This is a genomic window from Roseisalinus antarcticus, assembly GCF_900172355.1.
GTDB lineage: Bacteria > Pseudomonadota > Alphaproteobacteria > Rhodobacterales > Rhodobacteraceae > Oceanicola > Oceanicola antarcticus_A.
Genome location: NZ_FWFZ01000001.1, coordinates 503256 through 544482, shown reverse-complemented (window position 1 = coordinate 544482; position 41227 = coordinate 503256). Strand labels below are relative to the sequence as shown.

37 protein-coding genes and 1 pseudogene (1 of these 38 running past the window's edge) are annotated in these 41227 nt (G+C 67.5%); 22 read left to right on the top strand and 16 right to left on the bottom strand.

Translation table 11 applies throughout. The features are described from left to right. Positions 1 to 165: 165 nt before the first annotated feature. The 6 genes from ROA7023_RS02590 to ROA7023_RS02565 form a co-directional block, all read right to left on the bottom strand. Positions 166 to 1221: a TRAP transporter substrate-binding protein gene (locus ROA7023_RS02590; protein WP_085877417.1), complete on the bottom strand. Its 1056-nt coding sequence runs from the start codon at positions 1219 to 1221 to the stop codon at positions 166 to 168. A 33-nt stretch (positions 1222 to 1254) separates the two neighbouring features. After that, positions 1255 to 2823 carry a TRAP transporter large permease gene (locus tag ROA7023_RS02585; RefSeq protein ID WP_085877451.1) on the bottom strand — a complete coding sequence of 523 codons (1569 nt, stop codon included), beginning with the start codon at positions 2821 to 2823 and terminating at the stop codon, positions 1255 to 1257. Beyond that, a complete protein-coding gene (locus ROA7023_RS02580) occupies positions 2823 to 3419 on the bottom strand; it encodes a TRAP transporter small permease (RefSeq protein ID WP_085877416.1) in 597 nt (198 codons plus the stop codon). The genes ROA7023_RS02585 and ROA7023_RS02580 overlap by 1 nt, the downstream gene beginning before the upstream one ends. A 110-nt stretch (positions 3420 to 3529) precedes the next feature. Further along, positions 3530 to 4015, bottom strand: coding sequence for a flavin reductase family protein (locus ROA7023_RS02575; RefSeq protein ID WP_085877450.1), 486 nt, complete (start codon positions 4013 to 4015; stop codon positions 3530 to 3532). Positions 4016 to 4039: 24 nt separating this feature from the next. Further along, positions 4040 to 4927, bottom strand: coding sequence for an aldo/keto reductase (locus tag ROA7023_RS02570; RefSeq protein ID WP_085877415.1), 888 nt, complete (start codon positions 4925 to 4927; stop codon positions 4040 to 4042). Then, positions 4927 to 6084: an LLM class flavin-dependent oxidoreductase gene (locus ROA7023_RS02565; protein ID WP_085877414.1), complete on the bottom strand. Its 1158-nt coding sequence runs from the start codon at positions 6082 to 6084 to the stop codon at positions 4927 to 4929. Before ROA7023_RS02565 ends, ROA7023_RS02570 begins: the two co-directional genes overlap by 1 nt. A gap of 93 nt (positions 6085 to 6177) precedes the next feature. On the opposite strand from ROA7023_RS02565, the gene ROA7023_RS02560 reads away from it, so the two are divergent. The 5 genes from ROA7023_RS02560 to aptA all read left to right on the top strand — a co-directional run bounded on the left by ROA7023_RS02560 (position 6178) and on the right by aptA (position 10999). Continuing rightward, positions 6178 to 6882 (top strand): GntR family transcriptional regulator, encoded by a 705-nt coding sequence (locus tag ROA7023_RS02560; protein ID WP_085877413.1) that lies wholly within the window; start codon positions 6178 to 6180, stop codon positions 6880 to 6882. 1 nt (position 6883) lies between these two features. Then, on the top strand, positions 6884 to 7975 hold the full coding sequence (locus ROA7023_RS02555) for a Gfo/Idh/MocA family protein (protein WP_085877412.1): 1092 nt from the start codon (positions 6884 to 6886) through the stop codon (positions 7973 to 7975). A 45-nt stretch (positions 7976 to 8020) separates the two neighbouring features. After that, positions 8021 to 8641, top strand: coding sequence for a glutathione S-transferase family protein (locus ROA7023_RS02550; protein WP_085877411.1), 621 nt, complete (start codon positions 8021 to 8023; stop codon positions 8639 to 8641). Then, on the top strand, positions 8638 to 9465 hold the full coding sequence (locus tag ROA7023_RS02545) for an inositol monophosphatase family protein (protein ID WP_085877410.1): 828 nt from the start codon (positions 8638 to 8640) through the stop codon (positions 9463 to 9465). The genes ROA7023_RS02550 and ROA7023_RS02545 overlap by 4 nt, the downstream gene beginning before the upstream one ends. Before the next feature lie 214 nt (positions 9466 to 9679). Continuing rightward, the gene (aptA, locus tag ROA7023_RS02540) at positions 9680 to 10999 is read left to right on the top strand and encodes an omega-aminotransferase AptA (protein ID WP_085877409.1); all 1320 of its coding nucleotides are present in this window, start codon (positions 9680 to 9682) and stop codon (positions 10997 to 10999) included. A 421-nt stretch (positions 11000 to 11420) separates the two neighbouring features. Here aptA and ROA7023_RS02535 read toward each other — a convergent pair whose 3' ends face one another. From ROA7023_RS02535 to ROA7023_RS02515, 5 genes are all read right to left on the bottom strand, one after another. After that, a complete protein-coding gene (locus ROA7023_RS02535; protein WP_085877408.1) occupies positions 11421 to 12629 on the bottom strand; it encodes an efflux RND transporter periplasmic adaptor subunit in 1209 nt (402 codons plus the stop codon). Positions 12630 to 12631: 2 nt separating this feature from the next. Beyond that, on the bottom strand, positions 12632 to 14989 hold the full coding sequence (locus ROA7023_RS02530) for an ABC transporter permease (protein ID WP_085877407.1): 2358 nt from the start codon (positions 14987 to 14989) through the stop codon (positions 12632 to 12634). Positions 14990 to 14994: 5 nt separating this feature from the next. Continuing rightward, positions 14995 to 15711, bottom strand: coding sequence for an ABC transporter ATP-binding protein (locus ROA7023_RS02525; protein ID WP_085877406.1), 717 nt, complete (start codon positions 15709 to 15711; stop codon positions 14995 to 14997). A gap of 278 nt (positions 15712 to 15989) precedes the next feature. Beyond that, the gene (locus tag ROA7023_RS02520) at positions 15990 to 16889 is read right to left on the bottom strand and encodes a sugar kinase (protein ID WP_085877405.1); all 900 of its coding nucleotides are present in this window, start codon (positions 16887 to 16889) and stop codon (positions 15990 to 15992) included. After that, positions 16886 to 17611 (bottom strand): GntR family transcriptional regulator, encoded by a 726-nt coding sequence (locus ROA7023_RS02515; protein WP_085877404.1) that lies wholly within the window; start codon positions 17609 to 17611, stop codon positions 16886 to 16888. The genes ROA7023_RS02520 and ROA7023_RS02515 overlap by 4 nt, the downstream gene beginning before the upstream one ends. Before the next feature lie 159 nt (positions 17612 to 17770). Between ROA7023_RS02515 and uxaC the strand changes: the two genes are divergently transcribed. The 13 genes and pseudogenes from uxaC to ROA7023_RS02450 all read left to right on the top strand — a co-directional run bounded on the left by uxaC (position 17771) and on the right by ROA7023_RS02450 (position 32342). After that, complete coding sequence (uxaC, locus tag ROA7023_RS02510; protein ID WP_085877449.1) at positions 17771 to 19177, top strand: glucuronate isomerase; 1407 nt, start codon at positions 17771 to 17773, stop codon at positions 19175 to 19177. Positions 19178 to 19202: 25 nt separating this feature from the next. Then, complete coding sequence (locus ROA7023_RS02505) at positions 19203 to 20177, top strand: TRAP transporter substrate-binding protein (RefSeq protein WP_085877403.1); 975 nt, start codon at positions 19203 to 19205, stop codon at positions 20175 to 20177. A gap of 76 nt (positions 20178 to 20253) precedes the next feature. After that, on the top strand, positions 20254 to 20763 hold the full coding sequence (locus ROA7023_RS02500) for a TRAP transporter small permease (protein ID WP_085877402.1): 510 nt from the start codon (positions 20254 to 20256) through the stop codon (positions 20761 to 20763). 3 nt (positions 20764 to 20766) lie between these two features. After that, positions 20767 to 22047, top strand: coding sequence for a TRAP transporter large permease (locus ROA7023_RS02495; protein ID WP_085877401.1), 1281 nt, complete (start codon positions 20767 to 20769; stop codon positions 22045 to 22047). A 9-nt stretch (positions 22048 to 22056) separates the two neighbouring features. Further along, a complete protein-coding gene (locus ROA7023_RS02490) occupies positions 22057 to 22362 on the top strand; it encodes a cupin domain-containing protein (protein WP_085877400.1) in 306 nt (101 codons plus the stop codon). 18 nt (positions 22363 to 22380) lie between these two features. After that, complete coding sequence (gene kduI / locus ROA7023_RS02485; protein WP_085877448.1) at positions 22381 to 23205, top strand: 5-dehydro-4-deoxy-D-glucuronate isomerase; 825 nt, start codon at positions 22381 to 22383, stop codon at positions 23203 to 23205. Beyond that, the gene (kduD, locus tag ROA7023_RS02480; protein ID WP_085877399.1) at positions 23202 to 23945 is read left to right on the top strand and encodes a 2-dehydro-3-deoxy-D-gluconate 5-dehydrogenase KduD; all 744 of its coding nucleotides are present in this window, start codon (positions 23202 to 23204) and stop codon (positions 23943 to 23945) included. The genes kduI and kduD overlap by 4 nt, the downstream gene beginning before the upstream one ends. Continuing rightward, positions 23935 to 25362, top strand: coding sequence for a mannitol dehydrogenase family protein (locus ROA7023_RS02475; protein ID WP_085877447.1), 1428 nt, complete (start codon positions 23935 to 23937; stop codon positions 25360 to 25362). The genes kduD and ROA7023_RS02475 overlap by 11 nt, the downstream gene beginning before the upstream one ends. Further along, positions 25359 to 26531 (top strand): mannonate dehydratase, encoded by a 1173-nt coding sequence (gene uxuA / locus ROA7023_RS02470; RefSeq protein WP_085877398.1) that lies wholly within the window; start codon positions 25359 to 25361, stop codon positions 26529 to 26531. Before ROA7023_RS02475 ends, uxuA begins: the two co-directional genes overlap by 4 nt. A 256-nt stretch (positions 26532 to 26787) precedes the next feature. After that, positions 26788 to 27755, top strand: a pseudogene (gene speB / locus ROA7023_RS02465) (agmatinase). A 162-nt stretch (positions 27756 to 27917) separates the two neighbouring features. Beyond that, complete coding sequence (locus tag ROA7023_RS02460; RefSeq protein ID WP_085877397.1) at positions 27918 to 29000, top strand: C4-dicarboxylate TRAP transporter substrate-binding protein; 1083 nt, start codon at positions 27918 to 27920, stop codon at positions 28998 to 29000. Between the two features lie 13 nt (positions 29001 to 29013). Then, complete coding sequence (locus ROA7023_RS02455) at positions 29014 to 30963, top strand: TRAP transporter large permease subunit (RefSeq protein ID WP_085877396.1); 1950 nt, start codon at positions 29014 to 29016, stop codon at positions 30961 to 30963. Between the two features lie 14 nt (positions 30964 to 30977). Beyond that, the gene (locus tag ROA7023_RS02450; protein WP_085877395.1) at positions 30978 to 32342 is read left to right on the top strand and encodes an amidohydrolase family protein; all 1365 of its coding nucleotides are present in this window, start codon (positions 30978 to 30980) and stop codon (positions 32340 to 32342) included. 67 nt (positions 32343 to 32409) lie between these two features. Here the strand turns inward: ROA7023_RS02450 and ROA7023_RS02445 are convergent, their stop codons facing one another. From ROA7023_RS02445 to ROA7023_RS02425, 5 genes are all read right to left on the bottom strand, one after another. Beyond that, entirely contained in the window at positions 32410 to 33183 is a 774-nt protein-coding gene (locus tag ROA7023_RS02445) for an ABC transporter ATP-binding protein (RefSeq protein WP_085877394.1), read from the bottom strand. Positions 33184 to 33196: 13 nt separating this feature from the next. After that, positions 33197 to 33955, bottom strand: coding sequence for an ABC transporter ATP-binding protein (locus tag ROA7023_RS02440; RefSeq protein ID WP_085877393.1), 759 nt, complete (start codon positions 33953 to 33955; stop codon positions 33197 to 33199). A gap of 12 nt (positions 33956 to 33967) precedes the next feature. After that, positions 33968 to 35173 carry a branched-chain amino acid ABC transporter permease gene (locus tag ROA7023_RS02435; RefSeq protein WP_085877392.1) on the bottom strand — a complete coding sequence of 402 codons (1206 nt, stop codon included), beginning with the start codon at positions 35171 to 35173 and terminating at the stop codon, positions 33968 to 33970. A 3-nt stretch (positions 35174 to 35176) separates the two neighbouring features. Then, positions 35177 to 36208 (bottom strand): branched-chain amino acid ABC transporter permease, encoded by a 1032-nt coding sequence (locus tag ROA7023_RS02430; protein ID WP_085877391.1) that lies wholly within the window; start codon positions 36206 to 36208, stop codon positions 35177 to 35179. A gap of 91 nt (positions 36209 to 36299) precedes the next feature. Next, a complete protein-coding gene (locus ROA7023_RS02425) occupies positions 36300 to 37664 on the bottom strand; it encodes a substrate-binding protein (protein WP_085877390.1) in 1365 nt (454 codons plus the stop codon). 222 nt (positions 37665 to 37886) lie between these two features. On the opposite strand from ROA7023_RS02425, the gene ROA7023_RS02420 reads away from it, so the two are divergent. The 4 genes from ROA7023_RS02420 to ROA7023_RS02405 all read left to right on the top strand — a co-directional run. Further along, complete coding sequence (locus ROA7023_RS02420) at positions 37887 to 39239, top strand: helix-turn-helix transcriptional regulator (RefSeq protein ID WP_085877389.1); 1353 nt, start codon at positions 37887 to 37889, stop codon at positions 39237 to 39239. Positions 39240 to 39323: 84 nt separating this feature from the next. After that, positions 39324 to 39755: a response regulator transcription factor gene (locus tag ROA7023_RS02415; RefSeq protein ID WP_085877388.1), complete on the top strand. Its 432-nt coding sequence runs from the start codon at positions 39324 to 39326 to the stop codon at positions 39753 to 39755. Next, a complete protein-coding gene (locus ROA7023_RS02410) occupies positions 39752 to 40024 on the top strand; it encodes a hypothetical protein (RefSeq protein ID WP_085877387.1) in 273 nt (90 codons plus the stop codon). The genes ROA7023_RS02415 and ROA7023_RS02410 overlap by 4 nt, the downstream gene beginning before the upstream one ends. Further along, on the top strand, positions 40024 to 41227 hold the start of the coding sequence (locus ROA7023_RS02405; RefSeq protein WP_085877446.1) for an ATP-binding protein. It continues 1478 nt past the right edge of the window; only the first 1204 of its 2682 coding nucleotides appear in the window; its start codon is at positions 40024 to 40026; its stop codon lies off the right edge, out of view. The genes ROA7023_RS02410 and ROA7023_RS02405 overlap by 1 nt, the downstream gene beginning before the upstream one ends.

The following is a 41227-nucleotide window of genomic DNA, read 5'->3' as shown; positions in this document are numbered from 1 at the left end:
GATTTTTGCGAGACGGACTTCACCTGACACCTCCATCCTGAGATTGCGTCAAGCCAGTCCTTTAAGAGGAAGGTTGGCCACTTTGTGGCCAACCGAAGGATTTTCTACAACACCTTTGGTAAGGGGCTTGCGCGAGGAGCGCCCCTCCGTGACCGGTGGGCCGGTTCAGTTCAGATCGGAATCGTAGCCCTCGGACAGGTCGGCCTCGGCCTCTTCGACGGCCATCAGCATCGCGTCGAGCACCTCGTCGCCGCGGTCGACGTTGGCGCGGAACCACTCCTGCACCGGGGCCGCGGCCTCGGCGAACATCGCCATCTGCTCGGGCGTCGGCACATAGATCTCGCCACCGCCGGCGACGAAGTCCTCATAGGCCTGGATTGACTTGCGCTTCGGCGAGGCGAAGGTCGCCTGCTGCAGCTGGTAGAAACCGTCCACCACCACGCGGCGCATGTCCTCGGGCATGGCGAGGAACGTCTCGTTGTTCATCCACCAGAGCGCCCCCATGTAGGCGTGGCCGTCAAGGGTGAGGTACTGCAGGCCGGCATCGGGGAACTTCATGCCCATGATGTCGGTGATGCCGTTCTTGGAGCCTTCGACCACGCCGGTCTGGAACGAGGTGAAGAGCTCCGGCCACGGGATCGGCGTCGGCGAGGCGCCAAGGGCGCGGACAAGCTCCTGCGGCAGGTCGGCGACCACGGTGCGGATCTTGAGCCCTTCGAGGTCGGAGGGCTGTTCGACCGTGCGGACGGTGTTGGCGAAGTTGCGCCAGCCGCCGGTGTTGCCCACGGTCATCAGGCGCACGGTGTCGCCGCTGTCCTCCAGCGCCATGTCGCGCATGGTGCGGACGAAATCGCCCGAGAGCACATGCTCGGCGATGCGGTCGTTGGTCATCAGGTAGGGCAGGTCGAGGACCTGCACATACGGAAAGATGCCGGCCGCGCCGCCCGAGGTGGAGATGTAGATGTCGATGGAGCCTTCGGAGACGCCCTCGATGCATTCCGCCCCGGTGGAGCAGAGCTGCGTGCCGATGAAGAGCTCGACCTCGATGGCGCCGTTCGAGGCGGCCTCGACGTAGTTCTTGAAGACCACGAGGCCATCGTAATCCTCGTCGTTCTCGTTGGAGTTCGCAGTGGCGCGGAGTGTGTATTCCTGCGCCGTCGCAAGCGAGGCAGTGCCCGCGACGAGGGCGGCCAGCGCCGCTGTCTTGAGACCTTTGAGCATGTTTTTCTCCCTAGTTTATGCTGGTCGTGTTGGTCAGTTGATGGAAGGCCCAGGGTTGATGCAAGCCTGGAACCCGATGTCCGGCGAACATCCCAGAAAGCCCGTGAGATACGGGACGGTCATGGATATTTCCGGCACATAGGTGATGAGGAAGATCACGAAGATCTCCACGGCGAGGAACGGCAGGATCGCCTTGGCGATGGCCTCCACCTTCTCGCCCGAGACGGTCGAGGCCACGAACAGCACCAGCCCCATGGGCGGTGTGGCCAGCCCCACGGTCAGGTTCACCGACATGATGATGGCGAAATGCACGGGATGCACGCCAAGCTCGGTGAAGATCGGCCCCAGGATCGGCCCCAGAATGATGATCGCCGGCCCCGCATCGAGGAACATGCCCACGATGAACAGCAGGATGTTGATGAGGAACAACAGGATCAAAGGATTCTCGGACAGGCCCAGGATGATGTCCGTCAGGATCTGCGGCGCGTATGACAGGGACACGACGGTCTTGAAGCTGACCGCCGCGCCGACCAGCAAAAGCACCGCCGAGGTCGACAGCGCCGAGCGCGACAGCACCCCCATCAGGTCCCGCGTCTTCATCGAGCGCAGCACGAAGAAGCTCACGATCAGAGCGTAAGCCACCGCGATGGCCGAGGCCTCGGTCGGGGTGAAGACGCCGATGAGGATGCCGCCGAGGATGATGATCGGGGTCTGCAGCGGGGCCACCGCCTTCTTGCAGACCAGCCGGAAGTCGTGGCTGACCTTGCCGCGGTAGAGCATCAGGAACCCGTGCGCGAAGGCGAGCATGACCGCGAAGACGATCCAGCGGTCGACCGCCTGCACGGTGTCGCCCTCGGCGTTCACGCTGGTCAGGCCCACGCGGCCCGCGATGCCGGCATAGGCCGCCATCAGCAGCCCGGCCAGGTTCAGCCGCAGCAGTGCGAAGCTGACCCAGTATTCGGTCTTGCTGATGTCCTGGCCGGTGTGCACGATCCGCTCTGCCTTGGGCAGGTCGTAGCGGTCGGCCATCAGCCGGACCATGACCATCAGCCCCAGGCCGACCAGGATCCCCGGCACGATGCCCGCGAGGAACAATGCCGCGACGCTTTCGCCCATGACATAGGCGTAGATGATCATGATGCCCGAGGGCGGGATGATCGGGCCGATGACCGAGCTTGCCGCGGTGATCGCCGCCGCGAACTTGCGGGTATAGCCGTTCTTCTCCATCGCCGGGATCAGGGTGGAGCCGAGCGCCGAGGTGTCGGCCACAGCCGACCCCGAGAGGCCCGCGAAGAGGATCGACGACAGGATGTTCACATGCGCGAGCCCGCCGCGCAGGTGGCCCATGAAGGCCTGGCTGAACTCGACGAGCCGGGTGGTGATGCCGCCCCGGTTCATGATCTCGCCCGCGAGCATGAAGAACGGCAGCGCCATCAGCGGAAAGCTGTCCATCCCGGTATAGAGGTTGCGGTAAAGCACCGACAATTGGCGCCCCTGGTCATCCAGCACCAGAAGGGCGAAGGGCGCGGCGAGCAGGCCGAAGACCACCGGCAGGCCGACCATCAGCAGCAGCAGGAAAAGCGGAAGAAACCAGATCAGCATCATTCAGCCCCCGCCATGCCGGTCCCGGGAATGGGACGCAGCCTTTGGGCACCGCCCAGCAACACGATGATCTGCCGCAGCAGCAATTCGACATTCACCAGGATCAGCAGGTTCACCCCGACCCAGAGCCCGGCATACTGAAAATTGTTCTGGAATTTCGCGCCGCACTTGCCGAACTCGATCCCGAAGGGCCAGCGCAGCGACGACGAACAGCCCCGCCCCGAGAGCGAATCGACGTGGTTGTTCAACCCCTTGTCCCACAGGATCACCAGCACCCAGAGCGAGATCGCGAACAGCACCAGACCAAGGATGCCGGCCATCATGTTGCTGAGCGCGCGCTCCAGCATGTCGATGGCGACGAACCCGCCCTGGCGGTAGGCGAGCGGCGCCATCAGCCCCACCAGCCAGATCATGCCGAAGCGTGCGCCTTCCTCCGTCCAGTTGGGCGCATCGTTCAGGACGTAGCGAAAAAAGACCTGACCCAGGATCAGGCACACCATGATCGCCAGCGCCACGACCGCGATGACGCGGCCCACGGCCAGAATGCCGGTGTTCATCCGCTCAAGCGGCCAGAGCACTCCCAGAAGCGCACCCATGGCGGCTCCTCCTCCCTCTGCGGGTCGCCGGGTTGGCGACCTCCTCCGTGCGGACCCTTGGTCTCGCGTTTGTTATTGCCGGGTCAGGGTCTTGCGCCCTGATCGCCGGATCAACCCCTGATCGACACGAAACGGCCGCCCTGGAACAACAGGGGCGTGCCGTCGCGAAAAGCCGCGCGGGTCACGCGGCCCACGATGATCGCATGGTCGCCCGCGTCGTGCACCGCCTCCCGCCGGCACTCGAAACGGGCGAGGCACCCCTCGATCAGCGGCACGCCCTGTGCGCCCGGCGCCCAGTCGAGCGCGTCGAACGCGTCCTTGGCGCGGGTGAAGCCGTCACAGATCTCGCGTTGGTGGCTGTCGAGGACATGGATCGCGTAGTGCTCGGCCCCGGCGAACAGGTCGAACCGGCTGGAGCTTTTGGCCGGCGACCACAGGACCAGCGGCGGATCGAGGCTGACGGAGGCGAAGCTGTTGGCCGTGATCCCGACAGGCCCCGGGTGCGCGGTCGCGGTAATGACCGTCACGCCGGTGGCGAAACGCCCCAGCGCGGCGCGGAAATCGCGCGGATGCTCGATCGGGTCGAAACCGGTCATGGGCGCGGCGCCTCCATCCATGCTTCAGGCCACCTCGTGTCCGAGGGCGGCCGTATAGAGCGCGTACCATGTCTGGCGGTCCATGGTCACCTTCAGCGCGTCCGACAGCCGGGCGATACGGTCCACGTTGTTGGTGCCCATCACCGGGATGATGCCGGCAGGATGCGCGAGCAGCCAGGCCGTCGCAGCCGCGGACCGGTCCAAACCGTCGCGGCTTGCCACCGCGTCGAGCACCTTGCCGATGTCGCTGTCGCCGCTCATCAGGCTGCCGCCGCCGAGCGGGGACCAGGCCATGATCGGCGTGGCGCTGCGCTGGTGAAACGCCACGTCGCCATTGGTGAAGCCCTCATGCGCGGCCAGGCTCAACTCTATCTGGTTGGTGACCAACGGGCTTTGCATGCTCGATTGCAGCAGGTCCCAGTCGTAGGGGCGGAAGTTCGAGACGCCGACCGCGCGGACCTTGCCCGCGCTCACCAGCTCGTCCAGCGTCTGGCCGGTCTCGAAATGGTCCATGAACGGGTCGGGGCGGTGGATCAGCAGAAGGTCGATCGCCTCGATCCCCATCAGCTTCAGCGAGGCCTCGACAGACCCGACGATGTGCCGGCGCGAGGTGTCGTAGTGCTTGACCCGGACGTTGCCCGAGTGGCGGCCGGCATCGACGACGATGCCGCACTTGGTCACGACCTCGATCTTGCCGCGGATCTCGGGCGTCATGGCGTTGCCCATGATCTCCTCGGCCATGTAGCCGCCATAGATGTCGGCCTGGTCCATGGTTGTGATGCCCTGGTCGATGGCGGCCGCCAGCTTGTTGCGCACATGCTCGGGGCTGGTGTCGCTGTCGTCACCCAGGCGCCAGGTCCCGTAGACGATGCGGGAAAAGTCGATGTCGTCGGTGATGCGGATGCGGTCCATCAGATGCGGTCTCCTGTGCCGAGCGGCGTGGGCGGGGTGCTGTCGGGAACCCGGCCATAGGCGTGGGGCAGAGAGCAGGTGGCAAGTTCCGGCAGGACCCGCTGGCCGAAATGTTCGGCCTCGTCGATATGCGGATAGCCGGAGAAGATGAAGGCCCGGATGCCCATCGCCCTGTAGTCCTCCAGCCGGGTCAGGACCTGGTCGGTCGAGCCCACGAGCGCCGCGCCGCAGCCCGACCGCGCCCGGCCCACGCCGGTCCAGAGGTTGGGCTCCACATAGCCGAACTGGTCGGCAAGATCGCGGGCGCGGGCCTGGTGGCCGACCCCGAGCGAGGCCGAATCATGCGCCCGGTCGCGGATCAGACGACCGTATTCGTCGTCGAGCTTCGAGGCGATGTAATCGGCGTATTCGCGGGCCTCGGCCTCGGTGTCGCGCACAATCATGTGCACCCGCAGGCCGTAGTCCAGCGTCCGGCCATACCGCTCGGCCACGGCGTTCACGTCCTTCATGCGCTGGGCCAGCTGCTCCTTGGGCTCGGGCCACATCAGGTAGACGTCGCAATGCTCGCCGCAGAGCTCCAGCGCGGCGGGGGAATAGCCGCCGAAATACAGAAGCGGGCCGCCGTTCTGCTGGTAGGGCTTGGCCGGATCGGTCCAGACATCCTTGAAATCATAGACTTCGCCGGAGAAGTTGATCTTGTCCCGGGTCCAGGCCTGACGCAGGATCTCGACCACTTCGCGGCTGCGCTGATAGCGGAACTTGCTCTCGGCCTTCTCGCCGGGGAAATCGGACGAGATCACGTTCAGCGTCAGCCGGCCCTTCAGCATGTGATCCAGCGTGGCGACGGTCCGGGCCAGCATGATCGGCTGCATCTCGCCGCAGCGGATCGCGGCGAGCATGTTGATCGAGTTCGTCAGCGGCGCCATGCCCGCCACGAAGCTCAGCGTGTCCTGCCCGACCTGGTAGGACGAGGGGCACAGGATGTTGCGAAAGCCCTGCGCCTCGGCGGTCAGGGTGATGTCGCGGCAATGCTCGAACGAAGAGCGCAGGTCGCCGTCGGGCACGCCCAGGAACTGGTAGTCGTCCGAGCAGAGCGCCGCGAACCATGACACTTCGGCGGCATCGAGATCGGCTGAGGTGACAGGGACGACGGTCATCGATTCTGGTCCTTTTTCGGTCTTCGCCCCCCTTGCGTAGCACCCGTGATTAGATGCATCAATAGTGTATCAATACGAACGAGGACCTGCTCCATGGATGGTCAGGCGCTGCCCAGATATGTCCAGATCGCCGAGATGCTGATCCGCGATATCGGCGCCGGCCGGCTGGCCGACGGTGTGCGCCTGCCGCCGGAACGGGCGATGGCCGAACAGCTGGACGTCTCCGTCGGCACCCTGCGCAAGGCGCTCGACCGGCTGGCCGAGGCGGGGCTTCTGGATCGGGTCCAGGGCTCTGGCAACTACGTCCGGGCGCGGCAAGCGGGGCGGGCGGTCTATGCCTTCTTCCGGCTCGAGCGTCCCGACGGCGGCGGCCTGCCCACGGCCGAGGTCCTGTCCGTCGACCGCGTGGCCAAGCCCGCGACCCTGCCGGAGTTCGGAGAGAGCGCCGAGGCGCACCGGATCCGCCGGCTGCGGCGGCTGGACGGGGTGCCCGTCGCGCTCGAGGAGATCTGGCTCGACGGGGCCCGGGCCGAGGTGCTGAGCCCGGCGGCGCTGTCCGAGTCCCTCTACCTGCATTACCGCGAGGCGCTGGACCTGGTGATCGGCCGGGTGGAGGACCGGGTCGGCATCGGCAAGGCCCCGCGCTGGGGCCCCGCCGGTATCGGCCCCGCGGCGGGCGAAACCTGCGGACAGGTGGACCGGCTGAGCTGGTCACAGGACGGAGAGCGGGTCGAGGCCTCCGCAACCTGGTTCGATAATGAAAAATGCAGATACGTTTCCCGCATGGGAAGAGGATAGAATGTCGAAAATAGTAAATTATGGGATCGTTGGCTGCGGCATGATGGGGCGCGAGCACATCCACAACATCGCGCTGCTGCCCGATGCCCGCGTTACCGCCGTCTACGACCCGGTGCGCGAGCTTGCGACCGCTGCCGCATCGCTGACCGGCGAGCCGACAGAGGTTATGGACAGCTTCGAGGCGCTGGTCGACCAGCCCGCGCTGGACGCGATCGTCATCGTCAGCCCGAACCACCTGCACATCGGGCAGCTGGAGCGGATTCTGACCCACCGGCCGCTGCCGATCCTGTGCGAGAAGCCGCTCTTCACCCGTCCCGAGGACCGCGAGGTGCTGGCCGGCCTGCCGCCCGACCTGGCGCCGGTCTGGGTCGCGATGGAATACCGCTACATGCCCCCGATCGCGGCGCTGATCGAACAGGCCGACCATGCGACCGGCGGCATCTCGATGCTCACGATCCGCGAGCACCGGTTCCCGTTCCTGCCCAAGATCGGTGACTGGAACCGGTTCAACGCCAACACCGGCGGCACGCTGGTCGAGAAATGCTGCCATTTCTTCGACCTGATGCGGCTGATCCTGAAGGACGAGGTCGTCCGCGTTATGGCCAGCGCCAGCCAGACCCTCAACCATCGCGACGAAAGCTACGCCGGCCGGGTGCCCGATGTCTGGGACAACGGCTATGTCATCCTCGACTTCAAGCACGGGGCGCGCGCGATGCTGGAGCTGTGCATGTTCGCCGAAGGGTCGCGCTACCAGGAGGAGATCAGCGCCGTGGGCCCGCGCGGCAAGATCGAGGCCCACGTCCCCGGGCCGGGCCGCTTCTGGCCCGCGCAGCTGGGCCCGGCCCCTGTGCCAAGACTGATCCAGAGCCCGCGGGCGCCCAAAGGTCCGATCGAGAGCCTGATCCCCGTGGACCCGACCCTGCTGGCGGCGGGCGATCACAACGGCTCCACGTTCTTCCAGCACCAGCGGTTCAACGCGGTCGTGCGCGGGCAGGGCGAGGTCGAGGTCACGCTGGAGGACGGCGCCCGCGCGGTCGAGATCGGGCTGGCCGCGCAGAAATCCGCCATGACCGGCGAGGCGGTGAGGTTGTAACGGGCGTCAGTTGACCCCGCCGGCGCCGCGGATCAGGGTACATCCATGATAGATCTTCACACCTGGACGACGCCGAACGGGCGCAAGGTCTCCATTCTGCTGGAGGAACTGGGCGTGCCCTACGACGTGCATCCGATCAACCTGGGCGAGGGGGCCCAGCGCGATCCGGCGTTTCTCGAGATCTCGCCCAACGGCAGGATCCCGGCCATCGTCGACCGGGAGACCGGACAGAGCGTGATGGAGAGCGGGGCGATCCTGCTCCATCTCGCGGAAAAGCACGGGCGTTTCCTCGGCGACGACCGGGTCGAGATGCTCGAATGGCTGATGTGGCAGATGGGCGGTCTCGGCCCGATGCTTGGCCAGGCCCATCATTTCCTCAAGTACAACCCCGGCAAGTCCGCCTATGCCGAAGAGCGTTACGGCACCGAGGCGCGGCGGCTCTACGGCGTATTGGACAGGCGGCTGGAGGGGCGCGAGTTCGTCGCGGGGTCCTATTCCATCGTCGACATGGCGATCTGGCCCTGGATCTCGCGGTTCGAGTGGCAGCGGGTGGACCTGGCGGCCTTTCCGGCGCTCTGCGACTGGTACCGCAGGGTCGCTGCCCGCCCGGCGGTGCAACGCGGCTATCATGTGCCGTATTTCGTCAACGAAGTGCCGATGCCGTGACGCTGAGCCAGTCCGAGGAAACCGCCCTCATCGGGCTCGTGCGGGACGTGGCGCGGGCCGAGATTCTGCCGCGCTTTCGCAGGCTGGAGCCGACAGAGATCCGCGCCAAGTCCCGCGCCGATGACCTGGTCACGGCGGCCGACATCGCGGCGGAACGGGCGCTGACCGAAGGGGTCGCGCGGATCCTGCCCGCGGCCCAAGTGGTCGGCGAGGAGGCGGTGGCGGCGGATGCGGGCGTGCTCGACCGCGTCGGGGCCGCCGGCCGGGTGGTGATCATCGACCCGGTGGACGGGACCTGGAATTTCGCCAAGGGGCTCGCGGTCTTCGGGGTCATTCTCGCCGTGGTTGAGGACGGAGAAACCGTCTTCGGCCTGCTCTACGACCCGGTGTTCGACGACTGGGTCGTGGCGCGAAAGGGCGCAGGGGCCTTCCTCGGTCGTGCGGGCGCGGCGCCCGTGCCGCTGTCGCTCGGACACGCGGTGCCGCTGGCCGAGGCACAGGGCTTCGTGCCGCTGTTCCTCTACCCCGAAGCGGAGCGGGCCGGGATCGCCGCGGCCATGCTCGACGTGGGCCGGGGCGGAAGCCTGCGGTGCTCCTGCCACGAATACCGGCAGATCGTCACCGGCGGGGCGGATTTCGGCCTCAACGCCCTGCTCAATGTGTGGGATCACGCGGCCGGGGCGCTGGCGGTGACCGAGGCGGGGGGATGCGCCGCGCTGGAAGACGGGCGGACCTACCGCCCCGAGATGCGCGAGGGCCGGCTTGCCGTGGCAAGCTCCGGCTCCCTCTGGCGGGCCCTGACGGATCGATTCGGCAGGGCCTGACACATGGCCGGCGCCTCTCCGCCGGCGATGCGCCCGGCGCCCGAAACCAAGCACCCCGCCCGCACAAGGGCGCCCGCCCGAGCGGTGTTGCCGCAGGCAAAGCCGCGAGACATCCGGTGCGCCGCAGGCGCTCCTTTGGATCAGGGCCCTTCACCTGTGGGCCCGGGCAGGATATTGCAGGTCTATCGCGCCTTTTCGAGGGGAGTCTCAGGCCATGAACGTGCAATCTCCGAACGACCTCAACGCCTTCTGGATGCCGTTTACGGCGAACCGCCAGTTCAAGACCGAACCGCGCATGTTCGTGGCCGCCGACGGGATGTATTACACCACGTCCGACGGCCGCCAGGTGCTCGACGGCACGGCCGGTCTGTGGTGCTGCAACGCGGGCCACAAGCGTCCCAAGATCGTCGAGGCCGTCCAGGCGCAGGTCGCCGAGATGGATTACGCACCCGCCTTCCAGATGGGCCACCCCAAGGCGTTCGAGCTGGCCAACAAGCTGGTGAACATGGCCCCCGAGGGGATGGAGCATGTGTTCTACACCAACTCCGGCTCCGAATCCGTCGAGACGGCGCTCAAGATCGCGCTGGCCTATCACCGGGCGAAGGGCGACGGGGCGCGCAGCCGGCTCGTGGGCCGCGAGCGGGGCTATCACGGGGTCAATTTCGGCGGCATCTCGGTCGGCGGCATCGTCAACAACCGCCGCTTCTTCGGCAGCCTGCTGACCGGCGTCGACCACCTGCCGCACACCCATCTGCCCGAACAGAACAAGTTCGTTCGCGGCCAGCCCGAGCATGGCGCCCATCTGGCCGACGACCTGGAACGGATCGTCGCCCTGCACGGGGCCGAGACCATCGCCGCCGTGATCGTGGAGCCGATGGCAGGCTCGACCGGGGTGCTGCTGCCCCCCAAGGGCTACCTGGAGCGGCTGCGCGAGATCACCCGAAAGCACGGCATCCTGCTGATCTTCGACGAGGTCATCACCGGGTTCGGCCGCCTCGGCAGCTCGTTCGCGGCAGAGCATTTCGGGGTCACGCCCGACATCATGGTGACCGCCAAGGGCCTGACCAACGGCGTCATCCCCATGGGCGCGGTGATGTGCACCGCCGAGATCCACGACGCCTTCATGAACGGCCCCGAGCACGTGATCGAGCTGTTCCACGGCTATACCTATTCCGGCAACCCGATCGCGGCCGCGGCCGGCATCGCCACACTCGACACCTACCGCGAGGAAGGTCTGTTCGAGCGCGCGGCCGAGCTTGCGCCCTACTGGGAGGACATGCTGCACGGTCTCAAGGGCCTGCCGCACGTGATCGACATCCGCAACATGGGCCTGATCGGCGCGATCGAATTGGAGCCGATCGCGGGGTCGCCGACCCAGCGGGCGTTCTCGGCCTTCCTGGCGGCCTACGACAAGGGCCTGCTGATCCGCACGACGGGCGACATCATCGCCATGTCGCCGCCGCTGATCATCGAAAAGGACGAGATCGACCGCATCGGCGAGACGCTGAAGGACGTGCTGACCTCGATCGACTGATCCAGGAACGCCGGAGATCCATCAAGGATGGCCGCTCCGGTTAGAGCCCGGGCCGGCTTTCATGTCCTGCGCGGCCTGGCCGCCTGTTCCGGAACAGGCCCGCACACCGGCCCTCCCAGCGACACCGTCGCTGCGGGGATGTCAGCGGGTGGAGAGTGGTCTGTCTCGGCGGGCAACGGCGAGTCCAGGGCCCGCGCACCAACAGGCCGCGCCGTGCCCCGGCGGGCCGCCACGCCCCCCGCAGCTGGACAGGGTCCTGCCGGGCCCTTTGCCGGTGGGTCCGACCGTCCCCCCGTTGATGCAGGCCGCGGGTGTCGATGCGCCAGACCTGCCCGGGCATCATGCCGCCTTCCAGAACATCATGCTGCCGTCCAGAAGGAGGGGGCTGCGCCGCCGGCCCTCCGGCCCGTCGGCCGGCCCGTTATTGGTCGACACGCTCCCGTACGGCCTTCCCGTCCGACAGGGCGTCATTGGGGTGGGTCACGACCAGGTCGCCGGATTGCAGGCCGGACAGAACCTGTGCCACCCGGGCGTTGCGCCGGCCCAGATCGACCGCCCGCAGCTGCGCCACACCGTTCGAGACCGCGAACACGCCCCAGGCCTCGCCAAGCCGGAATGTCGCGCTCAGGGGCACCTGCAGCACGTCGTCGGCCTGCCATTCCACGATCCGCAGGAACACGGCAAAGCCGTCGGCCAGCCCCTCGCGCCCCTCCGCCGGCGAGGTGAGCGAGAACAGGGCATCTACGCGCTGTTCCTCGATCCCCAGGGCCGAGACCTCGGTCCGTGCCGAGGGGTAGATCCGCACCAGCTCAGCTTCCAGCGGTGCTCCCCCCCAGCGCTCGACGATGGCCGGGGCGCCGGAGGCGAGGCGCACGGCATCCGTCGACAGAAGGTCGGCCACGATTTCCAGGTCGGCGGGGTCCCCGACCGAGGCCAGCCGCATGCCGGCGGTGACGGGGCGGGCGCTGACCACGTCCACCGACAGCACCACCCCATCCGAGGGCGCGGTCAGCGGCACGCAACAGGCCCCGTCCTCTGGATCGCTCGCGCCGCTCTCGACGAGGGTAGCGCGGACCCGGGCCAAAGAGCCTTCGGCCATGGTGATCCGGGCGCGGGCGGCCTCGACCGCGGCATTTGCGATGGCGAGCTTCTCACCGGCATCCTCCAGCTGGGTCAGGCTGGCGACGCCGCGTTCCAGCAAGGTGCGCGACCGGTCGTAATGGGCCTGCGCATGGGTCTGTTCCTCTTCGGTGCGGGTCAGGTCGGAGCGGGCGACCTCAAGCGCGGCGGCCGCCTCCTGAACCGCGGCGTCGGCCTGCAGGCGGCTGCGGGCGTCCAGCAGGCCGGGGGCCGTGGGCTCGACCACGGCGATCACCGTCTCGCCAGCCACGACCCGGTCACCGACCGCGACCGGCGACCGGCGGGCGACCCCGGTGATCGGCGCGGCGATCTCGTAGACCTCGCGGATCCGGGTCTTGCCGTCCACGTCGACCGTGACCTGCATCGGCCCCGAGGCGATCTCGTGCAGGTCGACCAGCACCGGATCGGCGTGGAAGCTGACCCAAAGGAACCAACCCAGTAGGCCGGCGCCGATGAGGCCGGCGATCAGAAGGCGAAGCGGTTTGCGCATGGTCACTCCCTCGTTTTCATGACGGCCACCAGGTCGAGCCGGTCGAGCCTGCGCCGCACCAGCAGCACCGACCCCAGCGCCGCGGCCAGCACCACGAGGCTGGCCCGCGTATAGGCGGCCGTGTTAAGAACCAGCGGCAACGCATAGAGATCGCTGGAAAATCCGCGCACCATGGCCTCGGTGAACAGCCGGCCCAGCGCCCAGCCCAGGGGCTGCGCGAGCAGGGCCAGCAGCATTGTCTCGCCCACCAGCACGTAGGAGACCTGCGCCCTGGAAAAGCCCAGGATCCGCAGGCTGGCCAGTTCGCGGGCGCGCTCGGACAGCTGGACGCGGGCGCCGTTGTAGGCGACGCCAACCGTGATCAGCACCGCGATCATCATGTAGACGCCGGTCATCACGACGACATTCTGCTGGATCGTTTCCCGGAACGACCGGCGGGTGCTGGACATCATCACGGTCCCGGTGAGATTCGGGATCGCCGCGATCGCGGCGTGAAGCGCGTCGATCTCGGTGCCGTCCAGCGTGACATTGGCCACCGAGATCCGCGGCGACTGGCGGAACAGGCCGTTGAGATAGGCCAGGTCCGTATAGGCGCCGAGCCCGAAATACTGCTGAACGACGCCCGAGACGTGCATCCGGTAGGTGCCCCGGTCGCCGCTGAGGAACGCGACTTCGACCGTGTCGCCCGGGGCAAGGTGCAGTTGCGCGGCCAGACGTTCGGCCAGCAGGATGCCGCCGGGTGGCGCGTCCAGCGGGGCGCCCTGCCGCGACAGGACGCGGCTGAGGTCGGCGCCGGGCAAACGGGCCTCGATCGGGACGCGTTTTTCGTATTGCGCGTTGCGCAGGATGGCCGAGTGGTATTGTTGCCCCTCCACCTGCCGGACCCCGGGCAGGCGGGCGACATCCTCGAGCGCGGACAGCGGCAGGTCGTGGGAGAAGATCAGCATCGCGTCCTGCCGGTTGGACTGGAAGAAGGCTGCGTCGATCACCCGGTCCAGCGCGTCCGACATGAAGGTCGAGGTCATCACGGCGGCCACCGCCAGCGCCACCCCGAGCGAGGTCAGTGCGCTGCGGCCCGGCCAGCGGGTGACGCTGCGCAGGATCATCACCGTGGGCTGGGACAGGCGGGCCGCGGCCATGGCGCGGTCCAGCAACGTCTGGCGGAACCGGGGCGGGGCAGGGGGCTGCATCGCGATGGCGGGCGGCAGCAGGGCCGCGCGTAGCGCACTGCGCAGCGCACCCAGCGTCGCGGTCAGCAGGGCCACCGCCGCCGAGACCGCATAGACCCAGAGCTCCACCCGGAAGATCAGGAACGGAAAGTCGAAGAACTGGGCATAGAGCTGCGCCATGACCCGCGCCATCCAGGTGCCGGCGGTCCAGCCGATGCCGATGCCCAGCACCGCGATCAGACCGGCAAGCATAAGATAATGCAGGCAGATTTCGGCGTTGGAATAGCCCAGGGCCTTGAGCAGGCCGATCTGGCTGCGCTCCAGCGCGACGATCCGGCCCATGACCATGGCCACCAGGAAGGCCGAGATGCCGAAGAAGACCGGCGGCAGGATCATCGCCATGCTGCGCAACTGCGTGATCTCGGCATCCACGAAGCTGTTGGAGAGCTGCTTGTCGCGCCCGAACGCGCCAAGGCCGCCGTAGGGGTCCAGCAGGTCGTCCAGTGCCTCGATCACTGGCCCGGGCGGGGTGCGGGCATCGAGCGACAGCGAGACGTCGTTGAACGCCCCGCCCATGTCGAAGGCCGCGGCCACGGCATCGCGCCGCATCCACAGGATGCCGAAGGTCCTGTTGTCGGGCATCAGCGCGCCGGGGCCGATGGTATAGATGAACTCGGGCGACAGCACGGTGCCGGTGATCGTCAGCGGGCGCTTGCGGCCCCCGAGGTTGGCCTCGATTACGTCGCCGGGCTGAAAGCCGTTGGCCAGCGCGAAGGTCTGGTTCACCGCCACTTCCGACGGGCTTTCGGGAAGCCGGCCGGCCCGCAGGATCGGGATGTTGAGCCGGGGCGCCCGGGCCTCTGGCAGGGACAGGATGCGGCCGACGGCGGTCTCGGCCCGGCCCGGCATGTCGAGGATCGCGTCGCCGGTCACCCGCGCCTCGACCGCCAGCACGCCGGGGATGTCGCCGATCTCGCGCAGCAGGCTTTCGGGGGCGCGGCGGGCCGAGGCAAAGACGTCGCCGAAGCGGTTGCGCTCGTAATAGGCGCTGCGGGTGTCGTCCAGTGCGCGGTACATGCCGAAGGCCGTCAGCAGGATCGCCACGCCGCAGGCCAGCACCAGCGCGATCGCCAGCGCCTGCGCCCAGAGCCTGCGAAAGTCGCGCAGCAGCTTGCGGTCGATGGCCGGCATCCCCCTCACCACGCGATCTCGGAGGGGGCGATGCGGGTCGCGTTTTCGGTGACCTCGCCGATCGACCCGTCCTGAAAGCGGATGACCCGGTGCGCCATCTTCCGGATCTCGGCGTTGTGGGTGATCACGACCGTGGTCGTGCCGAACCGGTCGTTGATCTCGCGCAGGGCCTCCAGCACCTGGATCCCGGTCTGGCTGTCGAGGGCGCCCGTGGGCTCGTCGCAGAGCAGGATCTCGGGGCGCTTGGCGATCGCGCGGGCGATGGCGACGCGCTGCTGCTCGCCGCCCGACATCTCGGACGGGAAATGGTCCGCGCGGGGGCCGAGACCCACCAGCGCCAGCGCCTCGTCGGGGGGCATCGGGTCGCGGGCGACATCAGTCACCAGCTGGACGTTCTCGCGGGCGGTCAGACTGGGCACGAGGTTGTAGAACTGAAACACGAAGCCCACGTGGTCGCGGCGATAGCGGGTCAGGCCGCGGTCGTTCATGCCGGTGAGCTCGGTCTCGCGGAACCAGACCCGGCCGCTGGTGGCGCGATCGAGCCCGCCGAGGATGTTCAGCAGGGTGGACTTGCCGCTGCCCGAGGGGCCGAGCAGCACTGCGAATTCACCGGCGTAAAGGTCCAGATTCACGCCCGAGAGCGCATGCACCTGGCCGCCGCCGGTCTCGTAGACCTTGCCGACGTCGCGGGTCCGAAAGACCGTGTCGCGCCTCGCCGTCATGCCGGGCCACGGGACTTCGGGCCCGTCCGGCGGGACAGGGCGGCGATTGCGGGGCAGCCGGGGGCGGCGAGCATCGGACCTCCATCGAGGATTGCCGGATCGCCATCAGTTTGCACAGCTTTCGCGCCGCCGCGTTGAGCGAGATCAATCCACAAGGGGCGATGTTCAGGTCCGTCGTGCATCGCGCCGGAGCGCGTCCCGTGTCGCGGCCCGGCGGCGCCTGTGTGCCCGGTGCGGGCTGACGGCGGGCATCCGGCGGGCCCAGGATGCATGGCGGTTCAGGCGATCGGCACAAGGGCGCCGTGGGATCGGATCACCCGCCCCGCGAGCCCGGCCGCGGCCGCCACCGCCTCGTCGATCGACCGGCCCTGCAGCTGCGCGGCCAGGTATCCGGCGTTGAAACTGTCCCCGGCGGCGGTGGTGTCGACGACGGTCTCGACCGCTTGGGTCTCGTGCCAGGTCTGCACCCCCGCGACCCGGGCCAGCACCGGCCCGGGGCCGTTCTTGACAATGACGCATCCGACGCCCGAGCCGGCATAGCGGGCGGCCGTCGCCTCGGGGTCCGCATCGCCGAACCAGGCCGCTTCGTCTTCGTGCGAGGGCAGGGCGATGTCGCTTACGGCCGCGGCCCGGGTGATCGCCCCGGTCATCTCCGACGGCGAGGCCCAGAGCCGGGGGCGCAGGTTCGGGTCGAAGACGATCGTGCCGCCGCGGCCGCGAAGCTCGGCCAACGCCTCAAGCAGCGCCTCGCGGCCCGCGGGCGGCAGGATCGCAAGGGTGATGCCGGAAAAGACCGCGAGGTCCGCGCCCGACAGGGCCTCCGTCAGCGCCGCGGGGTCATCGGCAAGCGTGCGGGCCGCGCTCTGGCCGCGCCAATAGCTGAAGCTGCGCTCGCCGTCCTGAAGCTGGATCATGTAGAGCCCGACTGTCCGGTCCGAGGACCGCGCGATGTGATCCACGCCGAGGTCTGCGCCCCGCAGGAAGTCCAGCATCTGGTCCGACGCGGCATCCCGCCCCACGGCGGTCACGTAGTCGATCCGGTCGGCGGCGGGCAGAAGCTGCCGCAGATACCACGCGGTGTTCAGCGTATCCCCGGCGAACCCCATCCGGTAGAGCCCGGCGGGGCCGGTCGGCGCCATCTCGATCATGCACTCGCCTATCGCGGCGATGCGTGTCATTCGCGGGTGTCCTGGAAGAAGCTGTGGTCCTGGGCCTTCACCTCCTCGATCCGGATCGTGATCCGCGCCAGATGCGCGGTGATCGCCGCTTCGGCCGCGTCCGCGTCGCCGGCCGCGATGGCATCCCGTATGGCGATATGCTCGCCGTAGGCCATCTTCTGGGAAGAGGTATTCAGGGTCAGCATCCGAATCCGGTCCATGTGGGCCTTGCTCTCCTGGATCAGGTCCCAGACGTAGGCGACCCCGGCAATCCGGCAGATCTCGATGTGAAACGCGTCGTCGAGCGCGTGGAAGACTTCGGGATCATTGGCCTCGATCGCGGCCTTCTGCTGCTCCATCAGGTCGCCCAGCCGGGCGAGGCCCGCGTCGGTGCGGGTCTCGCAGGCGGTGCGGCAGGTCTTGACCTCCAGCGCCGTGCGGATGAATTGCGCCCGCAGCACCGCGTCTTCCGAAATCAGGCTGACGGTCGTGCTGCTCTGCGGGCGGATCACCAGAAAGCCAAGCTTGGCCAGCCGCTTGAACGCCTCGCGCACGGGCTGGCGGGACACGCCCATCTTTTGCGACACCTCGGTTTCCGAGATCCTCGTGCCGGGCGGCAACGCCAGGGTCAGGATGCGCTGTTGCAGGGCGGCGAAGACCTGGTCGGCCACCGTTGGCTGGGGCGCCTGCCGCAGGACGGGCAGGGCAAGCTGACTGTCCCCTCTTGCAACTCCTTGGCTCATGTCAGGCGGTCCCGTGTGGATACTTCTGCGTCGAAGATAGCATTTTTCCCGGCATCTGCAACTAGGATATTAGTTTACATTCCAGAATTGCCTGACTAGGATACTAGTCGAGAGGACGCGGTGGAGCGTGTCGTCGAAGGGACGGAATCGGGGGACACCATGGCTTTGCTGGACGACGACCGGCTGTTTCCGACGGACCCCGCGGTGCGGTCCCTGGCGCGAGAGCTCTACCAGGCCGTCAGGGACCTGCCGATCATCAGCCCCCACGGTCATACCGACCCGCGTTGGTTCGCCGAGAACGCGGCCTTTTCCGATCCGGCCAGCCTGTTCGTGACGCCCGACCACTACGTCTTCCGGATGCTGCATTCGCAGGGGATCGCGCTGGAGGCGCTGGGCGTGCCGCGGGTGGACGGGGGCGAGACCGAGCGGGACAGCCGCAGGATCTGGCGGCTCTTCGCAGAGAATTACCACCTGTTCCGGGCCACGCCCTCGCGGATGTGGGTGAACCATGCCCTGCAGACGGTCTTCGGCGTGACCGAACGGCTTTCGGCCGGCTCCGCCGACGCGATCTACGACCGGATCGACGCGCAGCTCAGGACCGAGGCCTTCCGCCCCCGCGCCCTGTTCGAGCGGTTCAACATCGAGGCGATCTCGACAACCGAAAGCGCCATCGACGACCTGAAGTGGCACCGAATGATCCGCGAGAGCGGCTGGGCCGGCAAGGTGGTGACCGCCTATCGCCCCGACGCCGTCGTCGACCCGGAGTTCGCCGGTTTCGCCGAGAACGTCGCCCGCATGGGCGAGATGGCCGGCGAGGACGCCACCACCTGGGCCGGCTATCTTGCCGCGCACCGCAACCGGCGCGCCTTCTTCAAGAGCTTCGGCGCGACCTCGTCGGACCACGGCCACGCGACGGCGCGGACCGAGGACTTGCCGCAGGACGTCGCGGCGCGGCTCTTCGACACGGCGTTGCAGGGTCGCTGCACGGCCGACGAGGCCGACGCCGTCCGCGGCCACATGCTGACCGAGATGGCGCGGATGAGCCTCGATGACGGGCTGGTGCTGCAGATCCATCCGGGGTCGGCCCGCAACCATTCGGCAGGGATCCTCGCCCGGTTCGGCCGCGACAAGGGCTACGACATCCCGACCCGCACCGATTACGTCGCGGCGCTCGCGCCGCTGCTGAACGCGGTGGGCGAGCGGGCGGAGCTGACGATCATCGTCTTCACCCTGGACGAGACCTCCTATTCCCGCGAGCTGGCGCCCCTGGCCGGCGTCTATCCCGCGCTGCGCCTCGGGCCGCCCTGGTGGTTCCACGACAGTTTCGAGGGGATGACGCGGTTCCGCGAGATGGCGACCGAGACGGCCGGTTTCTACAACACCGTCGGCTTCAACGACGACACCCGCGCATTCTGTTCCATTCCCGCCCGCCACGACGTGGCGCGGCGCGTGGACTGCGCGTTCCTGGCCACCCTGGTCGCCACGGGGCGGCTGGACAGGGACGAGGCACCCGAGGTCGCCCATGACTTCAGCTACCGGCTTGCCAAGCAAGCTTACCGGCTCTGACGAGCCACCCGAAAGGGAGGAAGACATGACCTATATCAAGACACTCGGTGCGGCGCTTCTGGCCAGCGTCGCCATGGCCTCGGCGGCCACGGCGTGCGAGATCACGTTCCGCTCGTCGGACACGCATCCCGACGGCTATCCGACCGTGGCCGCCGTGAACGCCATGGGCGACATGCTGGAAGAGCGGTCGGACGGGCGGCTCTGCATCGAGGTGTTCCACTCGGCCCAGCTGGGCGAGGAAAAGGACACGATCGAGCAGACCCAGTTCGGCGTGATCGACATGAACCGGGTCTCGCTCGGGCCGTTCAACAACATCATCGAAGAGACGCAAATCCCGTCGCTGCCGTATATTTTCCGCTCGACCGAGCATATGCACAACGTCATGGACGGCCCCGTTGGCCAGCAAATCCTCGACGCTTTCTCGGACCACGACCTGGTGGGCCTTGCGTTCTACGACGGCGGCTCGCGCAGCTTCTACAATTCCGAGCGGCCGATCACCTCGATCGAGGATCTCGAGGGCCTGAAGTTCCGCGTGATGCAGTCGGACATGTTCGTGGACATGGTCGCCGCCCTCGGCGCCAACGCCACCCCGATGCCCTATGGCGAGGTCTATTCCTCGATCCAGACCGGGGTGATCGACGGGGCCGAGAACAACTGGCCGTCCTACGACAGCTCGGGCCATTTCGAAGTGGCGCAGTACTATACCCTCGACCAGCACCTGATCGTGCCGGAAGTGCTGGTGATGGCGAAATCCACCTTCGACGCCCTCTCGCCGGAAGACCAGGAGCTGGTGCGCCAAGCCGCCCGGGATTCCGTGCCTGTCATGCGTGAGCTCTGGGCCGAACGGGAGGCCGAATCCGAGGCCCGCGTCGCCGGCGTCGAGGTGATCTCGGACATCGACAAGACCCCCTTCATCGAGGCGATGGTCCCGGTCTACGAGAAATACGTCACCTCGCCGGTCCTGCAGCAGATGGTGCTCGATATCCTGGCCACCGAATAGGCCCGACCCGGCCCGGCCGCGCGATCGGCCGGGCCCTGATCCTTCATCCCAGGGAGCGTTCCCCGTGCAAGACACGATGAGATCCATTGCGATGGCCACGGGCCTTGTCGCGCGTGCCGCGCTCTGGCTTGCCGGGATCGGCCTGGTGCTGATGACCCTGCTTATCGCGGCGCAGGTGTTCTGGCGCTACGTACTCAACGACAGCATCGTCTGGACCGAGCCCGCCTCGGTCATGATCATGGGCTGGTTCATCTTTCTGGGTGCGGCGGTGGGCATCCGCGAGGGCTATCACCTCTCCTTCGACGTGGTGCTCTATGTGGTCCCGCACGGGACCAAGCAGGTGCTTCATTCGAAATCGGACCTGGTGGTGGCGGGCTTTGGCGCGGGGATGATCTGGTTCGGCTGGCAGCTTGCTGTAAAGACGGCTGGCAACATGCTGCCAAGCCTGGGAATTTCCGGGGCCTATGACTTTGTGCCGCTGGTCGCGGGCGGCGGCCTCATCGTCCTTTTCTCCATCGCGCGCGTCGCCCGCCGCGCCGCAGGTCTGCCGACCGCGCGGTTCGGCGACGCCCCGGTCGAGGAGTGAGCCATGGAACTCTATGTCCTCTTCGGCACCTTCGTTTTCCTGCTGCTGATCTGCACGCCGGTGGCCTTCTGCCTCGGGGTCTCGAGCTTCGCCACCGTGGCCTATCTGGGCCTGCCGCCGGTTGTGGTGTTTCAGCGGCTGAACTCCGGCGTGTCGGTTTTCGCGCTGATGGCGATCCCGTTCTTCATCTATGCCGGCGACCTTATGGTGCGCGGCGATATCGCCCGCCGACTGGTGGCGCTCGCCGGGGCCTTCGTGGGCCATTTCCGGGGGGGGCTGGGGCAGGTCAACGTGTTGTCCTCGGTCATGTTCGGCGGCGTGTCGGGATCGGCCGCGGCGGATGCGAGTGCTGTCGGCGGCCTGATGGTGCCGCAGATGAAGGAACGCGGCTATGATGTTGATTACGCGGTAAACATCACGGTCGTAAGCTCGATCATCGCGCTGCTGCTGCCGCCCTCGCACAACATGATCATCTATTCGATCGCCGCGGGCGGGCGCATCTCGATCGCCGATCTCTTCACGGCCGGGATCATCCCAGGCTTTCTGCTGGCACTGGTGCTGATGATCACCGCCTGGTGGGTTGCCAAGCGCAAGGGCTATCCGACGCAGAAATTCCAGGGCTTCCGGATGATCGGCACGCTCTTCGTGTCCGCCGCGCCGGGTCTGATCCTGGTGGCGATCATCTTCGGCGGGGTCCGGTCGGGGATCTTCACCGCCTCGGAATCCTCCAATATCGCAGTGGTTTACGCCCTGTTGGTGACCTTCTTCGTCTACCGCAGCCTCAGCTGGCACGACTTCATCGAGGCGACCTTCGCCGCCGTGCGTACCACTGCGATGGTGCTGCTGGTGATCGGCTGCGCGGCCTCCTTCGGCTGGCTGCTGGCCTACACCAAGGTGCCGGCGTCGATGGTGTCGCTGCTGCAGGGCGTGTCGGACAATCCGATCGTCATCCTTTTGCTGCTGAACGTGGTGCTGCTGATCCTGGGCACCTTCATGGACATGTCGCCACTGATCGTCATCACCACGCCGATCTTCCTGCCCGTGGCCACCGCCTTCGGCGTGGACCCGGTGCATTTCGGCGTGATCCTGATCCTGAACCTCGGGATCGGCCTCTGTACGCCGCCGGTCGGCGCGGTGCTCTTCGTGGGCTGCGCCGTCGGGCGCATTCCGATCTGGACCGCCGTGCGCTCGATCTGGCCGTTCTACGGCGCGGCCTTCGTGACCCTGCTGCTTGTCACCTACATCCCCGCGCTGTCCCTGTGGCTGCCGTCGGTCTTTCGCTGAGGTTCCGTCATGCGCTTTCCCGTCGTTCCCACCGATCCCGGCGTGACCCGCCAGGTCCTCGCCGACAGCCCCGAGCTGATGGTCGTCGCCTTCCGTTTCGAGCCTCAGGCCGAGGGAAAGCGGCACGACCATCCGCATGTGCAGGCGACCTATGTGGACTCGGGCCGTTTCACCTTCTTCGTCGGCGAAGAGAGCCACGACCTCGGGCCCGGCGACAGCCTGGTGGTCCCCTCCGGCGTGCCCCACGGCTGCCGCTGCGAGGCGGCGGGCCTGCTGATCGACACGTTCACCCCGCGCCGCGACGATTTTCTCTGATCCCAAGGACCTGTGATGATGCTCAAGACCCAGACCCGCCACGCGATCGACCCCGCCACGGCCAGGACGCTGGATACCGACCAGCTGCGCGACCATTTCCACGTGGGCGGGCTGTTCGCGGCGGGTGAGATCAACCTGGTCTACAGCCACTACGACCGGCTGATCCTCGGCTCCGCAGTGCCGGCGGGCGGCAGCCTGACTTTGGACGCGGTCGCGGCCACGGGCACCGCCACGATCCTCGAGCGGCGCGAGATGGGCGTGCTCAACATCGGCGAGGCCGGGACCGTCCACGCCGGTGGCGAGAGCTACACGCTGGAGACCGGCGAGGTGCTCTATGTTGGCATGGGGTCGGGGCCGGTGACGTTCGAGGGCGCGGGGCGGTTCTATGTGCTCTCGGCGCCGGCGCACCAAAGCCATCCGACCACGCTGATCAGGCTCGCCGATGCCCGGCGGGTCGAGCTCGGCGCCCGCGAGACCGCCAACGAGCGCGTCATCATCCAGTTCCTGCATCCCGAGGTCTGCCAATCCTGCCAGTTGCTTATGGGCTATACGCAGTTCGCCGAGGGCTCGGTCTGGAACACCATGCCCGCCCATACCCACGACCGGCGGATGGAGGCCTATCTCTACTTTCAACTCCCCGAGGAGGGCCGCGTCTTTCACCTGATGGGCGAGCCAGCCCAGACCCGCCACATCGTCATGGCCAACGAGGAGGCGGTGATCTCGCCGCCCTGGTCGATCCATGCGGGCGCGGGCACGTCGTCCTACACCTTCTGCTGGGCGATGGCGGGCGACAGCGTGGATTTCACCGACATGGACATGATCGCGATGGGGGATCTGCGGTGAGCAATCCGTTCGACCTTTCCGGGCGGCGGGCGCTGGTGACCAGCGCCAATACCGGTATCGGCCAGGCGATCGCCCTTGCGCTGGCGCAGGCCGGGGCCGAGGTGATCTGCGCCGGCCGGCGGCCCAGCGACGAAACGGTCGCGATGATCGGCTCGGCCGGCGGGGTGGCCACGTCGCTGCTGGTCGATTTCAGCGATCCGATGGCCGGGCAGGGCTTGTTCGAGGGCCGCGGCATTGACATCCTGATCAACAACGCGGGCATTATCCGCCGCAACGACGCGGTCGATTTCACCGAAGAGGACTGGGACGACGTGATGGACGTCAACCTCAAGGCGCTGTTCTTCACCACCCAGGCCTTTGCCAGGGCGGTCTTCGCCGTGGGCGGGACCGGCGCGGTCGTGAACATCGCGTCGCTGCTGACCTTCCAGGGCGGCATCCGGGTGCCGTCCTACACCGCGGCCAAGCACGGCGTCGCCGGGCTGACCAAGCTGCTCGCCAACGAATGGGCGGCAAGCGGCATCAACGTGAACGCGGTCGCCCCGGGCTATATCGAGACCAACAATACCGCAGCCCTGCGCGAGGATCCCGCGCGGAGCGGGGCGATCCTCGACCGGATCCCGGCGGGCCGCTGGGGCCAGGCGTCCGATATCGCGGGCGCGGTCGTCTACCTCTGCACGCCGGCCGCTGGCTATGTCCACGGCGCGGTTCTCAACGTCGATGGAGGCTGGCTTGCCCGCTGACGTATCGGAAACCGTGGCCGGCGTGCGTCCCGCGACCGGCATCGTCCACCTCGGTCTCGGGGCGTTCTTTCGCGGCTTCGGCTGCGTCTATGTGGCCGACGCCATGGCCGCTTCGGGGGGCGATTGGGGGATCGTCGGCGTCTCTCTCCGAAGCCCGGCCGTGCGCGACGCACTGCGGGCGCGGGGGTGGAGCTATACCTCGGTCGTGCTGGACCCTGATGGCGAGAAAATACGGGATATCAGCGTCTTGAATGACGTTCTTGTCGCGCCGGAGGACCCCGAGGCCGTGCTTGTCGCGATGGCGGACCCGGCGGTCCGGATCGTCACGCTGACGGTGACCGAGAAGGGCTATTGCCACAATCCGGCGACCGGGGCGCTGAACCTCGCGCATCCCGACATCCGCCACGACATCGCCAACACGCTTCCGGTCTCGGCGCCCGGCTTCCTGGTCCGCGCCCTTGCGCGGCGCCGCGCGGCGGGAAGGGCGCCATTCACCGTGCTGACCTGCGACAACCTGCCGGAGAACGGCCGGCTGGTGCGCGGCATGGTGCTGGAGCTGGCGGAGCGGATCGACCCTGCGCTCGCCGCCTGGATCGCCGCCGAGGGGCGCTTTCCCGCGACCATGGTCGACCGGATCACCCCGGCCACGACCGGGGACGACATCCAGCGGATCGACGCTCTGACCGGTCGGCACGACGCGGCCCCGGTCTTGCACGAGCCGTTTTCGCAATGGGCGGTCGAGGACGATTTCGTCGGCGGCGCCCGCCCGGATTTCGAGGCGGCGGGGGTCGAGATGGTCGCGAACGTGACCGCCCACGAGCACATGAAGCTGCGGATGCTGAACGGCACCCATTCGGCGCTGGCCTATACCGGCTATCTCGCCGGGCACGAGACCATCGCACGGACCATGGCCGACCCGGTCTTCGCCGCCTATGCCCGGACGCTCTGGGCCGAGATCATGCCCGCGGTGACGGCGCCCGAGGGGGTGGACCTCGCCGCCTACGCCGAAGCGCTGTTCGAGCGCTACGCCAACCCGGCGATCCAGCACCGCACCTGGCAGATCGCCATGGACGGCAGCCAGAAGCTGCCGCAGCGGATCCTCGGCACCCTGCGCGACACGCTGGGGGCGGGCCGAACGGCGCCGGGCCTCTGCCTCGCGGTCGCGGCCTGGATGCGCTACGTCACGGGGCGCGACGAGGCCGGGGCGGAGATAGATGTCCGCGACCCGCTCGCCGAACGCCTGCGCGGCCTCGCCGCCGAGGAGGAGGGCCCGGCGGAAATCGTCGCGGCACTCCTGTCGGTCGAGGATATCTTTCCGGACGATCTTGCCGCCGAGCTCCGCGCACCGATCACGACGGCGGCCGAGGCGATCTGGTCCCGCGGCGTGCGCGCCGCCATCGCGGAGAGGGTCACATGATCGAATGCTGGCGCTGGTATGGCGAGTTCGACAGCATCTCGCTGGGCGAGGTCGCCCAGACGGGGGCGCGGGGCATCGTCACCGCCCTCCACGACATCCCCTATGGCGAAGTCTGGCCGCGCGAGGCCATCGCCCGGCGCAAGGGCCTGCTGGCCGCGGCCGGCTTCGACTGGGCCATGGTCGAGAGCCTGCCGGTCCACGAGCGGATCAAGCGCGGCGACGGCGACCTTGGCCCGCTCTTCGCCAATTATCGCCAGTCCCTGGCCAACCTGGCCGCCGAGGGGGTGATGTCGGTCTGCTACAACTTCATGCCGCTGCTGGACTGGACCCGGACCGATCTTGCCGCGCCCGTGGCCTCTGGCGCGACCTGCCTGCGGTTCGAAGCGGTCCGCATGGCCGCCTTCGAGGTCCACATGCTGGGCCGGCGCGAGGCCGAGGCGGATTATCCCGCCGAGGTCCTGACCCGCGCCGCCGCCTGGTTCCAGGCCGCGACCGAGGCCGACCGCGACGGGCTGCTCGGGGCGATCATGGCCGGGATGCCCGGCGCGTTCGACCGCTACGACGTGGCCGGGCTGCGGACCGCGCTCGCGGGCTACGACGGCATCGGGCGCGAGGGCCTGCGGGCCAATTTCAAACGGTTCCTCGATGAGGTCGTGCCGACCGCCGAAGAGCTGGGGATGCGGCTTTGCGTGCATCCCGACGATCCGCCGCGCGACATCCTGGGGCTGCCCCGCATCGTGTCGGACAGCCACGACCTGGCCTGGGTGCTGGCGGCCCATGAAAGCCCGGCCAACGGGATAACCTTCTGCTCGGGCTCACTGGGGGCCAACCCGGCCAATGACGTGCCCGCGCTGGCGGCGCAGGTGGCCGACCGGATCCACTTCGCCCATCTGCGCAATGTCCGGAAGGACCCGGACGGCTCTTTCGAAGAAGATGCCCATCTCGACGGCGACACGGACATGGTGGCGCTGATCCGGGTGCTGCTGGACGAAGAGGCCCGCCGTCGCGCGGCCGGGCGTGCCGATCACGCGATCCCGTTCCGTCCCGATCACGGCCATCACATGCTGTCGGACCTCACCCGCGAGATGATACCCGGCTACCCGCTGATCGGCCGGCTGCGGGGGCTGGCCGAACTGCGCGGCGTGATCCGGGCGCTGTCGCACGGGTGAGCTGTCGGGCGGCGTTCGCCGGGTCAGTCCGCGGACCGGGGGAACCTTTGCCGGCCCCTCGACCCCGATGGCAGTGGCAGAGCGGTCCCGGCGCCGCGGCATCCGTGGCACCGGGACCTTGACGCGGCGGCGCGCGCCGGGGTGAGGTGGGAGGGGCGCCCCGCCTCTCCGTCGAATTGCCCAAGGACCAAGCCATGCCCCTCGCGCCCCCGCAACAGCCGCCGCCGGCCCGCAACACAGCGACGGGGCAGGGCGCATGAGCCGCCTCAACCAGCCCCTGGGTGGCAACGAGATGCCCCGCTTCGGCGGGCCGGCCACCATGATGCGGCTGCCCTCGCTGGACACGGCGGAGGGGCTGGACGCCTGCATTGTCGGCATCCCGATGGATATCGGCACCTCCAACCGGCCCGGCACGCGGCTTGGCCCGCGCCAGATCCGCGACGAAAGCCGGATGCTGCGGCCCTACAACATGGCGACCGGGGCCGCGCCCTTCGACAGCCTCCAGGTGGCCGATATCGGCGACGTGCCGATCAACACCTTCGACCTGAAGAAGTCCGTCGACATCATCACCGCGCGATATCGCGAAATCCTGACCTTCGGGGCGATCCCGCTGACCCTGGGCGGCGACCACACGCTGACCTGGCCGATCCTGCGGGCCATCCGCGAGGTGCACGGCCCCGTCGCCCTCGTCCAAGTCGATGCCCATGCGGACATCAACGAACACATGTTCGGCGAGACGGTGGCCCATGGTTGCCCCTTCCGCCGCGCCTGGGAGGACGGCTGCCTGCTCAACGACAAGGTCACCCAGATCGGCCTGCGCGGCACCGGCTATGCGCCCGAGGATTTCGACTGGGGCCGCGACCGGGGCTGGACCGTGATCCAGGCCGAGGCGTGCTGGCACCGGTCCCTGACCCCGCTGATGGCGGACCTGCGGGCGCGTGTGGGCGACGCGCCGGTCTACCTCAGCTTCGATATCGACAGCCTCGATCCCGCCTTCGCCCCCGGAACCGGCACGGTGGAGCCGGCGGGCTGACCACCTGGCAGGCGCTGGAAATCGTTCGGGGCTGCGCCGGGCTGAACCTCGTGGGCTGCGACCTGGTCGAGGTCTCGCCCCCCTATGATCCGACCGGCAACACCGCCTTGATTGCCGCGAACCTGCTCTTCGAGATGCTGTGCGTCCTGCCCGGCGTCCGGCGCGGCGCGGGGTCACCCGCCGGGGACTGAAAAGGGCTGCCGCCGGTCTTTTCCCGGTGCCGAAATGGCAAGCCCGGGTCGGCCGCCCAGGGATGGTCGAAAAAAGTTGAGCAAACGATTGCATTGGGCCGTGAGAAACGTAGAATACGGCGCGTGGTGAGTCTCGCCATCGCGTCAACGTGAGGAATTCCAATGAATATGAATCGTCGCCAGGCCGTGGCCGGCATGATCAGCCTGACCAGCCCGCTCGTCCTGGGCAGCCGCGCCTTCGCGCAGGACACGATCAACCTGACGATCTCGTCCAGCCACCCGACGGCCATCGCCTGGGTCACGCCGCTGCATACGGTCATCGTGGAAAAGTCCAACGCCATGCTGGAGGAGCGCGGCTCCAACTACCGGATCAACTGGACCGAGGCCTATGGCGGCTCGCTCTACGATTTCAACGACACGCTCGAGGCGGTCAGCCAGCAGCTGACCGACATGGGCTGGATCGGCTCGATCTGGGAGCCGTCGACCCTGCCGCTGCAGAACATCATGTATTCCGTCCCCTTCAACACCCAGACCGTGGATCAGGCGATCAACACGATGAACCGCCTCAACGATTCCGAAGAGGCGATGAAGCGCGAGTGGACCAGCCAGGACATCACCTTCTTCGGGTCCTGCGTGTCGGACGGCTATCACCTCTTCACCAAGACCCCGATCGAGCAGCTGTCCGACCTCGAAGGCATGCGCCTTCTGGGCGTGCCGGTCTGCGCACCCTGGGTCGAGGCCGTGGGCGCCACCCTGGTCAACACCGGCATCCCGGCGATGTACGGCCAGCTTCAGACCGGCGTGGGCGAGGGCACGATCCTGATCGGCACCGGCGCCTATCCGCTGAAGCTGCACGAACAGGCGCCCTTCGTGACCCGCGTGAACACCGGCCCGCTGACCTTCGGCGGCTTCGGCGTGAACACCGACACGTTCAACAGCCTGCCCGAGGACGTGCAGGAGGTCATCGCCGAGCTGGGCCGCGAGTATTCGATCGAGAACGCGCGCCTGATCGAAGAGCGTGAAGCCCTGTTCTTCGACAAGTTCGTCGAGGAAGGCGCCACCGTGACGGCGATGCCCGACGAGCAGAAGCTCGAGTGGGTCAACCGGATGCCGCCGTTGGGGCAACTCTGGGCCGACGGCCTCGAAGAGCGCGGCATTCCCGGGCGCGACATCCTCGTCAAGTACATGGCCACCGTTCAGGAAGAAGGCGGCGTGCCGCTGAGAGACTGGGCGGCGGACCTTTGATCCGCGCCGTCTGATGAGCCGCACCGACGGAGACGCGCAGGGCGGCCCCACGGGCGCCCTGGCCGGGGTGGACCGCGTGATCGGGGGGGTGTCTTCGGTCTTTTCGGGGCTCGCCTCGACCACGATCATGGCGTTCATGTTCGTGATCGCGGCCGATGTCCTCATGCGGAACCTGTTCTCGATCCCGATCAACGGGGTCTCGGACTTTGTCGCGTTCTCCATCGTCGCCTGCGTCTTTGTCCAGCTGGGCAGCACGATCCGCAGTGACAGGCTCATCAAGGCCGAATTCCTGATGGCGGGCTGGGAGACATCCCGGCCCGCTCTCGCCCATGGCGCCAAGGTGGTCTTTTTCGCCACCGCGGCCGGGCTGCTGTGCTTTGCCGTGCAGTGGCTGTTCGAAGATTTCCACGAGGCCTACCAGAGCGGTCAGTTCAGCGGAGCGCGGGGGGCCTATCAGCTGGTGCTCTGGCCGTTCAAGCTTGCGGTCGTGGCCGGCGCGGTGCTTGCCGTCATCGAGTGCATGCGCGTGGCGATCGTGCAGGGCGCGGCCTTCGCGCGGCTGGTGCTGGCCGAGGGCGACCGTCGCGGCCTCTGGGGCCTCGCGCTGCTGCTGGTCCTGATCGCCGGGTTCGTGCTGCTGATGTTCGGCGGCGGGCTCAGCTCGGTGCAGATCGGGGTGATGGCCTTCGTCGGCCTCTTTGTGCTGGTGGCCTGCGGGATGCCGGTCGCCATCGCGCTGATCGCGATGTCCTTCATCGGCATCTGGCTGACCCGGGGCAATATCAACGTGGCGCAGAACGGGCTGGGCATCGCCGCCGCCGGGGCGATCCGGTCCTATGAATTCGGCGTGGTGCCGCTGTTCGTGACCATGGGTCTGGTGCTTGACAGGGCCGACGTGGGGCGCGACGCGTTCCAGGTCGCCGTTGTCGCGCTGCGCCGGCTGCGCGGCGGGCTCGGGGTCGCGACGGTTGCGGCCAACGCGATCTTCGCGGCGATCACGGGATCCTCCATCGCCTCGGCCGCGGTCTTCAGCCGCGTCGCCGTCCCCGCGATGGACGAGGCGGGCTACACCCGTCGCTTCGCCGCAGGGGTCATCGCGGGAAGCTCGGTGCTGGGGATGCTGATCCCGCCGAGCCTGCTGCTGATCATCTATGCGCTGATTGCCGAGGTGTCCGTCGGCTCGCTGTTCATCGCGGCGATCATCCCGGGCCTGCTGCTTGCGGTGGCCTTCGCGGTGCTCAACGTGGTGCTGGCGATCTGGGCGCCGGGCTTTGTCGGCACACCGAAAGCCTTGCCCGAGACCGAGCGCATGTCGGTGCGCGAGATGCTGGGCCGGCTGCTGCCGGTGATCTTCATCGTGACGCTGGTCATGGGCGGGATCTACGGCGGCTTCTTCAGCCCGACCGAGGCGGCGGCCATCGGTGCGCTGGGGGCCTTCATCGTGGCGGGCGCACGGCGCAAGCTGAACTGGACGGTGATCAAGTCGATCGCGCTGGAGACCGGCTATATCACCGCCAGCATCCTGTTCCTGATCGTGGCTGCCAACCTTTATGCGCGCATGCTGACGCTCTCGACGATCCCGATGAAGGCGACGGGACTGCTCGCGTCCTTCGATCTGTCGCTGATCGCGTTCATGCTGTGCTATGTGGTGCTGGTGATCCTTCTGGGCATGATCCTGGACAGCGTGTCGATCATGCTGGTGATCCTGCCCATCGCGATCCCCCTTGTGGAGGCCTTGGGCGGCGACCTCATCTGGTTCGGCATCGTATCGGTCATCGCGATCGAGATCGGCTTGCTGACCCCGCCGTTCGGGTTATCGGTCTTCGTGGTCAAGGGCGCGTTGCCGGAAGGGTTCGTCACCTTGGGCGACATCTTCAAGGGCGCGGCCCCCTTCGTGCTGGTCATGCTGGCCGTGACGCTGGCGCTGATCTTCGCGCCCGTGCTGACTCTCATCCTGATCTGAACGAAAGCGATCTCATGACAAAGACATGCATCACGGGCGGACAGAACGTCTCTTTGGCGCAGGGTGAGCCGGATGCCGCCACGGGCGACATCCTGATCGACGCGGCGGGTCGGATCGAGGCCATCGGGCCCGGGCTGGCGGGGCAGGCGGAGCAGGTGATCGACGCGGCCGGCATGATCGTGATGCCGGGGTTCGTGAACGCCCATATCCATACCTGGCAGACCGGGTTGCGGGGGATCGCGGCGAACTGGACGCTGGGCCAGTACCTCAAGGCAATGCACGCGGGCCTCGCCACCCATTTCCGGCCCGAGGATGTAGGGATCGCCAACCAGGTGGGCCTGTTGCACCAGTTGCACGCGGGCGCGACCACCATCGCGGATTGGTGCCACAACAATCCCACGCCGGACCATACCGACGCCGCGATCGAGGGGCTGAAGGCCGCGGGCGGCAGGGCGGTATTCCTGCATGGCTCGCCCAAGGCCGACCCGAAACCCGGCCAGCCGCATTTCAGCGAGGTTCCGATGCCGCGGGACGAGGTGCTGCGCCTGCGCTCGGGTCCGCTGTCGGACCCGGACGGCCTGGTGACGCTGGGCCTGGCCGTGCTTGGCCCGCAATTGTCGGTCGAGGCCGTGTCCGTCGCCGACCTGAGCCTTGCCCGCGAACTGGGCCTGCCCGCCAGCATGCACATCAGTGCGCCGAACATGATGTGGCCGGAGGGGCTCGCGGCGCTGGACGCCATGGGCCTGCTGGGACCGTGGGTGAATATCACCCACGCTAACTGTCTGTCGGACGAGGATCTGGGCCGGGTCGTCGCAGCCGGCGTCAGCATCTCGGTGACGCCGGAGGTTGAGCTTCAGATGGGCTTCGGCGAGCCGCTGACCAACCGTGTGCGGGCGCTGGGCGGCAATGCCCAGCTGTCGCTGGGGACCGATATCGAATCCGGCATGGCCGGAGAGATGTTCTCGGTCGCGCGGTTCGCGCTCCAGGCGGCGCGGCACGAGCTGACGCTTGCGTCCCGCCGCGAGACCGGGATGCCCCCGGCCGAGACCGGCCTGTCGGCGCGCGAGGCGCTGGAATGGGCGACCATCGGCGGGGCGCGGATGCTGGGGCTCGACGACCGGATCGGCACGCTGGAGCCGGGCAAGCTGGCCGACATCATCCTTGTCGACGCCAAAGGCATCAACATGCGCCCGGTGCATGACCCGATCGCCTCGGTGCTGTTTCATGCCGGGCCGCGCGATGTGGACACAGTGCTGGTCGGCGGCCGGATCGTGAAGCGGGGCGGGGCGCTTGTGGGCGCCTCGATTGAGCCGCTGATCGACCGGCTGGAGGCCTCGGGCCGCCGCATCATGCAGGATTTCACTGCCGCCACGGCGTGATCGCCCGGACGGCCGCGATGGCCCGGCCCGAGGCCGGGCCGGCTTTCTGGCCGGCAGCCGGTGCCTGTCAGATCGCCAGATATTGCGACCGCAGCGCGTCGTCTTCCAGCACTTCGCGGGCCGAGCCGTCGAACACCACCTTGCCGATATCGAGGATCACCGCGCGGTCGGCGAGCTTCAGGGCCGCAACCGCGTTCTGCTCGACGATGACGGTCGTGATGCCCTGGTCGCGGATGATCTGCAGGGTCTTGGCGATCTCCTGCACGATGACCGGGGCCAGCCCCTCGTAGGGTTCGTCCAGCAGCAGCACCTTGATGTCGCGGCACAGGGCGCGGGCGATGGAGAGCATCTGCTGCTCGCCGCCCGACAGGGTCACGCCCTCCTGCTTGCGGCGTTCGCCGAGGCGGGGGAAGAGGTCGTAGACCCGGTCGATCGACCAGCCCTTGGGCGGGGCGATCTGGGCCAGTTGCAGGTTCTCCTCGACCGTCAGGCCGGGGATGATCCGCCGGTCCTCAGGGACAAGCCCGATCCCCGCGGCCGACGCCTGGTGGGCGCGCATCTCGTGCAGGGGCTGGTGGTCCAGCCAGATCTCGCCGTGCTTGAGCGCCGGGCTGTCCAGCCGCGCGATGGTGCGCAGGGTCGAGGTCTTTCCGGCGCCGTTGCGGCCCAGAAGGGCGAGGATCTCGCCCTCGTGGATGTCGAAGCTGACACCCTGAACGATGTAGCTTTCGCCGTAATAGGCCTCGACGTTCCAGACGCTGAGGAACTTGGAATGGGTCGAGGCCATGTTCCGGTGCTTGTCGAAGCTGCCCTCGGGGCGGAGCTCTTCTACGTGGGTCATGATGTGTCTCTCCTCAGACCTGGGCTTCGCCGAGATAGGCTTCGCGGACCTTGGGGTGGCCCTTGATGTTGTCCGGCGTGTCCTCGACCAGCGGGGTGCCCTGGGCCAGCACGGTGATCCGCTCGGCCATCGAGAACACGACGTTCATGTCGTGCTCGATGATGCACATGGTGATGTCGCGCCGGTCGCGGATCTTCTTCAGAAGGTCGATCGTGTTGTTGGTGTCGGCCCGTGCCATGCCTGCCGTCGGCTCGTCCAGAAGCAGCAGTTTCGGCTTTTGCACCAGACACATGGCCATCTCGAGGCGACGCTTGTCGCCGCGCGACATGGTGCCGGCGTGGTGGTCGCGCTTGTCGGCCATGTTGACGTCCTCGAGCATGTGCAGCGCCATGTCGCGCAGCTCCGCCTCCGAGGAGACCTGTTCGACCGCATGCATCCGGAAGGCGCCGTCGCGCTTGGCGAAACAGGGGATCAACACGTTCTCGAGCACCGAGAGATCGGCGAAGATCTCGGGCGTCTGGAAGACCCGCGAGATGCCCATCTGATTAATCTCGAACGGTTTGCGGCCCAGAACCGACTGGCCGTCGAACATCACCGACCCGCTGTCGGGGATCAGTTTGCCCACCAGGCAGTTCAGCAGGGTGGACTTGCCCGCCCCGTTGGGGCCGATGATCGCGTGGCAGGTGTTTTCCGTCACGCTGAGGTTCACGTCACCGAGCGCCTGCAGGCCGCCGAAGCGCTTGTTGACGCCTTTGACTTCGAGGATTCCCATGTCTCCGGCTCCTTATTCGGCGGGTGTCTTGGAGGCGTCGGCCTCGGCGTCAGTTTGCTTGCCCTTGCGGCGGCGGAACAATCTGCCGATGCGCTGGCCGCCCTCGACAAGGCCGCCGGGCAGGAAGATGACGACGAGCATGAACATCAGGCCTAGCGTCAGGTGCCAGCCCTTGCCGACGAAGGGATGCACGATGGTGACGAGGAAATCCTCGATCCCGTCGGGCAGCACCGCGAACCAGGTGTGCAGGACATTGTCGTTGATCTTCGAGAAGATGTTCTCGAAGTACTTGATGAAGCCCGCGCCCAGGACCGGCCCGATCAGGGTGCCGGCGCCGCCGAGGATTGTCATCAGCACGACCTCGCCCGAGGCGGTCCACTGCATCCGCTCGGCACCGGCCAGGGGGTCCATGGAGGCCAGCAGGCCACCGGCGAGCCCTGCATACATCCCCGAGATCACGAAGGCCGCAAGGGTGTAGGGGCGCGAGTTCAGGCCGGTGTAGTTCAGCCGCTGCTGGTTCGATTTGACCGCGCGCAGCATCAGTCCGAAAGGCGAGCGGAAGATCCGCACCGACAGGTAGAACGCGGCGAGCATGATCAGGGCGCAGACGTAGTAGCCGGCGCTGAAATCCCAGGACCAGGGGCCGAGGTTCACCGTCTCGGTCGCCCGCATCTCCAGCCCGAACAGGTTGGTGACGGGCAGGGATCCGGCCGACCCGGCGCCGTCGAGGATGCGCGGATCGTCGAGTGATAGCTGAAGGCCGGTCTCGCCGTTGGTGATCGGGGTGAGCACCGAGTAGGCCAGGTTGAACGACATCTGCGCGAAGGCGAGCGTAAGGATCGAGAAGTAGATCCCCGAGCGCCGCAGCGATACGTAGCCGATGACCAGGGCGAAAACGCCCGAGATCAGCACCGCCAGAAGGATCGCGGGCAGGACGTTCATGCTGAGGAGCTTGAACATCCAGACCGCCGAGTAGCTGCCCACCCCCAGAAAGGCCGCGTGGCCGAACGAGAGGTAGCCGGTGAGGCCGAACAGAATGTTGAAACCGATGGCGAAGATGCCGAAGATCACGAAGCGTTGCATCAGGTCCGGATAACCCGCGTTGAACTGCGCCATGGCGCTGTCGACGGGGAAGGGGTTCAGGATGATCGGCGCGAACATCGTCAGGATGGCGACGGCGATCAGCAGGGTGGTGTCCTTGCGGTTGAGACCGAGCATGGGTCAGTCCTCCATCACGCCCTTGCGGCCCATGAGGCCACGAGGACGGGTCAACAGAATGGCGATAGCGACGAGGTAGATGATGATCTGGTCGATCCCCGGAAGGATGTCCTTGATCCAGTTCATCGAGGCGAAGCTCTGAAGGATGCCCAGCAGGAACCCCGCGAGGACCGCACCGGGCAGCGAGCCCATGCCGCCGACGACCACAACGACGAAGGAGAGCACGAGGAAATCCATGCCCATATGGTAATTCGGCGAGTTGATCGGCGTGTACATCACCCCGGCCAGGCCTGCGACCGCCGCCGCGATGCCGAACATCATGGTGAAGCGCTTGTCGATATCGATGCCGAGCAGGCCCACGGTCTCGCGGTCGGCCATGCCGGCGCGGACCACCATGCCGAAGGTGGTGAATTGCAGGAAGGCGAAGACGGCGGCGATGACGATGGCCGAGAAGAAGAAATAGACCAGGCGCCAGTAGGGATAGATGATCGTGTTCGGATCGAAGCCCAGCCAGACGCCGAAATCGAGGCTGCCGGTGAAGGCCGGGGGCGCCGGGGTGGGGATCGGATTGGCGCCGTAAATCTGCTTGACGACCTCTTGCAGCACGATGGCGAGGCCGAAGGTCACGAGGATCTGGTCCGCGTGGGGCCGCTTGTAGAAATGCTTGATCAGGCCGCGTTCCATGACGTAGCCGACGAAGAGCATGATGGGGATCGCGAAAAGAATTGCCAGCGGCACCGACCAGTCGATGATCGTCTGCCCGGCGGATTCCCCGAACCAGCTGTGGACGTAGGGGATATCCACCTTCATCGGGTTGCCTAGGAAGTCGGTCCGTGTGTCGTCCACGATCTCGTAGGAATAGCTGAGGATCCGCGACAGGGTGACGGCACAGAATGAGCCGATCATGAACAACGCGCCGTGGGCGAAGTTCACGACGCCGAGCGTGCCGAAAATGAGCGTCAGCCCCAGCGCAATGAGCGCGTAGGCTGAGCCCTTGTCGAGCCCGTTCAGGGTTTGCAGGATGATGGCGTCCATGTCCCCACCTTCATGGCTGGATTTTCGAGAAAGGCTCCGACCCCGGAGCTTGGGGTAGGATGGGAGATATCTCCCATCCTACGATCGGGCGTCAGGCGCCCGGATTGCACTCGCCGAGCGCACCGCCGGCGAACATCGGATGATCGACGTCGTAGGTGACCTGCTCCGCAGGCGTCACTTCGACGATTTCCACCAGGTCGAACTCGTTTTCCGGGTTCTCCTTGCCGCGCACGACGACAACGTCCTTGAAGCACTGGTGATCGCCCGCCCGGTAGAGCGTGGGGCCGTTGCCGAGACCGTCGAACTCGTAACCCTCCAGCGCTTCGGCCACTGCACAGGGGTTGAAGCTGCCCGCGCGGGTCACGGCATCGGCATAGAGCAAGGTCTGCGCGTAGCAGGTCTGCGCGGCCTGGGACGGCGGGAAGCCGTACTTGGTGCCGAAGGACTGCACGAAGGCGTTGGTGCCGGCATAGCGCGAGCCCAGCTGGTTCTCGATCTTCCAGTCCCAGTTCTGCGAGCCCGGGATGCCGACGATGTTCGCGCCTGCACCGCGCGCCATCAGCTCGGAGTAGAGCGGCACGACGATCTCGAATTGCTTGCCGTTGGCCATGGCGTCGCGCAGGCCGAACTGCACCGCGTTGGTCAGCGAGTTGACCATGTTGCCGCCATAGTGGTTGAGCACCAGCACGTCGGCGCCCGAGTTCAGGACCGGCGCGATATAGGCCGAGAAGTCGGTTTCGGCCAGCGGGGTCAGCACGTTGTTGACGGTGTTCCAGCCGATCGCTTCGGTCGCGGCGGCAATCGATTCCTGCTGGGTCCAGCCCCAGGTGTAGTCCGCCGTCAGGTGATAGGCGTTGCGGTCGGCCCCGTAGAGCGACTGCAGCACCGGCGCCAGCGCCGCCGCCGACATGTAGGCGTTGAAGAAGTGCCGGAAGCCGTTGGCCTTCTTGTCCTTGCCCGTGGTGTCGTTGGAATGCGTGAGGCCGGCCATGAAGATCACGCCAGCTTCCTGGCACAGGCCCTGCACGGCGACCGCGACACCGGAGGAGGAGCCGCCGGAGATCATGATCGCGCCGTCCTTCTCGATCATCGAGCGGGCGGAGGCGCGGGCCGCGTCGGACTTGGTCTGGGTGTCGCCGGTCACGTACTTGACCTCGCGGCCCAGGATGCCGGTTCCGTCCAGTACATTGGAGGAGAACGTGTTCAGCATGCCGCCGTCGCCGCCGCCGTTGAGATGCTCGACGGCCAGCTCGAATGCGCGCAGCTCGTCGGCGCCCTCATCGGCATAGGGGCCTGACTGCGGGACGTTGAACCCGAGCACGACCTCGCTGTCGCCGGGGGCGTTGGTGAAACCTGTGTGTGCGGCCGCCGACAGATAGGTCGGCAAGGCGAGCCCGGCGCCGGCAACGGCCCCGGTCTTCAACACGCCGCGACGGGTGAAGTTTGATTTGGACATATAATCCTCCCTGGTGTGGATGACGCACGCCGGGTCTCCTCTCCCGTCGGGCGCAACGCTACTGGAGCGTGGGGGCACTATCGCGCCAAGCAGGAAAAGCGTGCAACAAGTGCCTCAAAGATGGAGCTTTTTTTGTAAAGACTTACACACGGTGATTGTCTATTGTGTAAAAGGGTTTTCTTGCAAGTGCAGAAACCCGCTGGTTTTGCTTGAGGTTTTCCAATGCCGCAGCGTCAGTTCACCGGCAGCCGGATCCGCGAGAGGCGTCTGGACCGCGGGCTGCGCCAGTCCGATCTGGCCAAGCGGGCCGGGATCTCTCCGTCCTACCTGAACCTGATCGAACACAACCGCCGCAGAATCGCGGGCAAATTGCTGAACGAGATCGCCCGTGCGCTCCAGATCGACCCCCAGGCGCTGAGCGAGGGCGCGGAGAGCGCGACGGTCGACGCCCTGCGCCGCGCTGCGGCACGGCCCGAGACGCGCGGCGCCGTGCCGGTGGATCCGGAACTGGACCGGATCGAGGAATTCGCCGGCCGCTTTGCCGGCTGGGCGGGGCTCGTGGCCGCGCAGGAACGTCGGATCGACACGCTGGAGGCGCGGGTGCGCGGCCTGTCGGATCGTCTGTCCCATGACCCGCAGCTGGCGACCTCGCTGCACGAGGTGATCTCGGCCGTGACCTCGATCCGCTCGACCTCGGCGATCCTCAGCGGGGCGGAAGAGCTCGACGCCGATTGGCAGCGACGGTTTCACCGCAATATCGACAACGACGCCCAGAGGCTCGCCGAGAGCAGCCAGGCGCTGGTGCGCTATCTCGACACGACGAGTTCCGACCGGGCCGCACCGCTCTCGGCGCTCGAGGAGGCCGATGCGCTCTTCGAGCCGGGAAACGGCCATCTTGCGCGAATCGAGGCGGAGGGGGCCGATGCCATCCCCGCGATCGTCGCCGAAAGCGCGGCGCTGGTGTCCGATGCCGGCCGGCTGGTGGCGGCCGCGCGGCTGGCCCGCTATGCCGCCGACGCCGCGGCGCTGCCGCTGGCGCAGTTCTCGGCATTGGCCCTGGTCGAAGCCCATGATCCGCTGGCGCTGGTGCGGGCGTCCGGTGCGCCGCTGGACCGGGTGCTGCGACGGCTCAAGGCGCTGCCGCCGGAGCTGGGGCATCCGGTCACCGGGCTGGTCGTCGCCGACAGCGCGGGTGTTCTGACCGCGATGGATGCGATGGCCGGGGTCGATCTGCCGCGCGCCGGCGGGACCTGTCCGCTCTGGCCGGTGTTCGAGGCGCTGGGGCAACCCGGCCGCGCGATCCGCGTCCTGGTGCAGCTGCCAGGGCCGCAATCGGCGCCGCTTCTGGCCTATGCCGTGGCCCTGCCCAAGGGGGCGGCGGATTACAGGGCGCCGGTGGTGCTCGAAGCGACGATGCTGTATCTCTCGGCCCCCGCCGAGGGCGCGGCGGGGCAGTCGCCGCCCGAGCCCATCCGCCCGGTCGGGCTGGCCTGCCGCATCTGTTCGCGTGACGCCTGCACCGCGCGGCGCGAGCCGTCGATCCTCCGCGCGGCCGCCGCGCCCACCGCGGGCTGACCGGCGCCCAACCGATCTTTGACACCGGCCCGGATTGCCTTGATACTCGGGCCATACCGACCAGACCCAGAGGGAGGAATGGGGATGGGCAAACGGGTTCTTCTGATCGAAGACGAGCCGAATATCATCGAGGCGATCAGCTTCATCCTGTCCCGTGACGGATGGACCGTGCACACCCATTCCGAAGGGGACACGGCGCTGGCGAAGCTCAAGGCGCAGACGCCGGACATCGTCATTCTCGACGTGATGCTGCCCGGGCGCTCGGGCTATGACATCCTGCAGGACCTGCGCCAGACCGACGGCCTGCGCGACCTGCCGGTGATGATGCTGACCGCCCGCGGCCAGACCAAGGACCGCGAGCTGGCCGAGCGGCTGGGCGTGTCGCATTTCATGACCAAACCTTTCGCCAATGCCGACATTCTCAGCGCTGTGCGCGCCCTGGCCGACGGCACCGGGGTCGGCGACACGGTGATCGGCCGCGCCGCCCCGGGCCGCGGAGCCGTCAACGGCGCATGAAGGCGCCCGCGAACAGGAGCGTCTTTCTCGCCCGGGCCTCGTTCCGGCGGCGGCGCCTGCGGGACGCGGCGCGGATGCTGCCGATCCTGGCGCTTGTCCTCGTGTTGATGCCGCTGCTGCAGACCGGCCACCCCGAGGCGCGGTCCTCGGGCGTGCTGATCTATCTCTTCGTGCTCTGGGTGCTGTTGATCGCGGCTGCGGCGGCCCTTGTCCGCCCGATCCTGCCGACCCGTGACGAAACCGGGAGCGAGCCGGAGGACACGGCATGATCGTGTCGTTCAACACGCTGGTCGCGGTGGCGCTGACCTACGTGGCCTTCCTGTTCGCGGTGGCCTTCGCCGCCGAACGGCGGGCCGCGCGGGGCAACGAGGCCTGGCTGCGGTCCTCGGCGATCTACACCCTGTCGCTGTCGGTCTACTGCACCGCCTGGACGTTCTACGGCGCCGTGGGCTACGCCGCCCGGTCGGGGCTGGAGTATCTGACGATCTATCTCGGCCCGACGATCGTCATGGTCGGCTGGTGGTGGGGGCTGCGCAAGCTGGTGCGCATCGGCCGGTCCCAGAGGATCACCTCGATCGCCGACCTGGTGTCGTCGCGCTATGGCAAATCCACCGGGCTGGGCGTGATCGTCACCCTGATGGCGGTGGTCGGCACCACGCCCTATATCGCGCTGCAGCTGCAATCGGTGACGCTGTCCTTCTCGGTCTTCGCCTCCGGCGCGGGCGGCGGGTGGGGCGAGGCGGATCTGTGGTCCGCCGGGCTTTGGGTCGCCGTGGGGCTCGCGCTCTTCACCATCCTGTTCGGCACGCGGAACCTCGACGCCAACGAGCGGCACCACGGCGTCGTCATGGCGATCGCGGTCGAGGCCGTGGTCAAGCTTGCGGCGCTGCTGGCGGTCGGCATCTTCGTGGTCTGGGGCCTCGCCGGCGGGATCGGCCCGGTGCTGGCGCAGATCGACGCTTCGCCCATCGCCCGGTGGGAGCAATCGGGCGGTCGCTGGGCCGGCCTGATCTTCCTCTCAGGAGCCGCGCTGCTTTGCCTGCCCCGGATGTTCCAGGTCCTGGTCGTCGAGAATGCCGACGAGCGGCACCTTGGCACGGCCAGCTGGGCCTTCCCGCTCTACCTCATGCTGATGAGCCTCTTCGTCGTGCCCATCGCGGTCATGGGGCTGAGCCTGCTGCCCGAGGGCTCCAACCCTGATCTCTTCGTTCTGACGCTGCCGCTGAGCCAAGGGAAGGACGGGCTGGCGATGCTGTCTTTCCTGGGCGGGCTCTCGTCGGCCACCTCCATGGTGATCGTGGCGACCATCGCCCTGGCCACCATGGTGTCCAACCACATCGTCCTGCCGGTCTGGCTGTCATCGCGCAGCGAGGGGGCGATCGTGTCGGGCGACGTGCGGGGGGTCGTCCTGTTGTCCCGGCGGCTGTCCATCGTCGGGGTCCTGGCGCTTGGCTATACCTATTTCCGGCTGT

Bases quoted from the DNA above. Each gene is read 5' to 3' on its own strand.
- ROA7023_RS02590 (WP_085877417.1), bottom strand. From the start codon at position 1,221: ATGCTCAAAGGTCTCAAGACAGCGGCGCTGGCCGCCCTCGTCGCGGGC.
- ROA7023_RS02585 (WP_085877451.1), bottom strand. From the start codon at position 2,823: ATGCTGATCTGGTTTCTTCCGCTTTTCCTGCTGCTGCTGATGGTCGGC.
- ROA7023_RS02580 (WP_085877416.1), bottom strand. From the start codon at position 3,419: ATGGGTGCGCTTCTGGGAGTGCTCTGGCCGCTTGAGCGGATGAACACC.
- ROA7023_RS02575 (WP_085877450.1), bottom strand. From the start codon at position 4,015: ATGACCGGTTTCGACCCGATCGAGCATCCGCGCGATTTCCGCGCCGCG.
- ROA7023_RS02570 (WP_085877415.1), bottom strand. From the start codon at position 4,927: ATGGACCGCATCCGCATCACCGACGACATCGACTTTTCCCGCATCGTC.
- ROA7023_RS02565 (WP_085877414.1), bottom strand. From the start codon at position 6,084: ATGACCGTCGTCCCTGTCACCTCAGCCGATCTCGATGCCGCCGAAGTG.
- ROA7023_RS02560 (WP_085877413.1), top strand. From the start codon at position 6,178: ATGGATGGTCAGGCGCTGCCCAGATATGTCCAGATCGCCGAGATGCTG.
- ROA7023_RS02555 (WP_085877412.1), top strand. From the start codon at position 6,884: ATGTCGAAAATAGTAAATTATGGGATCGTTGGCTGCGGCATGATGGGG.
- ROA7023_RS02550 (WP_085877411.1), top strand. From the start codon at position 8,021: ATGATAGATCTTCACACCTGGACGACGCCGAACGGGCGCAAGGTCTCC.
- aptA (WP_085877409.1), top strand. From the start codon at position 9,680: ATGAACGTGCAATCTCCGAACGACCTCAACGCCTTCTGGATGCCGTTT.
- ROA7023_RS02535 (WP_085877408.1), bottom strand. From the start codon at position 12,629: ATGCGCAAACCGCTTCGCCTTCTGATCGCCGGCCTCATCGGCGCCGGC.
- ROA7023_RS02530 (WP_085877407.1), bottom strand. From the start codon at position 14,989: ATGCCGGCCATCGACCGCAAGCTGCTGCGCGACTTTCGCAGGCTCTGG.
- ROA7023_RS02525 (WP_085877406.1), bottom strand. From the start codon at position 15,711: ATGACGGCGAGGCGCGACACGGTCTTTCGGACCCGCGACGTCGGCAAG.
- ROA7023_RS02520 (WP_085877405.1), bottom strand. From the start codon at position 16,889: ATGACACGCATCGCCGCGATAGGCGAGTGCATGATCGAGATGGCGCCG.
- ROA7023_RS02515 (WP_085877404.1), bottom strand. From the start codon at position 17,611: ATGAGCCAAGGAGTTGCAAGAGGGGACAGTCAGCTTGCCCTGCCCGTC.
- uxaC (WP_085877449.1), top strand. From the start codon at position 17,771: ATGGCTTTGCTGGACGACGACCGGCTGTTTCCGACGGACCCCGCGGTG.
- ROA7023_RS02505 (WP_085877403.1), top strand. From the start codon at position 19,203: ATGACCTATATCAAGACACTCGGTGCGGCGCTTCTGGCCAGCGTCGCC.
- ROA7023_RS02500 (WP_085877402.1), top strand. From the start codon at position 20,254: ATGAGATCCATTGCGATGGCCACGGGCCTTGTCGCGCGTGCCGCGCTC.
- ROA7023_RS02495 (WP_085877401.1), top strand. From the start codon at position 20,767: ATGGAACTCTATGTCCTCTTCGGCACCTTCGTTTTCCTGCTGCTGATC.
- ROA7023_RS02490 (WP_085877400.1), top strand. From the start codon at position 22,057: ATGCGCTTTCCCGTCGTTCCCACCGATCCCGGCGTGACCCGCCAGGTC.
- kduI (WP_085877448.1), top strand. From the start codon at position 22,381: ATGCTCAAGACCCAGACCCGCCACGCGATCGACCCCGCCACGGCCAGG.
- uxuA (WP_085877398.1), top strand. From the start codon at position 25,359: ATGATCGAATGCTGGCGCTGGTATGGCGAGTTCGACAGCATCTCGCTG.
- ROA7023_RS02460 (WP_085877397.1), top strand. From the start codon at position 27,918: ATGAATATGAATCGTCGCCAGGCCGTGGCCGGCATGATCAGCCTGACC.
- ROA7023_RS02455 (WP_085877396.1), top strand. From the start codon at position 29,014: ATGAGCCGCACCGACGGAGACGCGCAGGGCGGCCCCACGGGCGCCCTG.
- ROA7023_RS02450 (WP_085877395.1), top strand. From the start codon at position 30,978: ATGACAAAGACATGCATCACGGGCGGACAGAACGTCTCTTTGGCGCAG.
- ROA7023_RS02445 (WP_085877394.1), bottom strand. From the start codon at position 33,183: ATGACCCACGTAGAAGAGCTCCGCCCCGAGGGCAGCTTCGACAAGCAC.
- ROA7023_RS02440 (WP_085877393.1), bottom strand. From the start codon at position 33,955: ATGGGAATCCTCGAAGTCAAAGGCGTCAACAAGCGCTTCGGCGGCCTG.
- ROA7023_RS02435 (WP_085877392.1), bottom strand. From the start codon at position 35,173: ATGCTCGGTCTCAACCGCAAGGACACCACCCTGCTGATCGCCGTCGCC.
- ROA7023_RS02430 (WP_085877391.1), bottom strand. From the start codon at position 36,208: ATGGACGCCATCATCCTGCAAACCCTGAACGGGCTCGACAAGGGCTCA.
- ROA7023_RS02425 (WP_085877390.1), bottom strand. From the start codon at position 37,664: ATGTCCAAATCAAACTTCACCCGTCGCGGCGTGTTGAAGACCGGGGCC.
- ROA7023_RS02420 (WP_085877389.1), top strand. From the start codon at position 37,887: ATGCCGCAGCGTCAGTTCACCGGCAGCCGGATCCGCGAGAGGCGTCTG.
- ROA7023_RS02415 (WP_085877388.1), top strand. From the start codon at position 39,324: ATGGGCAAACGGGTTCTTCTGATCGAAGACGAGCCGAATATCATCGAG.
- ROA7023_RS02410 (WP_085877387.1), top strand. From the start codon at position 39,752: ATGAAGGCGCCCGCGAACAGGAGCGTCTTTCTCGCCCGGGCCTCGTTC.